The 57671-nt window shown below is 33.4% G+C and carries 52 protein-coding genes and 3 pseudogenes (2 of these 55 cut by a window edge); 28 read left to right on the top strand and 27 right to left on the bottom strand.

Going from position 1 to position 57671, the window contains the following annotated elements; translation table 11 throughout:
- The 7 genes from AC1QSP_RS02120 to AC1QSP_RS02090 all read right to left on the bottom strand — a co-directional run.
- On the bottom strand, positions 1-229 hold the 5' portion of the coding sequence (locus AC1QSP_RS02120) for a hypothetical protein (protein ID WP_484079569.1). Its footprint begins 1001 nt before the window's first position; the window shows 229 of its 1230 coding nt (coding positions 1-229); its start codon is at positions 227-229; its stop codon lies off the left edge, out of view.
- A gap of 105 nt (positions 230-334) precedes the next feature.
- Positions 335-850, bottom strand: coding sequence for a YceI family protein (locus AC1QSP_RS02115; protein WP_484079568.1), 516 nt, complete (start codon positions 848-850; stop codon positions 335-337).
- 29 nt (positions 851-879) lie between these two features.
- Entirely contained in the window at positions 880-1452 is a 573-nt protein-coding gene (locus tag AC1QSP_RS02110) for a YceI family protein (protein ID WP_484079567.1), read from the bottom strand.
- A 189-nt stretch (positions 1453-1641) separates the two neighbouring features.
- Positions 1642-1941: a hypothetical protein gene (locus AC1QSP_RS02105; protein WP_484079566.1), complete on the bottom strand. Its 300-nt coding sequence runs from the start codon at positions 1939-1941 to the stop codon at positions 1642-1644.
- 7 nt (positions 1942-1948) lie between these two features.
- On the bottom strand, positions 1949-2710 hold the full coding sequence (gene map, locus AC1QSP_RS02100; protein WP_484079565.1) for a type I methionyl aminopeptidase: 762 nt from the start codon (positions 2708-2710) through the stop codon (positions 1949-1951).
- Between the two features lie 88 nt (positions 2711-2798).
- Complete coding sequence (locus tag AC1QSP_RS02095; RefSeq protein ID WP_484079564.1) at positions 2799-3200, bottom strand: thiol-disulfide oxidoreductase DCC family protein; 402 nt, start codon at positions 3198-3200, stop codon at positions 2799-2801.
- 2 nt (positions 3201-3202) lie between these two features.
- A complete protein-coding gene (locus AC1QSP_RS02090) occupies positions 3203-3844 on the bottom strand; it encodes a hypothetical protein (protein ID WP_484079563.1) in 642 nt (213 codons plus the stop codon).
- A 382-nt stretch (positions 3845-4226) separates the two neighbouring features.
- On the opposite strand from AC1QSP_RS02090, the gene AC1QSP_RS02085 reads away from it, so the two are divergent.
- The 4 genes from AC1QSP_RS02085 (at position 4227) to AC1QSP_RS02070 (ending at position 7262) form a co-directional block, all read left to right on the top strand.
- Complete coding sequence (locus AC1QSP_RS02085) at positions 4227-4556, top strand: hypothetical protein (RefSeq protein ID WP_484079562.1); 330 nt, start codon at positions 4227-4229, stop codon at positions 4554-4556.
- 301 nt (positions 4557-4857) lie between these two features.
- Positions 4858-5838, top strand: a complete 981-nt coding sequence (locus tag AC1QSP_RS02080; protein WP_484079561.1) for an IS110 family RNA-guided transposase — start codon at positions 4858-4860, stop codon at positions 5836-5838.
- Positions 5839-6007: 169 nt separating this feature from the next.
- On the top strand, positions 6008-6202 hold the full coding sequence (locus AC1QSP_RS02075) for a hypothetical protein (protein ID WP_260544392.1): 195 nt from the start codon (positions 6008-6010) through the stop codon (positions 6200-6202).
- A 442-nt stretch (positions 6203-6644) separates the two neighbouring features.
- Positions 6645-7262 carry a hypothetical protein gene (locus AC1QSP_RS02070; RefSeq protein WP_484079560.1) on the top strand — a complete coding sequence of 206 codons (618 nt, stop codon included), beginning with the start codon at positions 6645-6647 and terminating at the stop codon, positions 7260-7262.
- A gap of 225 nt (positions 7263-7487) precedes the next feature.
- Here the strand turns inward: AC1QSP_RS02070 and AC1QSP_RS02065 are convergent, their stop codons facing one another.
- Entirely contained in the window at positions 7488-8495 is a 1008-nt protein-coding gene (locus AC1QSP_RS02065; RefSeq protein ID WP_484079559.1) for an IS110 family RNA-guided transposase, read from the bottom strand.
- A 252-nt stretch (positions 8496-8747) separates the two neighbouring features.
- Between AC1QSP_RS02065 and AC1QSP_RS02060 the strand changes: the two genes are divergently transcribed.
- From AC1QSP_RS02060 to AC1QSP_RS02025, 8 genes and pseudogenes are all read left to right on the top strand, one after another.
- Positions 8748-9089, top strand: coding sequence for a cupin domain-containing protein (locus AC1QSP_RS02060; protein ID WP_484079558.1), 342 nt, complete (start codon positions 8748-8750; stop codon positions 9087-9089).
- Positions 9090-9100: 11 nt separating this feature from the next.
- Positions 9101-9505 (top strand): group III truncated hemoglobin, encoded by a 405-nt coding sequence (locus AC1QSP_RS02055; protein WP_484079557.1) that lies wholly within the window; start codon positions 9101-9103, stop codon positions 9503-9505.
- Positions 9506-9810: 305 nt separating this feature from the next.
- Positions 9811-9972: pseudogene (locus AC1QSP_RS02050) on the top strand (IS30 family transposase); the annotation flags it as partial.
- 69 nt (positions 9973-10041) lie between these two features.
- On the top strand, positions 10042-10887 hold the full coding sequence (locus AC1QSP_RS02045; RefSeq protein ID WP_484079556.1) for a hypothetical protein: 846 nt from the start codon (positions 10042-10044) through the stop codon (positions 10885-10887).
- A gap of 307 nt (positions 10888-11194) precedes the next feature.
- Positions 11195-11356, top strand: a pseudogene (locus AC1QSP_RS02040) (IS30 family transposase); the annotation flags it as partial.
- Positions 11357-11430: 74 nt separating this feature from the next.
- Complete coding sequence (locus AC1QSP_RS02035) at positions 11431-11955, top strand: GNAT family N-acetyltransferase (protein ID WP_484079555.1); 525 nt, start codon at positions 11431-11433, stop codon at positions 11953-11955.
- A gap of 273 nt (positions 11956-12228) precedes the next feature.
- Entirely contained in the window at positions 12229-13056 is an 828-nt protein-coding gene (locus AC1QSP_RS02030) for a hypothetical protein (RefSeq protein WP_484079554.1), read from the top strand.
- Positions 13057-13593: 537 nt separating this feature from the next.
- Complete coding sequence (locus AC1QSP_RS02025) at positions 13594-13746, top strand: hypothetical protein (RefSeq protein ID WP_484079553.1); 153 nt, start codon at positions 13594-13596, stop codon at positions 13744-13746.
- A 170-nt stretch (positions 13747-13916) separates the two neighbouring features.
- Here AC1QSP_RS02025 and AC1QSP_RS02020 read toward each other — a convergent pair whose 3' ends face one another.
- The 11 genes from AC1QSP_RS02020 to AC1QSP_RS01970 form a co-directional block, all read right to left on the bottom strand.
- Positions 13917-14213 carry a Dabb family protein gene (locus tag AC1QSP_RS02020; protein ID WP_484079552.1) on the bottom strand — a complete coding sequence of 99 codons (297 nt, stop codon included), beginning with the start codon at positions 14211-14213 and terminating at the stop codon, positions 13917-13919.
- Between the two features lie 25 nt (positions 14214-14238).
- Positions 14239-15546 (bottom strand): DEAD/DEAH box helicase, encoded by a 1308-nt coding sequence (locus tag AC1QSP_RS02015; RefSeq protein ID WP_484079551.1) that lies wholly within the window; start codon positions 15544-15546, stop codon positions 14239-14241.
- 141 nt (positions 15547-15687) lie between these two features.
- Positions 15688-17457 carry an AMP-dependent synthetase/ligase gene (locus AC1QSP_RS02010; RefSeq protein WP_484079550.1) on the bottom strand — a complete coding sequence of 590 codons (1770 nt, stop codon included), beginning with the start codon at positions 17455-17457 and terminating at the stop codon, positions 15688-15690.
- 166 nt (positions 17458-17623) lie between these two features.
- A complete protein-coding gene (locus AC1QSP_RS02005; RefSeq protein WP_484079549.1) occupies positions 17624-19399 on the bottom strand; it encodes an AMP-dependent synthetase/ligase in 1776 nt (591 codons plus the stop codon).
- 171 nt (positions 19400-19570) lie between these two features.
- On the bottom strand, positions 19571-21337 hold the full coding sequence (locus AC1QSP_RS02000; RefSeq protein ID WP_484079548.1) for an AMP-dependent synthetase/ligase: 1767 nt from the start codon (positions 21335-21337) through the stop codon (positions 19571-19573).
- 212 nt (positions 21338-21549) lie between these two features.
- Positions 21550-23316: an AMP-dependent synthetase/ligase gene (locus AC1QSP_RS01995; protein ID WP_484079547.1), complete on the bottom strand. Its 1767-nt coding sequence runs from the start codon at positions 23314-23316 to the stop codon at positions 21550-21552.
- Positions 23317-23465: 149 nt separating this feature from the next.
- Positions 23466-24125 (bottom strand): DUF2461 domain-containing protein, encoded by a 660-nt coding sequence (locus AC1QSP_RS01990; RefSeq protein WP_484079546.1) that lies wholly within the window; start codon positions 24123-24125, stop codon positions 23466-23468.
- Positions 24126-24128: 3 nt separating this feature from the next.
- Positions 24129-24590: a DUF1801 domain-containing protein gene (locus AC1QSP_RS01985; RefSeq protein WP_484079545.1), complete on the bottom strand. Its 462-nt coding sequence runs from the start codon at positions 24588-24590 to the stop codon at positions 24129-24131.
- Positions 24590-25519: a DUF1801 domain-containing protein gene (locus AC1QSP_RS01980; protein ID WP_484079544.1), complete on the bottom strand. Its 930-nt coding sequence runs from the start codon at positions 25517-25519 to the stop codon at positions 24590-24592. Before AC1QSP_RS01980 ends, AC1QSP_RS01985 begins: the two co-directional genes overlap by 1 nt.
- A gap of 3 nt (positions 25520-25522) precedes the next feature.
- The gene (locus AC1QSP_RS01975) at positions 25523-25930 is read right to left on the bottom strand and encodes a VOC family protein (protein ID WP_484079543.1); all 408 of its coding nucleotides are present in this window, start codon (positions 25928-25930) and stop codon (positions 25523-25525) included.
- A gap of 173 nt (positions 25931-26103) precedes the next feature.
- Positions 26104-27123: a WD40/YVTN/BNR-like repeat-containing protein gene (locus AC1QSP_RS01970; protein WP_484079542.1), complete on the bottom strand. Its 1020-nt coding sequence runs from the start codon at positions 27121-27123 to the stop codon at positions 26104-26106.
- A gap of 123 nt (positions 27124-27246) precedes the next feature.
- Between AC1QSP_RS01970 and AC1QSP_RS01965 the strand changes: the two genes are divergently transcribed.
- The gene (locus tag AC1QSP_RS01965; protein WP_322970079.1) at positions 27247-27753 is read left to right on the top strand and encodes a hypothetical protein; all 507 of its coding nucleotides are present in this window, start codon (positions 27247-27249) and stop codon (positions 27751-27753) included.
- A 37-nt stretch (positions 27754-27790) separates the two neighbouring features.
- Here AC1QSP_RS01965 and AC1QSP_RS01960 read toward each other — a convergent pair whose 3' ends face one another.
- From AC1QSP_RS01960 to AC1QSP_RS01950, 3 genes are all read right to left on the bottom strand, one after another.
- Positions 27791-29398, bottom strand: coding sequence for a glycoside hydrolase family 10-like protein (locus tag AC1QSP_RS01960; protein WP_484079541.1), 1608 nt, complete (start codon positions 29396-29398; stop codon positions 27791-27793).
- 107 nt (positions 29399-29505) lie between these two features.
- A complete protein-coding gene (locus tag AC1QSP_RS01955) occupies positions 29506-30828 on the bottom strand; it encodes a solute carrier family 23 protein (protein WP_484080379.1) in 1323 nt (440 codons plus the stop codon).
- Positions 30829-30988: 160 nt separating this feature from the next.
- Positions 30989-32002, bottom strand: coding sequence for a PTS sugar transporter subunit IIC (locus AC1QSP_RS01950; RefSeq protein WP_484079540.1), 1014 nt, complete (start codon positions 32000-32002; stop codon positions 30989-30991).
- A 149-nt stretch (positions 32003-32151) separates the two neighbouring features.
- Between AC1QSP_RS01950 and AC1QSP_RS01945 the strand changes: the two genes are divergently transcribed.
- Together AC1QSP_RS01945 and AC1QSP_RS01940 are read left to right on the top strand one after the other, a co-directional pair.
- Positions 32152-33384 carry a PQQ-dependent sugar dehydrogenase gene (locus AC1QSP_RS01945; protein ID WP_484079539.1) on the top strand — a complete coding sequence of 411 codons (1233 nt, stop codon included), beginning with the start codon at positions 32152-32154 and terminating at the stop codon, positions 33382-33384.
- 56 nt (positions 33385-33440) lie between these two features.
- Positions 33441-35468 (top strand): TonB-dependent receptor, encoded by a 2028-nt coding sequence (locus AC1QSP_RS01940; protein WP_484079538.1) that lies wholly within the window; start codon positions 33441-33443, stop codon positions 35466-35468.
- 50 nt (positions 35469-35518) lie between these two features.
- On the opposite strand, the gene AC1QSP_RS01935 is transcribed toward AC1QSP_RS01940, so the two are convergent.
- Entirely contained in the window at positions 35519-38932 is a 3414-nt protein-coding gene (locus tag AC1QSP_RS01935; RefSeq protein WP_484080378.1) for a methylmalonyl-CoA mutase family protein, read from the bottom strand.
- A gap of 580 nt (positions 38933-39512) precedes the next feature.
- Here AC1QSP_RS01935 and AC1QSP_RS01930 point away from each other — a divergent pair.
- Together AC1QSP_RS01930 and AC1QSP_RS01925 are read left to right on the top strand one after the other, a co-directional pair.
- The gene (locus tag AC1QSP_RS01930; RefSeq protein ID WP_484079537.1) at positions 39513-40040 is read left to right on the top strand and encodes a hypothetical protein; all 528 of its coding nucleotides are present in this window, start codon (positions 39513-39515) and stop codon (positions 40038-40040) included.
- A 69-nt stretch (positions 40041-40109) separates the two neighbouring features.
- Positions 40110-40289: a hypothetical protein gene (locus AC1QSP_RS01925; RefSeq protein WP_484079536.1), complete on the top strand. Its 180-nt coding sequence runs from the start codon at positions 40110-40112 to the stop codon at positions 40287-40289.
- Between the two features lie 81 nt (positions 40290-40370).
- On the opposite strand, the gene AC1QSP_RS01920 is transcribed toward AC1QSP_RS01925, so the two are convergent.
- Positions 40371-41033, bottom strand: coding sequence for a uracil-DNA glycosylase (locus tag AC1QSP_RS01920; RefSeq protein ID WP_484079535.1), 663 nt, complete (start codon positions 41031-41033; stop codon positions 40371-40373).
- A gap of 114 nt (positions 41034-41147) precedes the next feature.
- Positions 41148-41567 (bottom strand): cold-shock protein, encoded by a 420-nt coding sequence (locus tag AC1QSP_RS01915; protein ID WP_484079534.1) that lies wholly within the window; start codon positions 41565-41567, stop codon positions 41148-41150.
- 382 nt (positions 41568-41949) lie between these two features.
- Between AC1QSP_RS01915 and AC1QSP_RS01910 the strand changes: the two genes are divergently transcribed.
- The 4 genes from AC1QSP_RS01910 to AC1QSP_RS01895 all read left to right on the top strand — a co-directional run bounded on the left by AC1QSP_RS01910 (position 41950) and on the right by AC1QSP_RS01895 (position 47061).
- On the top strand, positions 41950-44097 hold the full coding sequence (locus AC1QSP_RS01910; RefSeq protein ID WP_484079533.1) for an endonuclease MutS2: 2148 nt from the start codon (positions 41950-41952) through the stop codon (positions 44095-44097).
- Between the two features lie 166 nt (positions 44098-44263).
- Positions 44264-44428 (top strand): hypothetical protein, encoded by a 165-nt coding sequence (locus AC1QSP_RS01905; protein WP_484079532.1) that lies wholly within the window; start codon positions 44264-44266, stop codon positions 44426-44428.
- Positions 44429-44869: 441 nt separating this feature from the next.
- On the top strand, positions 44870-45910 hold the full coding sequence (locus tag AC1QSP_RS01900; RefSeq protein ID WP_484079531.1) for an endonuclease: 1041 nt from the start codon (positions 44870-44872) through the stop codon (positions 45908-45910).
- A gap of 2 nt (positions 45911-45912) precedes the next feature.
- On the top strand, positions 45913-47061 hold the full coding sequence (locus AC1QSP_RS01895) for an endonuclease (RefSeq protein WP_484079530.1): 1149 nt from the start codon (positions 45913-45915) through the stop codon (positions 47059-47061).
- Positions 47062-47282: 221 nt separating this feature from the next.
- Here the strand turns inward: AC1QSP_RS01895 and fsa are convergent, their stop codons facing one another.
- Both fsa and AC1QSP_RS01885 read right to left on the bottom strand, forming a co-directional pair.
- Positions 47283-47939 carry a fructose-6-phosphate aldolase gene (gene fsa, locus AC1QSP_RS01890; protein WP_484079529.1) on the bottom strand — a complete coding sequence of 219 codons (657 nt, stop codon included), beginning with the start codon at positions 47937-47939 and terminating at the stop codon, positions 47283-47285.
- 84 nt (positions 47940-48023) lie between these two features.
- Complete coding sequence (locus AC1QSP_RS01885; protein WP_484079528.1) at positions 48024-48776, bottom strand: SDR family NAD(P)-dependent oxidoreductase; 753 nt, start codon at positions 48774-48776, stop codon at positions 48024-48026.
- Positions 48777-49016: 240 nt separating this feature from the next.
- Between AC1QSP_RS01885 and AC1QSP_RS01880 the strand changes: the two are divergent.
- From AC1QSP_RS01880 to AC1QSP_RS01850, 7 genes and pseudogenes are all read left to right on the top strand, one after another.
- Positions 49017-49652, top strand: a pseudogene (locus tag AC1QSP_RS01880) (glycoside hydrolase family 3 protein).
- Positions 49589-50998, top strand: a complete 1410-nt coding sequence (locus AC1QSP_RS01875; RefSeq protein WP_484079527.1) for a glycoside hydrolase family 3 C-terminal domain-containing protein — start codon at positions 49589-49591, stop codon at positions 50996-50998. The pseudogene AC1QSP_RS01880 and the gene AC1QSP_RS01875 overlap by 64 nt, the downstream one beginning before the upstream one ends.
- A gap of 60 nt (positions 50999-51058) precedes the next feature.
- Entirely contained in the window at positions 51059-51826 is a 768-nt protein-coding gene (locus AC1QSP_RS01870; RefSeq protein WP_484079526.1) for a hypothetical protein, read from the top strand.
- Between the two features lies 1 nt (position 51827).
- Positions 51828-52604 carry a hypothetical protein gene (locus AC1QSP_RS01865; RefSeq protein WP_484079525.1) on the top strand — a complete coding sequence of 259 codons (777 nt, stop codon included), beginning with the start codon at positions 51828-51830 and terminating at the stop codon, positions 52602-52604.
- Between the two features lie 35 nt (positions 52605-52639).
- A complete protein-coding gene (locus AC1QSP_RS01860) occupies positions 52640-54682 on the top strand; it encodes a S9 family peptidase (protein WP_484080377.1) in 2043 nt (680 codons plus the stop codon).
- A 405-nt stretch (positions 54683-55087) separates the two neighbouring features.
- Positions 55088-55891: an alpha/beta hydrolase gene (locus tag AC1QSP_RS01855; RefSeq protein ID WP_484079524.1), complete on the top strand. Its 804-nt coding sequence runs from the start codon at positions 55088-55090 to the stop codon at positions 55889-55891.
- 57 nt (positions 55892-55948) lie between these two features.
- Positions 55949-57671 carry the 5' portion of a RecQ family ATP-dependent DNA helicase gene (locus AC1QSP_RS01850; RefSeq protein ID WP_484079523.1) on the top strand. It continues 134 nt past the right edge of the window, so the window shows 1723 of its 1857 coding nt (coding positions 1-1723); its start codon is at positions 55949-55951; its stop codon lies beyond the right edge, outside the window.

The raw sequence follows: 57671 nt of genomic DNA, 5'->3' as shown, positions 1-57671 counted from the left end.
TATTCGTTGTATAATTATTATTACTTTGTATGGAATTGATCAAATCTTCGTGCAATTTAATCGTCTGTTGCAACGACTCTTTATCATTTTTCAGTTGATTAATTTCATTACGATATTGTTCTAATAATTTCATCAATTGTGCATCAGTATTCAACGGTTGTGTTTCAAGATCTTGTGCTTGCACCGCATAGACACCGATCACCGATAATAATAAAAATACTTTTCTCATAGTAGGAATATTTTCTTCAACAAAAATAGACGTTCGAAAGCTATAATACCTATTAAAAATAAAAAAACGCGTCATTTGACGCGTTAGGATAGATTATAATGGATTTTATGATGCTTGTACAAATTCTAAATTAATGATCAGCTTGATTTTATCTGCTACCACTAATCCTCCAGCTTCTGTAGTTGAAGACCAAGATAAACCAAAATCTTTACGATTCAATTCTCCTTCAAATTCGAAACCTGCACGTTGATTTCCCCATGGATCGGTAATTACACCACCAAAATCTGCTGATAATGTAATGGGTTGACGAACACCTCTGATTTCAATTTCTCCTGTAATATTTCCATTTTGAATTCCAGAAGTGGATTCAAATTTTATTTGAGGAAATTGATCTGCAGCGAAAAAATCATCTGATTTTAAGTGTCCATCACGGTCACCATTTTTTGTATTAATCGATGAAACTTCAGCCGTAAAACTAAATTTCGCTTGTGAAAAGTCATCTGATTGACTTGTAAGTTGTGCATCAAATTGATCAAAACTTCCTGTAACGGTAGAAATTACCATGTGCTTCACTTTAAATTGCACTTCTGAATGCGAAGGGTCTAAATTCCAATTGGCCATTTTATATGTATTTAAGATTGATTTTTTAATTATTTTGATTTTGGAGTTGCAAATTCAAGGTTTGAAGTTAATGTCACCACCTCTCCTACAACTGCTTCTGGGAAAGAAGTACCCACTGCAAAATCACTTCTTTTAATTTTTCCTTTTACTGTAAACCCGTATGTTTTAACGCCTTGGTTATCTACACTTCCATTATATAGTAAATTTAAAACCACTGGTTTAGTTACACCATTTAATGTCAAGTCACCCGCTAATTTGAATTGATTACCTTTCACTTTAGATACTGATTTAGACGTAAATTCTAATTTTGAATTTTTAGCAGCATTAAAGAAATCGGGAGATTTTAAATGATTATCTCTAGCATCAATACCTGTATTTATTGAATTAACATCTGCTACTACATGAAATTTGGCATCTGATAAATCTTCTTTCGTGAAGGTTAAGTGAACATCAAAATTTTTAAATTCACCTTCAACATCTGAAATGGTCATGTGGGGAACTGAAAATCCTAATTTTGAGTGAGCTTTATCGTTAGTATATTTTTGTGCAAATGCAGAAACTGATGCTAAAGTGATTACTGCAGATAATAATAATTTTTTCATATGCTTCATTTTTTAATATTTTGATAAGACAAATGTATAAGGCTTTGGAACCTTATGAATTGATTTAGGATAAGAAAGAGATTTATTTTCAAATTAATTTCTAATGCATTCAATTACATCAACTAACATTCCAAAAAACGAGCAATCAACACAATAAAAAAAGCATCTCGATCAGGAGATGCTATTCAATTATTTTACAGGACTAAAATACCAATACGTCGAAGTTTTTTTATTTTCAACTTCTAATATCTCTGGTTGAGCTTGGGGTATTAAATGTAATTCGTCTGATTTTTTTAAATCGGTCATAACCTGACGTAAGGGATATCCTTTTTTACGGTCATGTGGAAAATAACCCTTTTCGATTAAAAAGGGCATCATATCTTTTGATTTGACACGCGCTAAATTGTTTTCTACTAAATAAGCCTGGATATCAGCACTCATTTGCTTTACAATTTCACGGTCGATTTGTTCGTATGTATTTTTTTTCATATTAATCTTACCAATTTCCATTCATATGCGTTAAGATCATAGGACCTTCAGAAGTTACAAGTACTGTGTGTTCATGTTGAGCAAAGACACCTGGTGCATTTCCAATCATAGTCCATCCATCCGCTTGCTCAATTGCTTCATATGAGTTTTCAGAAATAAAAGTTTCTAATGCAATGACAGAATTTTTGCGAAAACGGCGTTTATCATCTGGATCGCGGTAGTTCAATAAATCCAAAGGTTCTTCATGTAAAGAACGCCCTACGCCATGTCCTGTTAAATTTTCAATTACGGAATAACGGTGTTTTTTTGCTTCTTTTTCGATAATTCCACCGATATCAGCAATTTTAACCCCTGATTTTACGGCACCGATGGCCTTTTGTAATGCAGAAATTGAGGCATCTACAATTTTTTGATACCCATTAATATCTTCGCCTACGACGATTGAACCTCCATTATCAGCCCAAAAACCATTCAATTCTCCTGAGACATCGATATTAATAACATCGCCTTCTTTTAAAATTTTATCTGCTCTTGGAATTCCGTGACAAATTTCTTCGTTCACGCTTAAGCAAGTATAACCAGGGAATTTATATGTCTCATACGGAGCCGATTTACATCCAAATTTGGCCATAATTTGTGCTCCAAATTGGTCCAATTCTAATGTAGACATTCCTGGTTTTACATAATCTTTCATCTCTTTAAGAGTAACAGCTACGGCTTCACTAACCGCTTTCATACCGATTAACTCTTCTTCTGTTTCTATAATCATTGCTTAATAATTTGATTTCATTGGGAAATCGTCTGCAAATTTACAGCTATTTCAGCGTTTCATCATTGTCAATGAGCAATAAACTTTATTAATCGATAAATTGTTGGCGTTGTTTGGGCGTTGGAAATAAACAATTATTATGGATGAGTTTCTTTCGATTTTTAGAAATAACCATGTATACTGCATCTCGAATAAATCGTGGGATAATGTATAACAATACAATTAGTTTAAAGATTCCCCCTAATGAATTAACAATCTGAATAATGGCTGTCGATTTTTCGTAAAAATATTCGTTATCTTTTATAAAATAAATGGTATCAAAATCAGTAACATTTAAGCCTTTATTTTTTAAAAATGACTGTCCATATTCACCTTGTAATGAGGCAAATTTCAATGTATTTTGCTTGTCCATATTTAACAGCCATTGGACCCAAAAACTACAAAATCCACATTCGCCATCATATAAAACGACTTGATTATATCTCTCCATGATTAAGGTTTTAAAAGGTTAGTCGCAAAGTTATTCCATAAAAAATTATCCACTCCTATTAAACTTAAATTCGCAATCATGATGTTTCGTAACATACGAAAACGACTCTTTGATATCAAATTTGGGAATTCGTTTCGTCCATGAATAGAAAGACTGATAAAATTTTTGCATTGATAGATTATAAACGTATTGCTCGCCATTTCATTGTAAAAATGTTTGACTTCATTCAATTTAGGTGATTCTATAGGAATAAGTTGTAAACTAAAAAAACGTTCTTCATCGTGAATAAATTCAATCATTTCATTTACATGCACCCAATCCGACATCATGTTCCCAAATAAAGGAATAGGCTTTTGGCGTTTCATTTCTATCTTAATTAAATCACCAATTCTCACCTTGCGTTGAACAGGATTTTCATCAGCGTCTAAAATTTGAAAATTCAAATGGGTTATTGAAGCATAATGAAACCAATGATTGATGTCTTCTAAACGATTTTTAAAATTTTCATAATGCAATAACAAATCAGATTGTGGTGATTCAAATACAGCAATGGTATCTCTTGAAATCCCTCTTTTTTGTTCAGGCAATAAATCCAAAATGTAAACAGGTAACAGTTGATGATATTTTTTTGTTGAATAACTCATAGCGAAACATTTAGCATCAATTCTTCAATATCAAATATTTATCCATACATGAATTCAACCTTATTATTTCATATATTTGAATGTTAGCGGCAATTATATAACAAACTATGTGTTTAAACAAAAAACATTCATATTTGATTTATAATTATAACGAAAATATAATTCAATTATCAAACATAATTTTTGATTGGAATCTTACAAATTCTCTATCCAAAAGTGATCTTTATCGATTTGCAGAAAAAATACTTAATAGCTTAATTGAAGAACAAGAAGTGAGTAAAATACAGAAAATAATAGAAAGTGAATTATGTATGGATTATATTCTAGTGAATTTAACTCAGAAAAATTAGTTGTTGAAATTTTAAATTAGAGGAATCAATTGATGGAAGTAAAAATAGCAACAAGTATTGAAACTAAAACTTTTTATTCAATTATAGCTTTCTTGAAGAAAGAAAATTGGAAATTAAAAATTGAATATGATGACAAAATTTTTGACAAAGGAATTGATTTTGACTTTTATCAATTCGATAATAATAATGAAACAATTCAATTAGCTTGGAGTAATTGGTTTGAAGGAGAAATTAAAGCAAAGACTACTCATTTAAATCTAATTTCAACTCATTTTAATTTCCAGTTGATGTATGGTGAACCAGAATATTTATGTCATCCGAAAATTGAAGAAGAATTGAAAAAGCTTTTAAAATTCTATTAATATAGCTGTCGCTAACATTGTATTTTCGCAAAAAACGGGCTGAACCCTTCGACCCTTCGACATGCTATTAGATTTGTATTTAATAAATTCAGTTATTATTAATGAAGATAATTTCTGAACAACCAGAGGGAATAGGTGAACTAGTTCGACTCTTAAACGTAGTGGTTTATCCTGAGCATTAGTCCTATTCTCCTCTTTGGTTTTAAGTACCATTTAGAATGTTAAGCATAAAGGCTTATTAATAGCGTTAGTAATTAAACCAATTAGGTTGTGTCAGAATTGTTTTCCTAAATTCAAATTTATGAAAAAATTTATCATTGGTATCGATGTTTCTAAAGACACACTTGATTTCTGTATGTTGGAAAGAGACAGCCGTAGAAAACTCCAACAAGGTGTGATTGCGAACAAAGAAAGAGAAATTCTTACTTGGCTGAAAAATATTGACAAAGAGAATGTAGTTGTTGCCCTTGAACATACAGGACATTACGGAGCACTATTATCTTGGCTTTTAGAAGAGCATATGTTTACTTACTATTTGATCAACCCATTAGATCTTCAGAGGTCATTAGGACTACAGCGTGGAAAATCTGATGTAGTGGACGCCTATAGAATTGCTGATTATATCATAACAAGTCACCATAAACTATCACCTTTTAAATTGCCTTGTGAATCATTAAGAAAGTTAAAAGCACTTATGACAGCACGTGAACGATACGTAAAAATGTCAGTACAAATACAAAATAGCTTAAAAGCGGAAATGATACTAAATGAAAAAGTAGCATTGAAACAATTAATAAAGCTTGAGCAAAAACAATTAAAATCCATCAAAAACACGATACAAGATTTAGAAAAACAAATGATGGAAATAGTAAAATCAAGTCAGGATCTAAACACCACCTACACAAAAATATCCTCTGTTATAGGTGTTGGTGCCATTACGTCAATTAAATGCATTATAGAAACTGATAATTTTACCCGCTTTACCGATGCCCGCAAATTTAATTGTCATTGTGGCTTAGCTCCATTTCCTTATCAGTCAGACAGTAGTATCAAAGGTCGGACAAAAACACACTTTTTGAGGGATAAAACACTAAAATCCATTTTATTTAAAGCAGCAGGAAGTGCCATTCAGCACGATCCGCAACTAAAAAAAAATTACGAACAAAAACTAGAAAAAGGAAAGCATAAGCTTACTGCTTTAAATGCTGTTGCAAACAAAATTGTATTACGAATATTTGCCGTCGCGAAAAGAAATGAACCTTTTGTAAAATTAATTGATTGATTACTTGTTTTTATCTTAGAATGCTCAGGATAAAATCCAACTTTCATCCCATCTTTTTCTGCTCGCAAAATTGCTTTTCTAAAAACTTTCAATTAATTTAGTTTTAGCCAAGCAATTTGCTTGAACGGACGAACTTAAAATGAGTATTAACAAATAAAATAACAGTAAAATGAAAAAATTTCATCCATTTTTCACCATCGGAACAGTAGGAATGATTGTAACCGCCTGCCTTCATATGTTTTTAGCTTTAGGCTTATCATTGACCTCAATTCACTCTGTCTTTTTCACTCTTTATCCAGTATTCTTGACTTTCTTGATATTAGGAGTTGTTTTTACAGTTAAACATCAAAAGACTGTTGTATAAAGAAAAATGAATTGGGCTGGACAAAATTAGTTGGCACATATTTCATACTGACTATCAAGGAATATCTTTGCGGACAAAACAATTGAAGCACAGAATTGACATACTTAACTAAATTGATAGTATTCAAAAAAATACTGATAGAACTTCACAGATTGCGTACAAATTCTATGAAAAGCAAGGTTTTGAACTGTTTGAAATTAAAAACAACTGTTAGGCAGACGGATTTGATATGTATGATATGAAACACAAACAACACTAAAAAAAAAACTGACAAATGAAGCCCGAACCGCTAACAAGGTATTGCCAAAAGCGGGGCTGAACAGCTTCGATTGGACGTTTGTACAAGGTTCAACATTCGTTCTTCGATTGAACTTTAGTGCTAAAAATCCCCGCACTTCGCCAATACTTTTTCCGTTGTAGGCAATGCTAAAAACGAAACCGAATGAAACAATCAACGCTTTTACTTTTTTCGATATTTTTAATTTGTTGCCAACAAAAAGTAGAAACACACAATATCAGTAAGCCAAATATGAATATAGAAAAGTCCGACAGTATTTATGGAAAAAAGCTTATTGAGAGTGACTTCTTAAAATATGCTGACAATTCAAAAATTGATAGTTTAAAAGCACAACTCATAAGTAACTTTGACATTTACAATGACGATAATCTCAAAATAGCTCATATTGACGCAGAAGAACTTGCCGAATTTAGTTTTGACTTTTTTCTACCGCAATTAAATAAAATATTGGAAAAAAGAAACGTGAGTTTAACCGTACAATCGGCAAATGATTTTGAGAAAACTAATGACGTAATAATCAATGGAGTAAAATCAAACCTTTTCACAAAAAAAGAACTTGATAATCAAACATTTTGGGAAACTGCACCAAGAAACTTTTTTAGTAAAATAAATGAAATACTAAAAACACAAAATATAGACGAACAATTTTATTTGCTTTATGGTGGTAATGATTTACACACAATACTTTTAACAGATAAACAGTTTTCAATCATATCCGAATACTATAAAGACAACGAAAAAGAGAAACCATACAAACCATAATGCACTGCCTACAACAACAGTTTGGCAAAATAGCGAGATAAGGCTAAATTTAAAGTCTTTACTTTTTTTGTCGCAATCACTATTTTTATTTTTTAATTTGTTAAATTTAAAAAAATAAAAATGCGTTGCTCAGTTTTGGGAATATTTGAAGTTTATGCGATTTAGTTCGCCACTTCGCATTCTATGGATAAAAACAAACCTTTTTTATGTTTTTTTTCTATTTTTTTATGCTGCAAATTTTTGAATATTTACATAAGCAGATCCACGATTGATTACTGCAAATACTCTTCCTAATAGTTTGCATCGGATATTATTTAGAACCAACATTTTTGATTTCCCTTCTTCCAATTTCTTTTCGTAATAGAGCTTTAATTCTGGATCACATTTCTTTGCATTCATTGCACACATATTAAGCAATGATTTTAGTTTTTTATCGGCAAAATGACTTACTTTCGTTCGTCCTTTGATTGAACTTCCTGAGCTGTATTCAAACGGAGCTACGCCAGCATAACAACTTAATTGACGTGAATTTTTAAAGGTTGTAAATCCTTTGGTTACTAATATCAAATAGATTGATGTCATCGGACCTAAGCCAGGAATACTTTGTATGAGTTTATTTTGATGATGCAATTCATCATTCATTTTTACAATTTCTTGCATTCGTTTTTCTATCTTTTCAATGGCTTTCTTTAGGTGATTTATGGTCGATTTATTCACGCGCTCTATCTCAGAAAACACCTCTTTTGGTAAATATTCTATACCTTCTTTTGTACTGTCTAAAACCTTGATGGCCTTAAGTAATTTCTCACGTTCTGTAAATAATAAGCGAAGTTTTAAAAGATCTTTTTCTGGAATTTTACCTAATCTCAATTTGTAAAAATGTGTATGAGAATAAATGGCAATATCCTTCGAATCGGCTTTGTCTGATTTACCACGTACAAGTCCTTTACTTCGTTTGATTTCAATTGCTAGAATCATCCAATAATCCAACTCTTGATCCGATAAAAAACAACACAATGGCATAGAATACACACCGGTATCTTCAAAACTAAAAAGTACGTCTGATGTGTGAATTTCTCTCTTTTTTAAAAACTGTAAAAGCTCCTTTAATCCTTTTTTATCATTTGTTACGATAAAATGATGGGATTGATGAAGTTCATTTTCTTTGCAAATCGTTACATCTAATTTTAATTTAGATACATCAATACCAATAAAATACAAATACTTTTTCATACATTTGAAATTAAGATTTATAAAAGGAGTTGATTACTTTATAGCCTTTAGTAGACCTCGATGTCTCTCATTCTATTTGAAGCTGATCAACTTTTGTAAAAGGATTTGTAGAAGACTAATGCGAAGTATAGATCTCGAAATCTTGCCAAGCCGATAGGTCACTTCTACAATCCTTTTTTATAAGTAATTTAATAAAAAACAAAGTAAAGGCCAAGCTGCGGCACGTTGTACGCAAGCATAAAAACAGACCATATGGACAAATTATCATTTAACGACGAAATTGAATTTAACGAAAACCATGTTACATCAAAGGTTATTGTTGAAACTTCATTTTCAAAAGAAATACGAATTCTTATAAAGAGTGGACAGGTTATGAAAGAGCATAAGACGCCTTTCCCAATTATAATTCACATAATACAGGGAAATTTAAAATTAGGTGTGCAAAGCGAAATGTATGATATGAAAGATGGCGATATTATTGCATTGGATGGTAACATTCCTCACAATTTAATAGCAGTTGAAGATTCAATTGTACGCCTAACTCTATCAAAACATGATAAAGTAGAAAGAGTTAAAAGTGTTCTTGAAAACTAAATTGATTCGCAATGAGACAAATTGATAACAGAAGCGACATAAATATTTTAGTGAATAGTTTTTATTCAAAAGTAAGAGTAGACGAACTATTGGGGCCAATTTTTAATGCTCACATTTCAGATGATAAGTGGCCAGAGCACCTTGATAAATTGACTGATTTTTGGGAAACTAATTTGTTTGGAGTTGCAAAATTCAAAGGAAACCCAACGCAAAAGCATATGAATGTTGACAAAAATTTAAATTATAGCATTGAACAAAAGCATTTTGGGAGATGGTTGCAAATTTGGTTTGAGACTATTGACGAACTTTATGAAGGAGAATATGCCGACAAAGCTAAAAACTCTGCTCGAAAAATGTCGACAGGACAATATTTGGCTATTTGGCAACAACGACCAGAAAATAAAATAGAATACTAAAATGCCTGCGTACAACAGCAGTAACCGTTGCACAACTCAAAACTCAACAAAATAAAATCATATATGACCTCGTTTAAGCCTTTTTAAACGAGGTTTATTTTTGGAGTATATTCAAAATAATTAAAAATAAAGTGGTTTTAAAAAGCGGATTTTAAAGTCTAATTCACCTATTTTAAAAATAGCATACTTTACCTTTGGTAAGGCACAGATTTGGGCTAGTAATTTGGACTTTTTAGGCGTAAATTTCAGGTATTTCTTCAGATTATGGCATAGGGCGGCTAAGAGAACATGTTTGTTCGCTTATGCTTTTAAGAGATTATTTTCCCAAAGGAACTGACCTTTCGATTTACTCAGAAAAAGAACTTAAAAAAGTGCAAAGGGAACTTAATGAAAGACCTCGAAAAGTATTTGATGGATATTCGCCAGCACAAGTTTTTAATCGAATGATTATTCAACAAATCAAATAATAAAAATTTTTACTATTTTTATATAAACGTTGCATGAGCAACTTGAAACCGCCAGAGAACATTACGTCAATGAATGAAAAAGAGATCGAAAATTTAATTTATCAATATAATAATAAATCTGAAGAAAAATTTTCAGGCCTTTCTCCTTTTGAATTGCACGAAATTATTCATCATCCGTTTGGAATAAAAAGTCCTATTCAAATTCAAGATAATATTGACTCACAAACTCTCAATTTAATTCCATTCTTTAGAATTTGTGAAGAGTTTCTAAAAATTGTACAACGAGATAATTTTATAAAATTAACGCCTCTTGGAGCTTTACCTAAAAAAGTAATGGTTGAGTTGTACGATTATAAGTTTATCACAGAAAGTTTGATAGAATCTGGAGTTTCAAAACTTTCTAGGGAGCAAGATTCTATTGCAATTCAAAATGCGAGATATGTTTGTGAAATTGCAAAATTGGTAAAAAAGAGAGATGGAAAATTGACATTAACTAAAAATGGAGAAAAATCACTTGAAAATAGAGAATCGTTATTTAAGCTGATTCTATCTGTTTTTGCTTTTGATTTCAATTGGTCAGTAAATGATGGCTACCCTGATGAACCAATCGCGCAATATGGAAATTTATACACTATTTATTTATTATTAAAATACGGAAACGTATCTCGAGAAAATAAATTCTATACTGAAAAATATCTAATAGTTTTTGAAAAATTTCTTGATTTATTTGTTGATTTTGATTATTCCAATCCAGAAATACAATTTTCAAATTGCTATGAATTAAGAAGTTTATATCGATTTACAGATTGGTTTGGATTAACAATTACAAGTGACAAAAAATATGGTGAAAATAATACAACTAAAGCAACTGAATTATTAGGCAAAATCTTTAAATATTCTCCACAAAAAGGATAATTATTACTGCATGTAACATAGGTAACCGTTGCACAACTCAAAACTCAACAAAATAAAATCATATATGACCTCGTTTTAAGCCTTTTTAAACGAGGTTTATTTTGGGTTAAAATGCAAATGAGTTAAAAATAAAATGCTTTTAAAAACCCGATATTAAAGTCTAATTCACCTGTTTTAAAAATAGCATGCTGTACCTTTGGTAAGGCACAGATTTGGGCTAGTAATTTAGACTTTTTAGGTGTAAATTTCAGGTATTTCTTCAGGTTATAGCAAAGAGCGGCTAAGAGAACATGTTTGTTCGCTTGGGCTTTTAAGAGATTATTTTTCCAAAGGAACTGACCTGTCGATTTACTCTGAAAAAGAACTTAAAAAAGTGCAACGTGAACTTAATGAAAGACCTCGAAAAGTACTTGATGGATATTCGCCAGCACAAGTTTTTAATCGGATGATTATTCAACAAATCAAATAATCAAAATTTTTACTATTTTTACACAAACGTTGCATGAGCAACTTGAAACCGCCTATAAAAATATTGCGTTAAAATTGGAATCTATTAAAATTAATGAAGTTGTACTTGATGAAATTCAAGATTTACGAAGAATTGGAAAACTAACATTCTCAGAAACTTTTTCAGCATCAAATTCTGAAAATGATATGAATAATTATCTCAACGAAAATTTTTCTCTTGAGAAAATTACAACAGAATTTAATGATAAAAATTCACTATTCTATTTCGCAAAAGAAGGTGCAAATATTTTGGGCTATTTAAAATTAAATTTTGGAGATTCGCAAACAGAATTGAAAGACCAGAAAGCTCTTGAAATTGAGAGAATTTACGTTTTAAAAGAATTTCACGGGAAAAAAGTTGGACAACTTCTATTCGAAAAAGCGTTGAAAATAGCAGAAGAGAAAAAGCTTGATTATGTTTGGTTAGGAGTTTGGGAAGAAAATCTTAGAGCAATTAATTTTTATAAGAAAAATGGATTTGAAGAGTTTGATAAACATATTTTCAAACTTGGAAATGATGAACAGACTGATATTATGATGAAATTAAAACTGAATAAATAAGACTACTGCTAACATCATATTTGCGAAAAAACAGGATGAACCCTTTGACAAGCTCAAGATAAAATCCAACTTTCATCCCGTTATATTCCGCTCGCAAAATTGCTTTTTAAAAACTTAAAACTAAATTAGTTTTAGAGGCAGCGTAATTTGCTTGAACGGACGGAGTTCAACTAACATTGAAGTTCTCTCCCTTAGTTGGCTTCGCCGAAGCTAACGCTTTAGCAACGCGAAGCAGCACCGCAGGTAAATACTCGACTCGTTAACTGATATTTTATGCATAAAACTCTCATCTTATTGATTATTTTTTTTTCGATATTATTCAGCTGTAATAATAAAAATAACTCTATTGATGATAGTACTTTAGATGATAGTAATATCATCGAATATGAACATATTGAATACCGAAATGAAGATATTAATTATCTAAAAAATCCAGATAGAAATGATACAATGTGTATAAACGCTGTTGAAAAAGCTAAATCTGATTTCGAAACATATGAAGGTGTATTTACTCATTCAAAATGCTATGAATGCCCTAATCAGCCATTTTTAAATGAAATAAAAAAAATTATTTCAAAAAGAAAATTCAAACTTCATATTAATGAAGAAATTTGTGTAACATACCAGAATCAAACTGAAGGTTGTTATACCAGTTATGTTAAGTATCTTATGGAACAAAAATTTGGCAAAAATTATTATCAAGAAATTGTTGATCAAGCTGAACATAATTTCTTTAAAAATAACAGTGTTGCTGACTTTTACGATTTAAATTATAAAGATTCTCCTAAATTTATTAATCAAAATATTTCCTTATTAAATGATGGAGTTATGCCCATTATTCATACAAACTTAAATTTAGATTTTGAACCTAATAAAGTAATGTACATAACTTTGAAATTTATTATTGAAAAAGATGGAACAATTTCAAATATTGAGTTAGATGACTGGATTAATCAATATCCAAATAATGAAAAATATAAATTAAAATTATTTGATATTGCTAAAGAAGAATTAATTGAGAAATATAATAAATGGACTCCTGGTAAAATTTCAGGACAAAATGTAAGAACAATGAATTATCTAAGAGCATATTTTAAATAAAACCTCAGCTAACATCGTATTGGCGAAAAAACAGGATGAACCCTTTGACAAGCTCAAGATAAAATCCAACTTTCAGCCCATCTTTTTCCGCTCGCAAAATTGCTTTTTTAAAAACTTTAATCTAATTTAGTTTCAGCCAAGCAATTAGCTTGGACGTACGAATTTAATCTTCGTTCAAATTCCCTCCCGTTTTTCGCACCGCGAAGCAGCACCGCAGGTAAATACGCGACCCGAAATGCTACAAATGAGACACTTTCAATCGTTATTACTACTTCTTTTCTCGCTCTAATCTTTCACTTACGATTGTATCGTACCCACTTAAAAAAAATCATAAAAAACATACGACATCCTATTTACAGGAGAAGTAAATCGTGTCAATTCATCCTATACTCATATTTCTACAGCAGGAATATTTTTAGATACCATTAAAGTTGATACCTTTTATACGGGTAAACCTGCACCCTATTTAAACGAAATTACATTAACTGCGAAGAATATAATTCCTGTGATTGTAATCCTGAATTAAATAAAAGTTAATTGATTTTTGCTTCACTTCTTCAAAACGTATTTATTTCGACTACGATAGGTGAAGACAATCGCGAATTAGATGAAGTATCACCAAATGATTACAATAAATTACAACAATTTGAAATAAAAGAAGCGATTAAAGAAATGTTTACTATGGATTAGATTATTATGATCAAAAAATATATCAGTAAAATGATACAGCGAAAAAGTAGAGAATTTATCAAAATGAATTTTGGTTTTCCATTACAATACCTTCGATTGTAATGATGTACTGGGTAAAAAATAATATATAAAGCATAAAAAACTCCGTCTGATAGACGGAGTTTGTATTTTTAATCTGCATCGTAAATTAAAACGCGTTTTGCTAATTTATTCGGTCCATTTAAGAATGCGATATGTTCTGGATGTTTTTGATATGTTTCAAATTGTTCCATGGTTTCGAAAGCGGCAAATAACGAAAAAGAATAAGAGGCGTCGATAACATCTCTTTCGATATCAGCTGGTGTTCCGACATGAAAAAATGCTGAAGGCGCAATGGGTTTTAAATCCAATAAGGCTTGATGAAATGTTTTTATTTCTTCATCTGTTGCGTCATCTTTTAACCAAAATAATACATGGTGTGCTAACATTTTAATTTGTTTTTATGTTGAATAATTAGTAAGCAATTTGCATTTTCACTTTCTTATTTTTTACTTTTTGACCGTTCAGTTTCTTTAATAATTCAGGCACTTTTTTACGGTTAATCGCAACATAAGAAGTTGTGTCTTTCACTTCGATGATTCCAACATCATTTTTCTCTAATTCACCTTTCTTGAATAAAAATCCAACAATATCAACTTTGTTTACTTTATCCTTTTTTCCAGCAGAAATATAAATCGTTTGGTAAGGTGTACGTGCTGGAATAGGATATTCCCCAGAAATATCTTCCACTTCTAATTTCTTATCGATGAATGGAAAATTTTCCTCGTTGCTGATCACTAAATAAACCGTTCCTTTTGCTTTCATACGAGCTGTACGACCATTTCGATGAATAAATGCGTCTTCTTTCGGAGGCAATTGGTAATGAATAATTGTATCCACTTCTGGAATATCTAAACCACGAGCTGCTAAATCAGTTGTAATTAAAACACGAACGGAATCATTACGAAATTTTAGCAAAGCACGTTCACGCTCATCTTGCTCCATTCCTCCATGAAAACTTTCACGGGCAATTCCTTTTTCACGTAATAACTCGCTAATACGATCTACAGCATCACGGTGATTACAGAATATCAACATACGCTGCGTACCTAACTTACAAATCAATTTGAATAATGAATCCAATTTTTCTTCAGAAATGGTATTGATTTGTTTCATTTTTAAATTCGGTTTAACTTCTTTATTTTTTAAGAAGTTAATGACCTTATGATTATCTAAGCCTGTAAATTCAGGAATATCCTTCATTTCGGTAGCCGACGTTAAAATACGATGTTGAAGATTTTTCATCTCGTTGATAATCGATGACATATCCGTTTGAAAACCAAACTCCAAAGCTTTATCAAATTCATCTAACACCAATGTTTTTATTGTTGTGGGATCAAAATTTTCGTTGCGTAAGTGATAAGCAATACGTCCAGGTGTTCCAATTAAAACAGCAGGGGCTTCAAGTAAATTATTTTGTTCGATTTTAGTATTGTGTCCCCCATAACAACAAGTGACTTTAAAACCTGTTTTCATAGATTTGAACACTTCTTCAATCTGTAAAGCCAATTCTCGTGCTGGCACCATAATTAACGTTTGTACTCCTTTTACATTCGGATCTAAATCACGAACAACAGGAAATAAGAAACCTAATGTTTTACCTGAACCTGTTGGCGAAAGTAAAACAATATCTTGATTATCTCCTGAAAATTCAAAAGCATTACGTTGCATGGCATTCATATCTTCAATGCCTAAATTTTTATATATTTCTTGGAAATTCATTCTAATTATTGATTTAATAGTCAATCGATGGATTGAAAATAAGTCATGAATTTGGATTAATTCGACTATTTTGCAAAGGTAAGCATATTTCTCCTCAAAACGGGTAAAATAAAAAACCCACGAGATTCGTGGGTTTTCATATTATTTGAAGATATTTTCAATCTCTTGCTTGTATTTTTCAGCAATCACTTTACGTTTCATTTTTAATGTAGGTGTTAAATCACCTCCATCAATGGTAAATTCATGCGTAATGATTGCAGGTTTTTTAATCTGCTCCCAATTTCCAAAGAATTGATTGGCTTGACGAACTTCTTGATTAATTTTCTTTTGAATCTCTTTATGCTTCAAAAATTCTTCCTTCGATAAGGCTACAATATCTGGAGCAGCATCTTTCGCCCATTCTTTTAAATTTGCATAATTTGGAACAATCAATGCGGATGGGAATTTTTGTCCATCACCTACAACCATCGCTTGATCAATAAATTTAGATTCTACTAATTTGTTTTCTATTGGAGCAGGTACGACATATTTTCCACCAGAAATTTTAAACATTTCTTTTTTACGATCTATGATTTTCAAGAAATTTTTCTCTTCCCAAATTCCTATATCACCGGTATGTAACCAACCATCTTTCAACGTTTCAGCGGTAGCTTCAGGGTTTTTATAATATCCCATCATGACGTTTGGACCTTTGACTAAGATTTCTCCATCTTCCGCAATTTTGATTTCGACATCCAATGCAGGAGATCCTACTGTACCAATACGTAATCCAAGTTTATTCGGATTATTTACAGAGATCAATGGAGAAGCTTCTGTCATACCATATCCTTCAAAAAACGGTAATCCAGCAGCTAAGAATACACGTGCAATACGTCCTTGTAAAGAAGCTGAACCTGAAATAATACTTTCAAAATGTCCACCCAGGGCATCATAGAATTTGTTTAATACTAATTTACGTGCTACAGCTAATTTCACATTATAGGCTAAGCTTCGCTTTTTAGGATCTGGTTCATATTGTGCAGCAACTTCAACAGCCCAATCGAATATTTTCTTTTTATTGCCTTTTAATCCACTTCCCGTTTTTAAGATTTTTTCATAAACCTTTTCCATTAAACGTGGAACTGAAGTCATGATGTGTGGTTTGACTTCATTGATATTGTCACCAATTTTTTCTAAACCTTCCGCAAAATAAATGGTAATCCCAATATACATATAAGTATATAACGCCATACGCTCATAAGCATGACATGGAGGTAAAAATGTTAATCCACGTGCACCATGCGTTAATTTTGTCACTTCACGACCAGCCTTATAACTTGCCACTAAGTTATTATGTGATAACATCACGCCTTTCGGTTTACCCGTTGTTCCCGAAGTATAAATTAAAGTAGCTAAATCCGTAGAACGAATCGCACTGCTTAAATTATTTAAATGTTCTTCAGTGATGTCTTGTCCAATTTCGAATAACTCAGACCAATTTCTCGATTCTGGGAAATCATTAATTGCAAAAACATATTGTAAACTATAAATGGATTCAACCATTTTATTGATACGTGTATACAAACTTTTTGTACTTACGATACAAACTTGTATTTCCGCATCATTAAAAATAAACTGATATTCTGCATCCGTAATGTTTGGGTAGATTGCCACTACTACTCCTCCTATTTGTTGAATTGCAAAATCAACCACATTCCATTCATAACGACTTTCACACACAAGACCAACACGGTCTCCTGGTTTTACTCCTAAGGCTAATAATCCTTTAGAAACTTGTCGTATTTGCTGAATATACTCTTCTGTTTTTGTGAACTTCCATTCACCGTCAATTTTAGAAGCAAACATATCGTGATTTGGATACAATTCCGCCTGACGATATGCTAAGTCAAATATTCTTGTTGAGTTACTCATTTCGTTCGTTTATATTTTTTTTCCACTAAAAAGCTTACAAATTTCGCTTATTTATTTCTATTGAAGAATTATTGACTCCAAATCCTATAAAATATTTTAAATAAACCTAAAAAGTAATCCTAAAAGCTATTCTTTAGTTCAATAGATAAAAATGTTGTATACGCCTTTATTTAAAAATCGATTCAATCTCTTTTTTGTAATGTTCTGCAATTACTTTACGTTTCTTTTTTAACGTAGGAGTTAATTGACCATTTTCAATTGAAAATTCATGATCAATAATCATACATTTTTTTAACTGTTCCCAATTGCCAAAGAATTGGTTCGCTTGTCGTACTTCTGTATGGATTAATTTATGAACTTCTTTTGAAGCAAACATCTCATGTTTGGATAAACCCGCTAAATCAGGATGATTTGCAGTTACCCATTCTTTAACTTTAGAAAAATTAGGAACAATCAATGCCGAAGGAAATTTTTCTCCATCCCCCACAACCATTGCTTGCTCAATGTATTCCGATTCAGTTAACTTGTTTTCAATTGGTGCTGGAACAACATATTTCCCACCTGAAATTTTAAACATTTCCTTTTTACGGTCAATGATTTTCAAGAAATTACCTTCTCCTTCTACCCAAGTTCCTATATCCCCTGTATGTAACCAACCATCTTTAATCACTTCCGTAGTAGCTTCTGGATTTTTATAATAACCCAGCATTACATTTGGTCCTTTTACTAAAATTTCTCCATCTTCTGCAAGTTTCACTTGAACTCCTCGGATAGGTGATCCCACTGTACCGATACGAATTCCTTGTTTGTAAGGATTATTTACAGAAATTAATGGTGAAGTTTCCGTCATTCCATACCCTTCATAAAATGGTAATCCAGCTGCCATAAAGACACGAGCAATTTTATCTTGTAAAGAGGCACTTCCGGAAACAATATTTTTGAAATTTCCACCTAATGCATCGTAAAATTTATTCAATACTAATTTACGAGCCACGGCCAACTTCATATTATATACCACTGATCGTTTACTTGCATCAGGTTCATACTGAGAGGCAACTTCTATCGCCCAATCAAAAATTTTCTTTTTAGACCCCGTTAAATTGCTTCCGGTTTTGGTAATTTTCTCGTATACTTTTTCCATGATACGAGGTACTGCAGTCATAATATGCGGTTTAACTTCCGTGATATTATCACCTATTTTCTCTAATCCTTCCGCAAAATAAATTGAAATTCCTAAGTTTAAATAACAATAAATTACTATGCGTTCGTAGGCGTGACAAGGTGGCAAGAAGGTTAATCCACGCGAACCATGATCTAATACCAATAATTCATTCGATGCTTGAACATTCGACATCATATTGTTATGTGACAACATTACTCCTTTTGGTTTTCCCGAAGTACCTGAAGTATAGATTAACGTTAATAAATCATCTGAAGTGATTTTAGCACTACGTTCTGCAATTTCAAGATCGGAAACCTCTTGCCCAATTTCAATTAACTCCTTCCAATTTCTAGAATTTGGAAACTCATTAATGGCGAAAATATATTTTAAATCATAAATCGAATCCATGAGATTCGAGATTCTTTGGTATAAACTTTTATTGCTCACAATGCACACACTAATTTCGGCATCATGAAAAATAAATTGGTATTCTGCGTCTGTTATATTTGGATAAATCGCGACAACTACTGCACCGATTTGTTGAATTGCAAAGTCAATCACGTGCCACTCGTAGCGACTCTCACAAACTAAGCCTACTTTGTCTCCCGGTTTTACTCCTAAAGCGACAAGTCCCTTAGCGACGTCAATAGTTTGTTGAATAAATTCAGCTGGTTTCTTAAATTTCCATTCTCCATTTATTTTGGTAGCAAACATATGATGATCGGGAAAGGATTCCGCTTGATCATATGCTAAATCAAATATTCTTTTCGGATTACTCAACTGTTTTATTTTTTAATTTAAAAAGAGTGCAAATTTCGTTAATTTTTTATTAATAACCTTCTAATTTTGAATTTTTAACTTGACTTAAATGATTATCAAACAGTTAAACAAAAAAGTGGCTTGAATTTTCATATTCAAACCACTTTTAACCTCTAAATACTTATCTATATGTTAACGATAAATTTCTTGTATCAAATGTTCATATTTTTGAGTAATCACTTTACGCTTAAGCTTTAGTGTTGGTGTTAACTCGCCCCCTTCAATCGTGAATTCATTAGGAACGATTTTAAATTTCTTAATGGTTTCCCAATTCCCAAAATTTTTATTGAATCGATTGATTTCATCCCCTATTTTCTTTACTACCTCATCAGCCAGAAGAAATTCTTCTTTGGAAAGATTTAAAAGAGATGGTGCTTGATCTTTGGCCCAATCTTTTAAATTTTGATAAGATGGTACCACTAACGCTGCAGGAAATTTTTGGTTTTCCCCTACTACCATGAACTGTTCAATATAATCAGATTCGACCATTTTGGATTCAATCTGCGTAGGAACTATATATTTTCCTCCAGATGTTTTAAACATTTCCTTTTTACGATCAACGATTTTAAGGAATTTGCCATCGATAATTTGACCTATATCACCCGTATACAGCCAGCCATCTTTTATGACTTCTGCTGTTGCTTCCGGATTTTCATAATACCCTTTCATGACATTGTCACCTTTCACCATGATTTCACCATCTGGAGCCAATTTGAATTTCACTCCTGGGATTGCTGGTCCGACAGATCCAATTAAAACACCATCTTGGTAGGAATTCACAGAGATTAAGGGAGAAGCTTCTGTTAATCCATAGCCTTCATATACATTTACTTTTGCAGCAAAATACAAACGCATTAAGCGTTGATTCAGTGCGGCACTGCCTGAACAAACGGCACCTAAACGACCTCCTAGTCCTTGTTTCCATTTGGATAACACCAAACGATGCGCAAAAAAATACTTAATGTTATAAATTAACGATCGTTGTGATGGATTTGGATCATATTGCTCCCCAATTTGAACAGCCCAAAAAAACAACTGGCGTTTAAAACCTGTTAATTCATTTCCTTTGGCCATGATTTTTTCATATACCTTTTCTAACAATCGGGGAACAGCTGAAATCATATCGGGTTCAACTTCTTTGATATCCTCCCCTATCGTATCCATGGATTGTGCATAATACACTTGCATCCCTTTGTACATATACAAATATTGAATCATCCGTTCATAGGCATGACACGCAGGTAAAAACGTTAAAGATTTGTCATACGCTTTTGTGGGCGTTGGTCGATCGGCAGCAATTGAATTGCTTAGAATATTTTTATGGGTTAGCATTACCCCTTTCGGGTTCCCTGTTGTTCCGGATGTATATATTAATGTCGCCAAGTCGTCTTCATGCACCCCATTTTTTAAGGTATCAACTTCTTTTTGTTCAACATTTTTCCCCGCTTCTTTTAAAACAGAAATATTGGATAAACCTACTTTTTCATCAATCATAAATAAATGAGTGAGCGTGGGTAACTCTTTTTTTAAGTATTCGATGCGGTGATATAAGTTTTCATTACTTACAATACATAACTTAATCTCCGCATTGGAAAAAATATATTGATAATCGGCATCTGAAATGTTTGGATAAATGGCAACAACTACACCACCAACTTGCTGTATAGCAAAATCGATCACATTCCATTCTAACCGATTTTCTGAAATAAGCCCTACTTTATCACCCGGTTGTACACCGTACGCAATTAATCCTTTTGAAACTTCATTCACTAAATCAATAAATTCTTGTGAAGTTACAGCAACCCATTTCCCATTTACCTTTTTGTTCAGCATATTCAGATTGGGAAATAGTTCTAATTGACGATAGGGTAAATCAAACAATCGTTTTGGTTGATGCATAGTATTCTCTTTATGGTTTTGATAAAAACAAATATCTACTAAAATTTTAAATTTCCTATGCAAGAATAATAAATTTTTAAAATTTTAATCGATTTTATTCTAAATGCATAAAAATAAAGGGAGTTATGTTCAATATATGAATAAAATAATATACATAACATTTTATTTATATCAGTCATTAAAAAAAGCCTCATTAAAGAAGCTTTTGGATTTTATATTTGATACATTTGATCAATTTCAGATTGATATTTTTGTTGAATAATCTTTCGTTTCGGTTTGAGTGTAGGAGTTAATTCACCCGTTTCAATCGTAAATTCATCGGGTAACAGTACAAATTTCTTCACTTTCTCCCAATTGCCAAAATGTTGATTGGAATGATCAAGTTCTGACTGAATTTTTTCAATAATAGTTGGATGTTGAAGGAATTCATTTTTATCTAGCGTTGAAATTTCTAAACTAGAGCTCTTTGCCCAATCCAATAAATTCGTATAATTTGGAACAATTAATGCCGCTGGAAAATTTTTTCCTTCTCCCACTACTAGTGCTTGTTCAATGTATTGGGATTCAACCATTTTCTTTTCCAATTGTTGAGGTACAATATATTTTCCTCCTGATGTCTTGAACATTTCTTTTTTACGATCTATTATTTTTAGAAATTGCCCCTCAAAAACGCCGATATCTCCTGTATGTAACCAACCATCAATCAAGACTTCTTTCGTTGCGGTAGGATTTTTATAATATCCTTGCATGACATTATCCCCTTTGACTAAAATTTCACCATCGGAAGCCAATTTTACATCGATATGAATTAATGGTATACCCACAGTTCCTATTTTAAGTCCTCGTTTAATGCAATTAACTGAAACACATGGACCTGCTTCGGTCAACCCATATCCTTCCCAAATAGGAATTCCTGCAGCCAAATAAATTCGCAATAATCGTTCTTGTAAAGTGGCACTTCCAGATGCTATACCTTTGATTTCGCCTCCTAAAGCCGCTCTCCATTTCGAAAATATTAATTTTTGGGCTAATTTTAATTGTATTTTATAAGCAATTGAATATTGACCATCCGCTCCATCATATTGTTCACCAAGACCAATTGCCCAGAAAAAAAGTTTTCGTTTGAATCCCGTTAATTGTTCACCGGTTGCCATAATTTTATCAAAAACTTTTTCTAACACTCGAGGAACTGCTGAAAAGATGTGTGGTTTAACTTCTTTCATATTATCCCCTATCTTATCCATGGATTCGGCATAATATATCGTAAGTCCCATAAAAATATATACGTATTGAAAACAACGTTCATAGGCATGACATGCAGGCAGGAACGTTAATGCTCGATCATACGCTTGAACAGGAAATGAATATTCAGAACTGTAAACATCGGAAAGTAAATTTTTATGCGATAACATCACTCCTTTAGGTTGACCTGTAGTTCCAGACGTATAGATTAACGTGGCCAAATCATCGGTTGATACCTCCTCCATCAATTGATTTATTGTTTCATCCGCAATTGTAATTCCTTCACCAATCATTTCAAACCAATGGGGAATATTAGGATAGGAATCAAAGGTATAAACGCGTTCTACAGTAGGAATTTGATCTTTAATCCCTAATAACCGTTGATACAACGAATCATTACTAACGAAACATAATTTGATTTCGGCATCATTAAAAATAAATTTATAATCATCATCCGAAATATTGGGATAAACAGCCACAACGACTGCTCCTATTTGTTGAATCGCAAAATCAAGTAAATTCCATTCCAAACGATTTTCACTAATCATTGCAACTTTATCGTTTGAACGAACTCCTATGGCATATAAACCTTTTGAAATATTATTGACGCGATTAATAAAATCCTGAGTCGTAATCCCTTTCCATTGCCCTTCTTTTTTGGAAGAAAAAATTTCAATTGGTCGATAGGTCTCTAATTGATAACGGGGCAAATCAAATACGCGGGTTGGTCTATTCATGTTGTGATTTCAATAAAAATCAAATTTCGTGAATTATTGGAACGTATAAAAGCATTTGTATCGCGATTTATCTTAAAGAAAATTGTTTTTAATCAATATGAATAAAACCATCCAAAAACCAAAAATTAAAAGGAAAGTTACTTAAGGATTTATTCGTATATATATTCTCCATTTTCATTCGTTGTCAAAACTTCTGTCATATAGTGGAAAAATGGCAAGAGTAATTGATAGGCTTCGAGTACTTTTTGAGGGAAATCATCTCCCAAAACATCGTGATCATCAAACTTTTTGATCAAAAGATACTGCTTCATTCGTAATAACGTTATTCGTTCATGATCTTTCGGAAAACCTTTAGGAGCAGTTTTTAGCGCTTCCCCTTGGAGATGACCAAAAGAAGAAATTAACTTTTGATCATTTAAAATCGTTTCTAATTCATCTGACGCATCAATTGCTTTACGAATGCGTAGTAAATCATCCTTTTCGGGCCCCCAGAAACCACCTCCAATAAAACAATTCCCAGGTTCAAAATGAATATAAAAACCTCCTCTATGATGCGGTTGTTTACGACCAATAAATGTAGAAAAATGTGTTTTATATGGTGTTTTATCCAAAGAAAAACGAACATCACGGTAAATGCGGTATTTTTTTAAAGGATGAAATGCTTCTTGTTCTGACAAGATAGCATATACCAATTCGAAAATAGCATCAGCTTCTTTTTTAGCCATTTCATAAATGGATTTATTCGCTGAAAACCATTCTCTATTGTTATTTTGTTTTAGTTGGTGTAAAAATTCAAAAAAATTTGTCATGATCTATTTTTTAGATTTTAGAAGACTTTCATACTTACGAATATAGCGCTCTACAGTAAATTTAGTCGACAACTCTGCAATCAAATCATAGGGAATATCCTCAACTTTTTTGAAACGAATACAACTTTTGCCCATATCTAATTTCTTTTTAGAATGAATAGGAAATGAGGTTACAAACCAATCCAACACGTCTTGGTCCATATAGATTCCCATGTGATAAATGGCGATATGATTTTTCTGAGATGCAATTCCTATGAAAGGTAAGGGTTGTGAAGCATCACAATGATAGCCTTTTGGATATGTCGTGAATGGAACCACAAAACCTAAATGACCATAACTTATCTCTTCGGTAAAACCGATGGGTAAATTATTTTTAATGGTATTATATAGTTTCTTAAATCCTGCTTTACGTTCTTCTGGAATTTCATTAAAGTATTCTTGGGTATTATTTACAGAAATTTGCATTACTTTTTGTATTTATCATTTAATCCTTTTCCTTGTAAAATCATGGGTTTTATTTTTTCTAAACGTTTGACTTTTGTCTTTTCTTGCTTTGCATCGTCGATGAATTCCATGTAATCTTTGCGTCTCCCCGGAGTTAAAGCAAAAAATGCATGTTTTAAATCGAAATCCATGTCCAAGGCATCTTTTAAAATCCCTTGTGGTTCTTGAGGAGGAACTTTTACTTCGATAAATTCTTTTCCATCTTTAGCCATCTGAATAGCTTCCGTAATATATTGTTCAATCAATTTAACGTCCAAATCTTTTATGGATTGAAATCGCCATTGCCGTAATGCTTTTGTCTTTTCTTCATTAGCCGATATTAAAACTTTTGCTTTATCTTCCAAAAAAACGCCATTGTAAAACCATAAGGAATAATGGTTCTTGAACCCGTGAAAAGCTAAGACATTTTTACCATTGAAGGTATAAACATCTCCACCCCATTTAAAGGCTTTCACTAAATCTGTATTGGCAACAATTTCCTCTAATTTTTCTGTAATTTCAGCATATTGATCGTGGTATTTTTTCCAATCTTTTACTTTTTTATTTTTAAGGAGTTCTACTTTATGCTGAATTATTTTCTGTAGGGTATCAAAAGGTAACGCTTCATCCAATGGGATTTGTATAGTCCCTTTCGTTGTCTTATAATGTTTTAAATCCTCTATAAAACGATTAATCATATCTTCACCTGGATAAATCCCGACATGATTTTTTAACATTGCAAAATGAATCAAATGACCATTCAATTTATATGATGGCATTTTATAATTGATGGTAGGCTGAGCCTCAGGAACTATTATTTGAATAAAATCTGAAAGCGATTGAAGAATTCTACTTTTCTCTCCTTCAAATGTAGCAATATATTCCTCGATGGTTGAAAACGTATGGTTCATCAATTAAGCATTAAAATTTCCTAATCCAAACACAGCTCCAGCAGGATCTTCAACGATCACATAGAAATATGAGCCATCCTTTTTACGAGCTTCATGAATTAATTTGCCTCCTAATTCAAGCACTTTATTCAATGAATGGGCTACATCTTCTACCTGAATATACATGATCCATTGAGAAGGAATTGCGCGATTTCGCCCTCGTTTATGACAAATTCCGGCCACTCCTTCCTCATTACACCCCATACCGTAATCAACATAATCTTCCTCACCATCTTTCATTGGTACATGTTTCTCGTCCCAACCGACGACTTCTTTGTAGAAATTTTTGATTTCTTCAGCATTTTCAACGGTTAAATCAGACCAAAGAATTTTACCGAAATGATTTGGTTTTTTTCCATTATTTAAGGTCATTTTTAATGTCACAATTGAACTAACCACTAATAATCATATTTTGAAAATAAGTTGAGTTTGTTCTTCTAATTTAGAAAAAATAAGGTTCAAAACCATTATGGAAAGTCAAATCATCTCCATTTTTAAAATAAAAAAATCCAGCATGCAAGCTGGATTAAATTTTATCACTAAAATTAGAAAGTAACTTTTCCAATTTTACCTTTATTCCCTACTAATATAACCGATTTCTTATCTGGAGAGGCGATACAAGTATTATAACTGTCCTTGGTTAGATTCTTCCAATTATGACCTCCATCAGCTGAATAATCTACACCTGAATATCCGCAAACCACTACTCGATCTTTGCTTAATATGGTTACTCCAGACTTGTAGCCTTCTGGATATTTCCATGAATCGATAAATTGAAGTTGATTATTGGTATTGATTTTAAACTTATACAAATTATAGTTTGAATCATTTGGTTTAGTGTAATCTCCCCCAACCATATATCCTACATTATTGACGGCGTCATACGCCATTCCATTAATACCAGCCGTAGCACTTGCACTTTTATCCAATCCATACAATTGTCCACCTTTTGGTGTATAACGATAAACATTAGAAGCTACTCCACCACTTACAATGATAACTTGCTTATCATCCGCATAAAGATTACTCCCACTCGATGCAAAAAATGCTTCTTTTGGATTTTTTAGACGCAATCCTTGATTCATTAATGTTTTGGCAACTTCCCATTGGGTTGGATTGGCAAGAGAAGACGTTAGTACAAAAGGTTTACCTGATTCTATAGGATCACCTAAAGCATAAATTTTCTTCGATTTATGATCCACATATAAAGCATCTAAAAACACCCCTTTTTGTTTATTTTCATACACCTTGTTCCAAGTTGTACCACCATCTTTTGTTAATAACAAATATGCTGGAGCATCTATACTCATTGCCAAATAGTGATCCTTTGATAAAACCTCAATATCCCTAAAATCTCTGTTTTGAACGACTGTAGGATTGATCCATTGAAAGGTTTTACCTCCATCTGTGGTTTTCCCAATGGTATTTTTTGACCCAGAAACCACAAATGTATTAGCTGATTCAAAAGCTAGGCCCCTATAGCTTACATCATTTTTTTCCTCATTAATTACTTTATAAGTTTGTGCAAAAGATAAACTTGATAGTAAAATTAAAATTAATCTCATATGTGTTGTATTGTAACTCCAATTTATGATATTTTTACTGACGAGAAAAAACAATTATGAAATTTTAAACATTTATTCTTTGGTATAGCATTTGAATGAATGGTTAAATAAAACGAATCAATTATGAAAAGAATATTATCAATTTTTATGGTAGCCCTTATGGGGGTATTTATTACGGTAAGTTGTACGGATGATGATGGAGTATCCTATGTGGATAATGATACCATTTCAGATGTATATGATTTGAAAAATGTATCTTTTGATTATGATCAAGGGTATTACCTATTAAGAAATTTCACTCGTCCATTATATGATTCAGATGTAGTGTTAGTATACCGTCAAACGAATGCAGCAAACAGCCAACCAGTTTGGAAGTTGTTACCCAATACAATTTATTTCAACGATGGAAACGAATTGGATTATACCTTTGATTTTTCTAAAAATGATGTCCAAATCTATGTAGATGCAACATTTGATTTAGCGAATTCAGAATACATTAAAAATCAAACATTTCGTGTAGTTGTTGTTCCAGCGAATTACGGTAGAAGTGCAACTCCATTAGATTACAATGATTATAATGCTGTAATCAATTACTACAACATTAACGATAAAAATCCTTCTCAATTATAAAATAAAAAAACCGGGTAATTCCCGGTTTTTTTTATGTCTATTTAATTCGTTCCGCAATATAATCACTTTCATTTCCTACACGATCAACGGCCTTTAATGCGACTGCATTCAAATGGGCTCCATTTTTTTGTTTAGGAAGCGCTTTATAATTGGTTTTAGCGTCTAAAAATTGTGTTTCCCAATGATCATTGTATCGGCTATGTAAAATCCATTGTGATACATTGGAATCATTTTCTTTCCAATTGACAACTACTTCACTGGGTTGATTGGTTACTAACATTTTTGGTCGATTCAAACGAGCAGTTTTAATCCAATCCATTTTAGGAACCAATGCTTTCTCTTTGTACGGACCATTTTTAAGGGATTGAAGCATGGATGGATTTTTTGTTAATCCAGCAATACTCCAATGTATAACTCCGGGATGCTGATCTAAAATCTCATTTGAAACTTTCACTTGATTTAAAATTTCAGATGTACGATCAGTAGCTTTCACTTCTACAGTATTTAAACCAGGCCACAAATGACGATTATGAGTATTTTCAGATTTCCACCATTCCAATAATTTAGGAAAGGGTTGTCCTTTAGAAGCTATAGGCCAATACAATTGAGGAGAAAAATAATCCACCCATCCTTTATTCAACCATAATTTTGCATCAGCATATAATTCATCATACTGTGAAGACCCCGTAATACCTGCAGGATAACCTGGTTTCCATATTCCAAATGGACTGATACCAAATTTCACAAAAGGTTTTTCAGCCTTAATTTCGCGATAAATACGTTCAATAATCGTATTTACATTTTCTCTTCTCCAATCTGCACGAGACAATTTCCCGCCATTATTTTGGTATTTTGCCCATGTCGTATGATCAGGAAAATCCGCACCTCCATTATAGGAAGCATAAGGATAGAAATAATCATCAAAATGTACACCATCAATATCGTAACGTTTTACAATATCTTTCACCACATTTGATACATGATTTTGAGTGCGAGTATCTGCGGGATCAAACCAATACATTCCATTTTTTAATCGAACCACATGATCTGCAGCTTTCTTTACCATAGACTCACTGGTCACAGCTCCTCCACTCGAGTGATGAGCACGGTATGGATTTAACCAAACATGCAATTCTAAGCCACGTTTATGAGCTTCTTCAACCCAAAATTCTAATGGGTCATAATAAGGATATGGACTTTTTCCTGTCCCACCCGTTAAAAAATAAGACCAAGGTTCATAATTACTCTTGTATAAAGCATCACCTGAAGGACGCACTTGAAAAATAACAGCATTGAAATTATTTGCCTCTAATACATCCAATAATTTGATTGCTTCTTCTTTTTGTTGTTCTGTCGTTAAATTACGTTTTGATGGCCAATTGATATTGGCTACAGTCGCTACCCATGCGGCACGAAACTCTTGTTTAATTTCGGGTAAAGTCACTTTAAAAGCCTCCTCTACGGGTTGAGTTGATGCCTTTTGTGGAGTAACTGGAGTTTTTGGTAATGGAGCTGTTGGTTTCGTTACAGGTTTTTCTACTTTTTTGTACACTACTTTCTTTGAAGAAGTATTCGTAGAACATGCAGTGAACGAAAGGGATATCACTCCCATTGCTAAAAATAGATGTCTATAATTGAATTTCATATTGATTTTTCAGTTGTAAGGTGCTAAAATAATAAAATCTAGTTTATGGCTAGCAAATATTAACATGGGATTATGATCATTAAAAAAAGGTGGAGTAACCACCTTTTTCATGATTCATCTTGAAACATTTGTTCAAAATCAATTTTTTCCCTTCCTGGAATAATCAAATTTAATACGATTCCAACAAGGGATGCTAATGCCATTCCTTCTAAAGAAAACAAATCTCCAATATGGATGGCAGCTCCACCGATTCCAACGATTAAAATGACAGAAGAGATGATTAAATTACGTTTGATTTTAAAGTCCACTTGATTTTCTACCAACATACGTAGACCACTCGATGCTATAATTCCAAACAATAAAATGGAAACACCTCCCATTACAGGGCTTGGAATTGTACTTAATAAGGCTGAAATTTTACCACAAAATCCAAATAGTATAGCTAAAAGGGCTGCCCCGATAAATACATAAATACTAAATGCTCTCGTTATGGCTAATACCCCAATATTTTCACCATAAGTGGTATTTGGTGGTCCTCCTATTACGGAAGCAAGCATCGTAGCAATCCCATCACCCAACATCGATCGATGCAAACCTGGATTTTTAATTAAATCAGAATTTACAACTTTACTTAAAACCAATTGATGTCCTATATGTTCTGCAATAGGAACTATTGCTACTGGAACCATTAAGAAAATAACATACCAACTGATTGTCGGTGTATAATCAACAAAAGGCATCGTAAATGTGGGTACTTGAAACCATTGTGCATTCACCACTGCTTCTGTTTCAACAACTCCCATGATGATCGAAAAAACATAACCACCAATTATTCCAACCAAAATGGGAATAACACTTAAAAATCCTTTACTAAAAACAGCTGTGATAATCGTGATAATTAAAGTCACTATTCCAATCGTTACATAGGTCATATCATACACTCCTGATGGATTTGTCGTGACCATTCCGACAGCTGTATTCGCTAATCCCAAACCAATCACCATAATTACTGGTCCCACGACAATGGGAGGAAGTAAATTCATCAACCATTTTGTTCCTGCCTTTGAAATAATCAAAGCCATAAACGCATATATAATCCCAATTAAAAAACTGCCCACTAAAAAACTCCCCGTAGCAATATCACTTGTGGGGTCAGCTTCTAAAGCTTTTAATGCAATTATAGGGTTAATAAAAGCGAAAGATGAACCTAAATAAGAAGGAACTTTACCTTTAGTAATCATAATAAAGGCTAATGTTCCCAAACCACTTGATATAAGTGCTATAGAAGGATTCATCCCTGTTAATGCCGGAACTAATACAGTGGCTCCAAACATTGCAAATAAATGTTGTATACTTAATAAAAATCCTTGCCCTAACGTTGGTTTTTCGTTAATGGCAAGGATTACTTTCTTGTCTTTTTCCTGACTCATCGGATTATTTTCTGTAGATGTTTGCACAAAATTAATCAATCTTAGTTAATATAAAACGTGTAAATCAAATGAAATCATACATTGGAAAAGATGAAACAATATCAATCGTTTTAATCGAAACACTTTATTTATTTGAAGTATTACTTATAGCACCAAAGCTTTAAATTTTCATATCTCCATCCTTAATCCAATGGTAATGTTTCAAGAGGCAATAAAAACCATAGGAAAGAATAGCAGGTGCTATGAAATGGAGCCCAATAATTTTCAACATAAGTTCCGTTGGAGATTGATGAAGTTTCATGGCATTATATGTTCCTATTTGCCCAACTAATCCACAGGTCCCCATTCCAGATTCTAAAGCTGAATTTTCCATACCAAAAAAAATAATCGCAAAAGGTCCAATGATCGCTGAAGCAAGTGTAGGTGGTATCCATATTTTCCAATTTTTATAAATATTCGGCATCTGCAACATGCTTGTTCCCAACCCTTGTGCAAACACGCCTTTTATCCCATTATCTTTAAAACTAATGGTAGCAAATCCTATCATCTGAGCGCAACAACCTATGGTCGCTGCACCGGCAGCTAGACCATCCAATTCTAACATTAAACATAATGCTGCGGAGGATATCGGTAATGTAAGAACAATTCCTACAATAACAGCAATTAATACACCCATCAGTAGCGGATTAGTCGTAGTGGTCATCATAATTACCTCTCCGATCCATTTCATAATTTGTAAAACCGTTGGTCCAAAAATTTGAGCCATTCCAACACCTACAAATACCGTAACAATTGGAGTCAGAACAAGATCTAAACGGGTTTCTCCTGATATTAATTTTCCGAGTTCAACGGCTAAGATGGTCGCTAAAAACACCCCTAATGGACCACCTAATTGATAAGATGCTATTCCTACCACCGCACTAGAAAACATAACCAATTGTGGTGCCTTCAAACTATAAGCTATGGCTAAAGCTATGGCAGGTCCTGTGGCTTGATTCGCTACAGGCCAAATAACTTCATTTAAAAATGAAAGATTAAATTCTTCACCTAACGTTTTTAAAATTGTTCCGACAAGAAGCGTTGAAAATAAACCATAGGCCATCGCTCCCATGGCATCTACAAAATAGCGTTTAGGAGAAATTTCTACATTTTTCTTACGTAAAAAGGATTTCATGTGTGTAAAATAAGAATGACAAATATCCTAATTCTTCTATCAATTCTAAACTTTTTTTAATGCATTTATTATGAATACGATAACGCTAAAAATAAATGGCATTGATCTAATTTAAAATAAATTGGTAAATTGGTATTAAATATTAATCCATGAAGAATCTTGCAACTTTAACATTATCAATGCTTTTCATATTATCATGTTCCAATAATACGAAAACGACTGATACTTCTGATCCAACGACCAACGATAGTATTGCTAAAGAAACCGAAAAAGCCAATACAGAATATCAACCTGCATTTGAGGGTCAAACGCGAGCAAATTACATCAAAACAAAAAGTAGCTACGAAGTGCTAGTAGTCAATGAAAATCTAGGGCTACCTTGGGCGATTGTCAACTTACCTGATGGTAAATTGTTAATGACTGAGAAATCGGGTTATATGATGATTATTGATCTACAAAAGCCTTATGAATTAAAGAAAGTAACAGGGTTACCAAAAGTCAATCAATACAACCAAGGGGGATTATTAGATGTTATCTTAGATCCTAATTTCGCACAAAATCGTACCATTTATTGGACATTTTCCGAACCGGCCACTGATGGAAGTAAAAAGGATCAAACGTCGATTGCGAAAGGAATTTTATCTGCAGATGAAACAAAAGTTGAAAATGTAAAAATTATTTATCGAACTTTCCCTTCGCATGATAGTGGTTTACATTACGGAAGCCGCTTAGTGTTTGATAAGGATGGTTATTTATACGCTTCATTTGGGGAACGTTCGGATGAAGAAATGCGTAAATATGCACAAGATTTAAAAACTCCTTTAGGTAAAATTATTCGAATCACTACAGATGGAAAAGCTGCTCCAGGAAATCCATTTGCATCAAATAAAGAGGCATTACCAGAAATCTATAGTTTAGGTCACCGTAGTCCTCAAAGTTTAGCTTTCAATGATAAAGGAGAATTATGGGAAATTGAACATGGTCCTCGCGGTGGTGATGAATTAAACCTAATTCAACCAGGGAAAAATTACGGTTGGCCATTAATTACGTATGGAATTGAATATGCCGGTGGAAAAATTTCTGATGGCGCTACCAAACATGAAGGTTTAGAACAACCCAATTATTATTGGGATCCTGTAATTGCTCCAAGTGGAGCTGAATTTTATACAGGTTCTATCGACGAGTGGAAAGGAAATTTATTCGTTGGTGGAATGGTTAAACAAGCTTTAGTACGTCTAGTAATTGAAGGCAATAAAGTAGTTGGAGAAGAGCATTTGTTATTAGATCAGAAAGATCGTATTCGCGATATGGTTACTGGTACCGATGGACATTTATATGCTGTTGGTGATAATGGTAAATTGTACCGAATTGCTAAAAAATAAATGAATAAAAGAGGTTATTAAATAACCTCTTTTTTAACCTTTTTCCCTTAACTGCCATGAAAAAAATTGTTTTACCCCTTCTTTTGGTATTACCATTTGGTATGTCCACAGCGCAAGAGCATGACAGTATTCTTCTTTCAGAAACTGTGATTGAATCATTTCAACGTAAAACGCCTATTCTCCAGTCAACAACGTCCAGCCATCCGATCAGTGAACATCAGATGAAACTGAATCATCCTGAACGATTGGTAGAAAGCTTCAATACAGTCCCTGGTGTAAAAATGGAAGAACGATCACCAGGAAGTTATCGTCTTTCATTACGTGGAAGCACCATTCGCTCTCCTTTTGGTGTACGAAACGTGAAGCTATATTGGGATGATTTTATTTTAACCGATGCCACTGGTAATTCATACCTGAATTTAATCGAACCTCAATTCATTTCTTCCATAGATGTTTTCAAAGGTCCACAAGGTGGTGAATATGGAATTGAAACAGGTGGGGTTGCAGTATTGAAAACCTTTAAAAAAGAGGGCTTAAAAGCATCTACGGGGCTAGGAAGCTTCCATCAATGGCATGAAAATATCCAATGGAATAAAACCCTTGGAAAGCATCACGTCCAATTGGGACAATCATTATACCAATCCGATGGCTACCGTAAACAATCTGCTGTGAAACGAAAATCGATATTTTTGAATGATCAATGGAAATATTCCAAGACCAATGAATTTAATTTAAAATTGGTTTACACCGATTTAGATTACGAAACACCTGGAGGATTAACTTTGCAGCAAATGGAAAGTGACCGAAGACAAGCTCGGTTAGCGACTCCTACTCTTCCCAGTGCGGAAGAACAAAATTCCAGCATCAGAAATAAGACCTTTCTTGGAGGAATTAACCATAGTTGGAAAATCGATTCGAATTGGAAAAATTTTGCCTTGATTCAATCGTCTTATACCGACTTCAAAAATCCTTTCATTTCTAATTTCGAAGAACGCCAAGAAACCAATATACAAGGTCGTTTTTATTTAGATTATGAAAAACAATGGCGCGCATGGAAAATAAATACGCGATTTGGAACAGAAGTAGGAATAAATAAAACCAAATTTAGAAATTTTGATAACCTGAGTGGATACAGAGGTAATCCTCAGAAATTTGATGATTTAAAAACATTTCAATCCTTCTATTATTTCAATCAACAAATCGCATATGCGAATAAATGGTTTGTGGATGCATCCTTGAATTTAAATGCAATGAAATTGCAATGGGAATCGTTTTTCCCAGAATCAGAATTAGGAGAAAAAAATTTTAAAGCCCATTGGCTACCTCAACTTGGAACAACTTACAAGTTGAATTCCAATTGGAGTATTCGAGGCAAAATTGCGAAAGGGCTTTCGTCTCCAACAACAGAAGAAGTTCGTTCATCCAACCAAGAAATTCAACAACATTTAACTGCTGAATACGGTTGGAATAAAGAAATGGGCATTCGTTATGCGGTGAATCAATGGTTTTTTGAACTAACCGCATTTGATTATCATTTGAGAGAAGCTATAGTGAAACGCCAAGATGAAGCGGGAAACGATTATTTTGTTAATTCAGGTGGCACCAAACAACGAGGATTGGAATGGACTATTCAATCCAAAAAATTTCATTTTAATCATCCCATTTTCACGAAAGGATCATTCTTTTTTTCAGGACATTTGTATGATTTCAAATACGATCATTACCAATCAGGATCCAATGATTTTTCAAATCATCTGATCCCAGGAGTTTCTAAATTTTCCATTCAAAATAATATAACGATAGAGTTATGGGATCAATTCCATATTATTTGGAGTAATTACTTTAACTCTAAATTTTATTTGAATGATGCCAATTCGATCGAAGAAAAAGATTATCTAATTGGAAATTTTTATGTCGATTCAACATTTAAATTCAATGAATTAAACCTATCCATCTATGCTGGGATTCAAAATCTTTATAACGCGAAATATAGCGCAGGATATGATTTGAATGCTTTTGGAAATCGATTCTATAATCCGGCGGCTACAACAAATTTTTACATTGGAACTCGATTAACGCTATAAAAAAAACCTGCAAAAATGCAGGTTTTTTATTGGATATGAAGTAATACTTCTTACATATTTCTTCTATACTGTCCACCAACTTCAAACAAAGCTGATGTTATTTGACCTAAAGAGCAAACTTTCGTTGCTTCCATCAATACCTCAAAGATGTTTTTGTTGTTGATTGCAGCTTGTTGCGCTTCTTCCAACGCTTTTTCAACTGCAGCAGCATTTCCTTTGTTCAATTCTTCTTTCGTTTTGATTTGGAATAATTTTTCCTCTTCCGTTGCACGAATGACTTCCGCTGGAATTACAGTCTTAGAACCTGTTGAAGACAAGAACGTGTTCACCCCAATGATTGGGAATTGTCCGTTATGCTTCAATGTCTCGTAATACAATGATTCCTCTTGGATTTTAGAACGTTGGTACATCGTTTCCATCGCTCCTAAAACTCCTCCGCGCTCTGTGATTCGGTCGAATTCTGCCAATACCGCTTCTTCCACTAAGTCTGTCAATTCTTCAATAATGAATGATCCTTGAATTGGGTTTTCGTTTTTCGCTAAACCTAATTCTTTGTTGATGATCAACTGAATGGCCATCGCACGACGTACAGATTCTTCTGTTGGAGTTGTAATCGCTTCATCGTAAGCATTCGTGTGTAACGAGTTACAGTTGTCGTAAATCGCATACAATGCTTGTAAAGTTGTACGAATATCGTTGAAATCGATTTCTTGCGCGTGTAATGAACGACCAGATGTTTGAATGTGGTATTTCAACATTTGTGCACGTTCGTTTGCACCATATTTGTTTTTCAAAGCTTTCGCCCAAATACGACGAGCTACACGACCAATCACCGCATATTCTGGATCAATACCATTCGAGAAGAAGAACGATAAATTTGGTCCAAACGCGTTGATGTCCATTCCACGTGACAAGTAGTATTCCACATATGTAAATCCGTTGGCCAACGTAAATGCCAACTGCGTAATTGGATTTGCTCCTGCTTCTGCAATATGGTAACCGGAAATAGATACTGAATAGAAGTTACGCACATTTTGGTTAATGAAATATTCTTGAACGTCACCCATCAAACGCAATGCAAATTCTGTGGAGAAGATACATGTGTTTTGTGCTTGATCTTCTTTCAAGATATCTGCTTGAACCGTTCCACGAACTTGAGCCAATGTATTTTTCTTGATTTCTGCGTAAACGTCAGCAGGTAAAACTTGGTCACCTGTCACACCTAACAACATCAATCCTAATCCATCATTCCCTTCTGGTAATTCACCGTTGTAACGTGGACGTTCTACACCTTTCTCCTTGTAGATCGCTTCGATTTTAGCTTCAACTTCTGCCTCTAAACCGTGTTCTTTGATGTATTTCTCACAGTTTTGGTCAATCGCTGCATTCATGAAGAATCCTAACAGCATTGGTGCTGGACCGTTGATTGTCATCGATACAGATGTTGCAGGGTGCGATAAATCGAAACCTGAGTATAATTTCTTCGCATCGTCCAAACAACAGATGGATACACCAGCATTACCAATTTTACCGTAAATATCTGGACGGTGACCTGGGTCATTTCCGTATAACGTTACCGAGTCAAACGCTGTAGACAAACGTTTGGCAGGCATTCCTTTCGAAACATAGTGGAAACGACGGTTTGTTCTTTCAGGACCTCCTTCTCCGGCAAACATACGTGTTGGATCTTCTCCCTCACGCTTGAAAGGATATAAACCAGATGTGAATGGGAATTCTCCTGGAACATTTTCTTGCAATACCCAACGTAAAATGTCACCCCAAGCTTCATACTTCGGCAAGGCAACTTTCGGTATTTGCAAGTGAGACAATGATTCAGAATGCGTTTGAATCTTAATCTCTTTATCACGAACCATAAACGAGTACACTGGATTCTTGTACTTATTTACTTTTGCATCCCAAGTAGTGATCACCTCCCAGTTGTATGGATCTAAATTCATTTTCAATTTGTCGAATTCAGCTAATAATAATTTGGCTAAATCCGCACCTTCAGTACCAACGATTTCAATTCCGTGTGGCGTCAAGTTTGGCGCTTTTCCAGTAATCGTTTCAATCGTTTTATAGATACCGTATAATTTTTGAGCAACCTCTTTTTGCGACAATGCTTTCGCATCATAAGCACGATTGTTTTCTGCAATTTCAGAAAGGTAACGTGTACGAGCTGGTGGAATCACAAAAATCTTTTCAGACATTTCTTTCGTGATTTCGAATGTCGACTTTAAATCAGCACCTGTTTTTTCTACAACCTTATCCATGATTGCCTTATACAATTGGTTGGTTCCCGGATCATTGAATTGAGAAGCAATTGTACCAAATACCGGCATATCATCTGGATTAACATCCCATAAATTATGATTGCGTTGGTATTGTTTTTTCACATCACGTAAAGCATCCAACGCTCCTCGCTTATCGAATTTATTAATCGCAACAATGTCAGCGAAATCCAACATGTCAATTTTCTCTAACTGTGTTGCGGCACCAAACTCAGGTGTCATGATGTACAAAGAAGCATCTGAATGATCCAAGATCTCTGTATCCGACTGACCAATTCCAGAAGTTTCCAAGATGATTAAGTCATATTTCGCTGCTTTTAAAACTTGAATGGCTTCTTCCACATATTTCGACAAAGCTAAATTCGATTGACGTGTAGCCAATGAGCGCATATAAACACGAGGATTATTAATGGAATTCATACGAATACGATCACCCAATAAGGCTCCACCTGTTTTTTTCTTTGAAGGATCCACTGAAACTAACGCAATTTGCTTTTCAGGAAAATCAATTAAGAAACGACGAACCAATTCGTCCACCATGGAAGATTTACCCGCTCCTCCTGTTCCTGTGATCCCAAGAACGGGTGCCGATTGGTCTGCAACTTGATTAAAATCAAAAAGGTTTAGAAAATCCTCTTCACGGTTTTCTGCTAAGGAAATCAAACGTGAAATTGTTGTGATATCTTTATCCAATAAGGATTGATAAATATCTTTTCCTTCAGGCAAAGTCAAATCAGGTGTAGGGAAATCAGATTTTTGAACCATATCATTGATCATTCCTTGTAATCCCATTTCACGACCATCATCAGGAGAATAAATACGTGTGATTCCATAATCCATCAATTCCTTGATCTCAGTTGGCAGGATTACTCCTCCACCTCCACCAACGATACGGATATGCCCTGCTCCTTTTTCTTGAAGCAAGTCATACATGTATTTGAAATATTCATTATGTCCACCTTGGTAAGACGTCATGGCAATGGCGTTTGCGTCTTCTTGAATAGCTGTGTTTACCACATCTTCCACACTTTTGTCGTGTCCAAGGTGAATCACCTCACATCCAGTTGCTTGGATGATACGACGCATGATATTAATTGCTGCATCATGGCCGTCAAAAAGGGCCGCTGCAGTTACAATTCGAACTTTATTCTTTGGTTGATAAATTGCAGGCATTGCATGAGGATCAACCGTAGTTGAGTCTTGCGTTTTAGTATGATTTGACATTTTTTTGTTTGTTTTGATAAATACGAATATATAAAATTCAATTTAAATAAAAAGGATGATATTTAATTAATTAGTACATTTAAAATAAATTGTAAGCGCATAAAATTTTTCCTCTTTTTTAACCTATTTTAGGCAATATCATAAAAGAAACATTTTAGAAGATTCGAATTTTTAAACGTAATCCAATCCTTTGTTCATATCATTATCGGATAAAGGAAGATAAAAATGATTTTTAGCCCTATACAACCCATTAGATGCCATTCAATTCAACGTTTTGGCATTTTGAGGGTTTAACAGTGGGTTGTAAAACAATAAAACCCTTTGTAAGGGAAACATTTGAATTAGAAAGTATGCTTGTAACAATAGTTCAACTGAGGAAAAGAATCTTACGAAAAATTTTAAATCATTTGGAAGGTTATGCAAATCTTAAATTATACCTATTTGCCATAATCAAACCAGAACTATAATGAGAAGAAACTATAAATTGTATCAATCAAGCGGAAATAAATAACACTGAACCACCCACCTTATGAAAACGAAACAACTTGTATTTGCTTCAAGTAAAAAATTAAACGAATTTCAACTCTTTTCCATTTTTAATATCTTATTGGTAGTGTTATTTCTAATTGATATTTGTCAATTAAAACCCAATGAGCGAACGGAAAAAATAGCTTTTGTACATACACAATATGATCATCAACGAAGAGGTATCGTGAAAGCTTTTGATGTGATTTACACCGAAAATGATCAAAAGATACTGCTCGATCGTTTCCCGAAAGAAATTCTTAATTTACCTGAAGGAACACCTTTCACTTTACATCAGTCTAAAATCTTTCATAAAATACTCTTCGTATCCTTTCAAGACACAACAGAGCCAACTTCTATCAGTACAAAAGAATCTATCATTTGGTTACTGATTGGATGTATGTTTATTCAATTGTGCTCTATTTTTTTTCATCACCGATTCATCGATACAATCACAGCACTGAGCATATTTCCGATTTATTATTTTATTGTGTTTGTCGAAATTTCGAAATGGATTTTTCTGAACTTCTAAAATCCTTAACATCAAATTAGACCATCTATAAGATATTATTCCTATCTTAGTCGTTTAATATTTATATTTATGAATGAAATGGAAACTGATTTCTTTGAATTTGAATCAACGAATTTTAATGATTTGAATTTTGAGAATGAAACTGAAATTTTCAGTGTAGAGCAAATTATTGGTGACACGTTAGAAAATAACGAAATTTTTGAAGATTTAATCCATAATATTGCTAAAGGAATTCATGAGTCACTCTAAAATTCCTTCATAAATCTCTTTAGTCATAAGGAGATTTATGCCTAAATTAAAAGCTCTTCTAAAGTAGAAGAGCTTTTTTTATTACCATTGAATTGGTGTTTTATTTTTTGACTGTAAAAATGCATTGGTTTTGGAAAATGGTTTACTTCCCCAGAATCCACGATATACAGATAAAGGTGATGGATGAGCCGTTTCAATTACAAAATGTTTGGTACGATCAATGGATTTTCCTTTTTTCTGAGCATAGCTTCCCCATAAAATAAACACGATATTTTCTTTTTTTTCAGCCAATGCTTGAATAACCGCATCAGTAAAAGTTTCCCAACCTTTTTTCTGATGCGATCCTGCTTTTGATGCTTCAACGGTTAAAGTTGCATTCAACATCAAAACACCTTGGGACGCCCAACGGCTTAAATCGCCTGATGATGGAATAGAAACTCCTAAATCATCTTCTAACTCTTTATAGATATTTTGTAAGCTCGGTGGAAAACGAATCCCATCATTTACTGAAAAACTAAGGCCATTTGCTTGACCTGGTCCATGATAAGGGTCTTGTCCTAAGATCACCACTTTCACTTCATCAAAAGGCGTATGATCAAAAGCTGCAAATATTTTTGATGCAGGTGGATAAATGGTTTTTGTTTTATATTCGTTTTTAACAAAATGAACCAAAGATTCAAAATAAGGTTGCTCAAATTCTGATGCTAAAACCTTTTTCCAACTTTCTTCTATATTTACTTGCATAATGATCGATTATTAAATGGTAAAAATAAGCAATTATTAGGCCTTTATCCATTATATCGCATAAAAAAAGGAGCTTGTAAACAAACTCCTGAGATATATTAAAATTCGATTGAATTATTTTTTCTTGATATTCACCGCTCTAAAGCCTTTATCGGACATCTCTTTTTCAAACGTCACTTTATCGTTCACTTTAATCGGTTCTTTTAATTGCGAATTGTGGAAGAAAATATTCTCTTTTTCACCTTCTTCTTTGATAAACCCAAAACCTTTTTCGGTATTAAATGTCGCTATCACTCCTTCGAATGATGTATCCATATCGCGGTTACGACCACCTTTTTTCAAGTCTTCTTCGCGGTTTTGTAAATGTGGTGGTACATCTGTAAAGTTCCCATTAACATCGACATAAACAATCATATCCTCAAGCGATTTCCCTTTGTTATTATTGGTTTTACGCTCTTCCCTTTTGTTTAATTTTTCTTTTCTTTTTAAATCTTTCTTTTTATTCTTTTCTTTTTTAGATTGAGAATCTGCCATATTATTTATAAAATTTTAACCAAACGTGGTTGTATTGTGAATTTTGAATGAAGATCTGATATGATCATGACTAAATTTGAGGTAAAAAACATCGATGGTTAAGCAGTTTATAAACGATTTGAAAATCTATGAAGAGATAAAAAGTTTAACTGGGAAGTCAATCAGGTGGATTACAACAAAATGAATTTCATTCCTATTTGATGGCAAATTTACGTACAAATAATGAGTAAATCCATTTTTAAAGCATTTATTTAACATAATAGGCGAAAAACGTTAAAATTTACCCTATCCTTCATGGGTAGAATTAAATAAGACTCATCAGAAAATTGTATCTTTACCATCTTATTATAATTCTCACGATTAAGAACGTACGAAAGTATTAATGCAGATATCAAAACAAACCTTAAAGGATTTAGAGTTTAATGCTGTTCAAGAAGAAATAGCAGCATTTGCGTATACAGAAAAAGTAGAAGATTTCATTCGAACATTACACCCGTATGAAGACCAAACTGCTTTAATCCAAGATTTAAAAACAACCAACGAATATTTAACAAGTATTGAAAGTGGAAATCAATTCCCATTTTCTGAATACTTTATACTAGATGAATATTTAACACGATTAGAAATTGAAAATTATTATCTGCCTGCAGAGGAATTTTTCAAAATTAAATCGAATACCTTACAAGTGAAAGAAGTGCTAAAGCACATCACCGCTTTTGAGGAATATTACCCTGCTTTAACTGAAAAAGCTTCGGCCATTAAATATGAAAAAGAGATTGTCAAACTCATTGATACTGTTTTCAATAAATTTGGTGAAGTGAAAGATGATGCGAGTCCGGAACTGAAGATTATTCGTGACCGATTACGTCATTTGAATTCAAGAATTACGGAATTGTTCAACAAATCCATGGCTTATCACTCGGATTATTTGGATGATATACGCGAATCAGTTATTGGAAATCGTCGGGTATTAGCTGTTAAATCATTTCAACGAAAACGTGTTAAAGGACAATTTTTAGGAACTTCTAAAACAGGATCAATTACTTTCATTGAGCCTGAAAGTGTACAAGGTCCACGCCGTGAATTTGAAGAATTAAAGGAAGAAGAAAAACATGTGATTATTCGAATTCTTCTGGATTTAACGGCTAAAATTGCAATTTTTAAACCAAATCTAGAAGAATATCAGACTTTTTTAGAGTACATTGATTTTACGCAAGCTAAAGCAAAATATGCGCATGCCATCAATGGGGTATTACCACAAATTACAGGCGATTTAAAAATTAAATTGGTGGATGCTTATCATCCCCTTTTGTATTTAAATAATTTGCGAAATCAACAAAAAACAATTCCACAAAGTCTTACACTTGATAAAGATTGTCGCATCATCATCATCTCTGGTCCAAATGCTGGAGGAAAATCCATTACCTTAAAGACAATTGGTTTATTGCAACTTATGGTTCAGTCGGGGGTTTTAGTACCCGTACATGAATCCAGTGAATTTGGATTTTTTACACAGATTTTTACCGATATCGGTGACAATCAATCCATCGAAAATCATTTATCGACCTATAGTTATCGATTAAAACAAATGTCTTATTTCTTAAGACAAGCCGATGAACACTCTTTATTGCTAGTCGATGAATTTGGGACAGGATCTGATCCCGAATTAGGAGGAGCTTTAGCTGAAGTATTTTTTGAAGAATTTTACGAACGTAACTCGTTTGGGGTTTTCACAACGCACTATACCAACATTAAATTAAGTGCGGAAAGTTTACCACAAGCAATAAATGCTTGTATGCTGTTCGATAAAAAATCATTAGAGCCCTTATATCGTTTAGAAATTGGACAAGCTGGAAGTTCATTTACTTTTGAAGTTGCGGAGAAAAATAAAATTCCATTTCGATTAATCAATCGCGCAAAGAAAAAAGTGGAAAGTGATAAAGTCAATTTGGATAAAACCATTCTAAAACTTCAGCAAGAGAAATTTGAAATTCAAAAAACAAAAGATCAAGTCGAAGAACTTAAAGAAACCAACTTGATCAACAATGAAGAGTTGGAATTGACCAAAGAGAAAATTCAGCAGAAATTATATGATTTCCAGCAATTGTACGACCGTGAACAAAAAACGATGATGCTGGGAAAACGGATTGTAGATATGTCGGATGCTTATCTTAAGTCTAAGAACAAAAAACAATTAATTGCTAATTTCTTAAAAATGGTAGAAATGGAAAATGCCAAGAAAACCAAAGAAGTACAGCAATATAAGAAGATTGAAAAGATCATTGAAAAAGAAGTGCAACGTGAATTAAAACAAAATGCTACTGAAATTTCAAAACAAAAAGATGTGCTTGAACAAAAAGAAAAAGCAGAAACCAAAAAGAAAATTGAAGCTCTAAAAGTGGGTGATCGTGTAAAAATCCATGGTTCATCATCTGTGGGAACCATTGATAAAATCAAAAAAGATACGGTTTTTGTAAATTATGGCTTATTTACAACACAAATAAATGTTAACGAGGTATATAAAATATAGTATAATTGTATCTATAGTATTCTTGCAATCTTGTGATTTCATTTTATCACAAGAGGATGATCACATTAAAACCTATTTATGCTATCCTTGGGTTGATATCATACAATTCGGTAAACTAAACAGTGATTGTAAGTATTCGATAAAATATAAAAATCCTCATACTTCTATGGAAGGACATTTTGTATTAACTTTTAAAAACAATAAACGAAATTATAATCTTAATTCGGAAGAAATAAAAATCACACCAGGACAAAATGAGGTTGTTCTAACGATTTCCAATTGTAATTTCGATGATCAATTAATAGATGTTTGTTTCGCAACCTATCAATAAAAAAAGGCTTTACGTAATGTAAAGCCTTTTTTAGTCGTGGTTAATCTTACCGTAACCTTTATAGAAAGATGATGCAAAAAGCATCACAATAAATAATATTGGAATTAAGCACACTACGAGTAATAGTAAAAACATCTTCATACTTCAAATAATTTTTTCCTTGTACAGCAAATTTGATGATATATTAATAATGAAAGCCATAATTTAAATTATTTAACACTTTTTTATTTATTTTTTAAACATTAAGCATATTTTAATTCAAAATTTTAACAACTTAAACAAATAAAATACCAATTTCGCCTCTTTCATTGCTAATTTCACATTAACTAATTATTAAATAGTAAAACAACAATAAATTATTAGAAAACATATCAAATTAATTTATTAGCTTTGTTGCCCTTTAAAAATTTTAAAAACTAAACAATTCACTCTTTAATAATTATGAGAAAATTTTACTCTCTTTTGTTTGCTATGATGGCTATCGTAGCAACAGCTCAACAAGCCTACTATAATGGCATAAACTTTAATTTACGCGGGATAGCATTAAAGCAAGAATTAGCTCAATTAATTACCGCAACTCATACAAAAACGTTAAGCTATTCGAATGTATGGAATGCTTTAAAAGTAACGGATCTTGACCCTACAAATTCAAGCCGTGTGGTATTAATCTATGGGTATAATCCTAATTCTTCTGGTGATGATGCGTATTACAATAGTGTAAATAACAATGGTGGAAACAATGGACAATGGAATCGTGAGCATACATTTGCCAAATCTTTAGGAAATCCAAATTTAGGTCAAGCAGGTCCAGGAGCTGATGCACACCACTTACGTGCTTCAGATGTAAAACGAAATTCAAATCGTGGAAATCTAAAATTCGCCGATGGATCTGGAACTTCACGTAATGTTGGAAATGGATGGTATCCTGGAGACGAATGGAAAGGAGATGTTGCACGTATGATGATGTACATGTATTTACGTTATGGAGACCAATGTATACCTACACGTGTTGGAATCGGTAGTACAGCCAATACACCAGATGATATGATTGATTTATTTTTACGTTGGAACGCAGAAGATCCAGTTTCTCAACTTGAAATTCAACGTAACGAATATTTAGGTGATAGATCTAATGGTTATGCACAAGGAAATCGTAATCCATTCATCGATAATCCTTATTTAGCTACATTAATATGGGGAGGTCCGGCAGCTCAAGATTTATGGAATTTATCAAACGTAGATTATACTGTAAAGTCAAACGAAATTAAAGTAGCAACACAAGGTTCTTCAATTTTAGTTCAGTCTGCAAATGCTTTAATTCAAACAGTTTCAATCTATTCTTCTAACGGACAATTAAATAAGGTTTTTAATAACGCCAGCAATCAACGAAACATCGAAATTAAAAACAATCCTAAAGGAGTTTATATCTTAAAAATTGAAGGAGATAAAATCGATGAAACGAAAAAAGTTGTGATAAAATAACCATGAAAAAATCAATCGGCTTACTACTACTTTTTGCATTTGGTCCAGCACTACATGCACAAGCTCCAGATGGTTATTATGACAATGCAACAGGTTCGGGATACACTTTAAAAACACAATTGCATTCAATCATTAAAACCAATCATACCGACAGAGGATATGATCGCTTAAAAGTTTTATACAAAGATAATTCTCCCATCAACGGGTTTCGTGATAAATATTACGAAAACGATGATACTGTTTTGGATATCTATTCTGAAAATCCAGACGGACGTGATCCATACAATTATAATCCCAATAGTTCTTTAGGTGCAGGTCAAGAAGGTGGAGGTTTTAATCGAGAACACTTAGTACCCCAATCTTTCTTTGATGAATACCGTACGAGTCCTATGAAAGCAGATGCATTTCATGTATGGCCTACAGATGGGAAAGTAAACGGATGGAGAAGTAATTTTGCGTTCGGAAACGTAACCAATCGCAATGCAGCAAGTCCATGCAACAGTGGAGCAACCAATATGCCTTGCAAATCATTAAATGGGACAACAAAAGGGAAATACATCTATGATAATTCCATTACTGTTGTTGAACCAATCGATGAATTTAAAGGTGATATTGCGCGAGCAATTCTTTATTTCGCTACTCGATACGAAGATTTATTAGGCGATTTTTATCGTACAACTCGAAGCAATTCAAAAGTAATGTTTGATGGTTCACGAAATCAAGCCATTTCAAATGAGTTTTTAAGTCAATTGATCACTTGGCATATTCAAGATCCTGTTTCTCAACGTGAATTGGATATTAATGATTTAGTTTATCAATATCAAGGCAATAGAAATCCTTACATCGATCATCCTGAATTTGTTGAACAAATTTGGGGAAGTCACTTAATCGCCAACGATTTTGATTATCAAACACGAACGGATATTGATGTTTTTACGACAAACTATCAATCGGCAGTGATAGCATTAAAGAATCAATCGAAATCCATAGATCAAGTATTCGTTTACACCATGAATGGTCAAATGGTACAAAAAAATTCGTATGCTAAAGGACAATCAAAAATTGAAATAAAATTGCCGAGCAAAGGAATTTTCATCCTAAAAGTGGTGGGCAAAGGACTTGAAATTAACCGAAAAATTGTCATTAAATAAAATTTACAATAGAAATAAAGCTTTAAACCGAAGAACGATGTTCTTCGGTTTTTTTTATATAACATTGATTAATTTGAACCAACTTATCTATCCTAAAAAGTTGATAATCGTACAGAAGCATTAACTATTGGATATGTAAATTCAAATAAAAAAGCCACTCCTAAGAGTGGCTTTAAAAATATATAAACTTGTCTTTTTGCGTAGTATAGTCCGAAAACGAATTATGAATTGGCTTTCGCGTGATCTGCTAAAAATTGAGCTAAACCAGAATCAGTTAAAGGGTGTTTTAATAATCCTAAAATCGCCGCTAATGGTCCTGTCATAACGTCTGCTCCTATTTTAGCACAATTCACAATGTGCATTGTATGACGCACTGAAGCCGCTAAAATTTGTGTTTCAAATAAATAGTTATCATACACTTCACGAATTTCTTCAATTAAGTTTAAACCATCCATTGAAATATCATCTAAACGACCTAAAAAAGGTGATACATAAGTAGCTCCTGCCTTCGCTGCTAATAACGCTTGTCCTACAGAGAAAACTAATGTTACATTCGTACGAATTCCTTTGTTTGAAAAATATTTACAAGCTTTGATTCCATCTTTAGTCATTGGAATTTTTACAACAATTTGAGGATGTAAAGCGGCTAAAGCTTCACCTTCTTTTACCATTCCTTCAAAGTCTGTTGCAATCACCTCAGCAGAAACATCTCCATCAACTAATTCACAAATCGTTTTGTAATGGTTCAATACATTTTCAGTACCTGCAATTCCTTCTTTTGCCATTAATGATGGATTGGTTGTTACACCATCTAATACTCCTAAATCTTGAGCTTCTTTAATATCAGCTAAATTTGCTGTATCGATAAAAAATTTCATTGTTTGTTGTGTTACGTTTTTGCAAAATTAAGGATTAATCGGTTAAATCTCGCTTAAATCGAGAAAGAAAAATAATGATTAATGCTATACTGCTGTGTATCCACCATCTACAAGATAATAACCTCCTGTCATAAAAGAAGCTTTATCAGAACTCAGAAAAAGCACTAATTCTGCAACTTCCTCAGGCTCACCTAGTCGACCCATAGGATGTTTTGTGATTAAAAAATTCAATTGTTCTTGTGTCAAATTATGATCCAATAAAGGTGTCTTGATATAGCCTGGTCCGACGGCATTGCATCGAATATTCTTTGGTCCATATTCTGCACCAATATTTTTCGTTAGCCCAACGATTCCATGTTTTGATGAGGTATATGCAGAACTCATCGGTGCAGCAACTGTACCGTGAATCGATGCCATATTAATTATCGAACCACCTCCATTGGATTCCATGGCTTCCAATTGATACTTACACCCATAGAAAACCCCGTTAAAATTGATATCAATCACCTTCTTCCAAGCTTCTAAAGTATATTCGGAAGTTATCGCAGCTAACCCACCTATTCCAGCATTATTGCAAGCAATATCTAATTTTCCATACAGTCGAAGAGTTTCGTCTACCAACGCTTTATTCGCTTCGGCAGTCGACGTATCGGCATGGAAATAAGATGCAATACCTCCATTCGCTACAATTTGTTCGACAACTTGATGTCCACGCGCATCATCAATATCTGATACCACGACTTTTGCGCCTTCTCTAGCATATGCCTCAGCAATTGCTTTACCTATACCCGAAGAGCCTCCTGTGACCAGTGCCACTTTATTTTCCAATAATCTCATATTGATTCTCTTTTTATACTTTCTCTAAAATAAGAAATTAAACACCAAATTTCGCATTCTATATCAGTAATTTAAGTTTATTTATATTCAATTTATATTAATTGAACCAACGGTAAGACAACAATATTTTTGTATTTTTAATGCACTCCTTCTACCATCAAAAACTAATTTCATATTGAATGGTACATCGTAAATCCAACGGGATCATAATTTTCACCTTTATGGTATCATTATCACTTCATGCTCAAAATACATTCGCTGAAAAAAAAGCAAAAGATACCGAACCTTCAAAGTACAGATGCTAGTATGGGGGTTACCAATCCAGGATATCGCCCAAATGATAAAGGAGCAACGGCTATGCCTTCCGCCATTTTGGTGGGTTCATCCTTTAATCCAATATTGGCATATCGTGTAGGTGAAGCCATTGCAAAAGAAGCACGTATCAGAGGATTTAATGTCCTTTTAGCCGGTGGAATTAATTTGATACGAGATGTTCGAAATGGACGCAATTACGAATATTATTCAGAAGATCCATGGGGAACGGCATTATTTGGAGCAGCAGCAGTTAATGGAATTCAACATCAAAAAGTAATCTCAACACTAAAACATTATTCTCTTAATTCAAATGAAACCAATCGCCATTGGTTGGACGCTATCATTGATCCTGCAGCCCATCGAGAATCAGATTTATTGGCATTTTAAATCGCAATTGAAAAATCAAATCCTGGTTCAATTATGGGTGGATATAATAAAATCAATGGGGAATATGCCAGTGGAAATCATTATTTATTAAATGAATTACTGAAAAGGGATTGGAAATACAAGGGATATGTGATGTCCGATTGGGGGCAGTTCCCAGTTGGGATTATGCGTTAAAAGGTTTAGATCAAGAATCTGGGATTCAATTGGATGTCATGCAATGGGGAGCAGAAGCTTTTACGGATTCGTTAAGGCATGCCTACCAAAACGATCATTTGCCCAAAGAAAGATTATCCGATATGGTCCAACGTATTTTATATGCTATGTATGCTGTTGGCGTTATGGATTGGAAGGAGAAAATCAAGGTCGATACAAATGCTCATCATCAGATTGCATTGGCTACCGCAAGAGAAGGAATGGTTTTGCTCAAAAACGATCAAAATATCCTTCCTTTGGATCCCAATAAAAAAATGAAAATTGCTGTCATTGGAGGCAATGCCCATTTGGGAGTTTATTGCGGATCCGGTTCTGGAGCTGTTTTACCCGAAAGTGGATATGCTGCAAAAATTAATATTGGAGGTACAGGAATAATGAGTGGAGGACGAACATTATATTTGATTCCAACTTCTCCCCTTTCCGAATTACAAAGAGCACTACCCCATGCTACCATCGATTTTGATCCTGGCTACACCATTGCTGAAGCTAAATTATGGGCCAAGCAGGCAGACATTGTCATTGCCTTTGGTTCACGCGTGGAAGGCGAAGGTTTTGATTTAGTGGATTTATCGTTACCCCAAGGTCAAGATCAATTGATTGATGAAATCGCTCAAGTTAATCCCAATACGATTGTCGTGTTACAGACGGGTAATGCTGTCCATATGCCTTGGAAGGATAAGGTAAAAGCTATACTTCAAGCGTGGTTTCCAGGACAAGGGGGCGCACAAGCGATAGCTGAAATTTTAACGGGTCAAGTAAATCCTTCTGGAAAATTACCATTAACTTTTCCAACAGATTTAGATCAAACCCCACGTCCATTATTAGCAGGTCTAGGAACACCATGGGGTACTCCAACCACAATCATATATAACGAAGGTGCTGACGTAGGTTACCGATGGTACGCTAACCGTGAATTGTCTCCCATGTTTTCTTTTGGTTATGGGTTAAGTTATACTCATTTTGAAATATCTCATTTTAAAATTGAGCATAAAAATAAATTACAGTTTAGTGTAACAGTGAAGAATACTGGTGCGATGAAAGGCGCTGAGGTGCCACAATTATATTTAGAAAAATGGAATGAGCCCCATCGTTTCAGATTAGTGGCATTTGATAAAGTAGAATTACAACCAGGTGAATCGAAAACCATTCATTTTGCAATTGATCCACGTTTAATCGCTGATTTTGATTGGAAAAACCAACATTGGAGAGTAAACAAGGGAACTTACACTTTTGCCATTGGAAATTCATCCACTCATCTGGTGGAAAGAATTACCCTAGAACTTAAAGAAAATATATTTAAAGATTAAGGGGATCGCCACTGCGTATTCATATAAAATCCTTTAAATTTGAGCATAAAATCAATTCCAATGAAATCATTTTTCACAACCATATTATTATCGGCGATCGGGATCGCTCAAGCGCAAGAGGTAAACGATTATCACTACATTATCATTCCTCAAAATTTAACAGGATTTGAAAACAATGAATATAAAATTAAAAATCATTTAAATCAGTTACTTAAGGATAAGAACTATAAAACCATTTCATATAATAATGCCAATTGGCCTGAAGATTTAAGACAAAATCCATGTTTAGGGCTAACTGTCGATGCTAAACGTGTCAAATCCATGATGACCAATCGTATTGAAGTCGAATTCAAAAATTGTCAAAATGCAGTGGTGGCTACGATGGAAGGTAATTCACGTATCAAAGAGTTTGAAGCGGGGTTCCAAGATGCTATTCATAAAGCGATAGAGAAATTACCGGTATCACATCCAAAAGAAATAACGATTGCTCCCAACGATATAAAACCGAATAAAGTTCAAGCGGAGATCATTGAAAATAAAGAAATTGCTACTCAAAAAAGCGTTCCATCAGTAATGAATACGAATCAATTATCGGATGGTAAAACCCTTTTCCAAAAAGTGGATTTACAAAACGGTGGATTTATGATTATGTCAGAAAATGGAACACAAGTGATCGCCCGATTTGAACCTACTTTACGTCCTAACGTGTATCGTGTTCACGTTATGGCTGAGAATCTTCATACCATTGGATATCAAAATAATAATGGAATTTCTTATGAAGTGGTAGAAGGAAATACTTGGAAAGAAGTGAAATTATTATTCAAATAAGATGAAGAAAATATTAGCCGGCCTTTTCCTTTGTGCGCTTAGCGTTGGTAAAGCACAATCAACATCAGATTACAAATATATTATTGTTCCTGAATCATTTAAAGATTTTGAAAAAGAAGATTATCAGTTAAATACACTTTTAAAAACCTTATTGCGTAAAAAGAAATATGAAATTGTGGTAGAAAATGCGACGAATATTCCGCTTGAGATCACACAAGATCAATGTTTAGCACTTCGAGCAGATATTCAAGCGGTTAAAAGTTCATTTCAAAATAAATTGAATGTAGTGTTTACGGATTGTCATCAACAAATTCGCTCAGAATATCATGGAGCATCAAAAATAAAAGATTTTGAAAAAGGTTACCAAGATGCATTACATCTTGCAATGAATAAATTGCCTTTACAAAATGCTAAAGTTCCCACAAAAACGAGTTTTAAAAACACTGAAACAAGCTCGGTGACAGAAGAAGTCAATGGAGAAATAAAAATCCCCATTAATTCATCTAACCTGAAAAATACAGCATACTTATTTGACTCTAAAGGGAGTACTTATCAATTAATTGAACTTTCTAAAACCAAAGCGCAATTAATGGATGTACAGAAACAAAAAGTAATCGCCATGCTGTATCCATCGAGTAAAGATAAAGTTATGCATGTTGAAGTTCTTTCTGATCAAGGAAACTACAATACCCTTGGTTATGTCGAGGGGCAAAATCTGTTCATTGAGTTTAAAACTGGAAACGAAACTTGGACTAAAACTGAATTTAAGAGCAAATAAAAAAGCTCTAAATTTGCACTTTTAAAAATATGACTATGCAAGCACCGGTTGCTAAAAAGATAGAAAAGAAATTAGAAAAACACGGAGATGTACGCATCGATAACTATTATTGGTTAAATGAACGCGAAAATCCCGAAGTGATTTCGTATTTAGAAGAAGAAAACAAATACACTGAATTTGTTTTAAAACCTACAGAAGAACTTCAAGCGAAATTATTTGAAGAAATGAAATCGCGCATTAAAGAAGATGATTCTTCTGTCCCTTATAAAATCAATGGGTATTGGTATTTAACAGAATTTCAAAAAGGAAAAGAATACCCTATCCATAAACGTCGCAAAGATACGTTAGCCAACGAAGATGAAATCTTATTTGATGTGAATCCCATGGCTGCAGGTCATGCGTATTATCATTTAAGTGGCTTATCTGTTTCACCAGATAATCGCTTATGTTCTTTTGGAGTAGACAACGTTTCTCGTCGAATTTATACCATCCAAATCAAAGATTTAACCACAGGTGAAATTTTAGGGGATAAAATCGAGAATACAACAGGAGGTTCAGTTTGGGCTGCGGACAACAAAACGTTATTCTACACAAGAAAAGACGAGACATTACGTGCTTACCAAATTTGGAAACACAAATTAGGAACATCTCAAGAAGAGGATGTTTTGGTATTTGAAGAAAAAGATGAAACATTCTCTGTTTATGTATATAAATCAAAATCAAGAGAATATATCATTATTGGTTCTTCTTCAACTGTGTCAGACGAATACCGTTTTATTTCGTCTAATACTCCTGATGCTGAATTTAAAATTTTCCAAGAACGTGAGCGTGATTTAGAATATTCAATTGAACATTTTGGAAATGAATTTTACATTCAAACCAACAAAGATGATGCTTTCAACTTCAAGTTAATGAAAACTTCAGTTGAAGCAACTGAACAAGAAAATTGGGTTGAAGTTATACCACATCGCGAGGAAACATTTATCGAAGGTTTTGAAATTTTCAAAAACTATTTGGTGATTGAAGAACGTACAAATGGTTTAATGCAAATGAACATTAAAGCATGGGACGGATCGGAAGATTATTATTTGCCTTTCAACGAGGAAACGTACACTGCAGGTGTTGGTACAAATCCAGATTTTGATACCGATATCTTACGTTATGGGTATACATCATTAACTACTCCTACTTCAGTCATTGATTTCAATATGAAGGACAAAACGTTCGAAGTAAAAAAAGAACAAGAAGTTTTAGGTGATTTTAACAAAGACAATTATGTATCTGAACGTATATGGGCAGAAGCACGTGATGGTGAAAAAGTTGCAATTTCTTTAGTGCATCACAAAGATACTAAGTTATCTGCGGATACACCTTTATTATTATACGCTTATGGATCTTATGGTTATACGATTGAACCTAACTTTAGTTCTGTTCGTTTAAGTTTATTGGATCGTGGATTTGTTTACGCTATTGCACACATCCGTGGTGGACAATATTTAGGACGTGAATGGTACGAAGATGGAAAAATGTTAGACAAGAAAAATACATTCTTCGATTACATTGATTGTGCGAAATACTTGATTGAAAAAGGCTATACTTCTACTCCACACTTATACGGAATGGGTGGTTCTGCCGGTGGTTTATTAATGGGAGCTGTTATTAATTACGAACCTACATTATTCAACGGAATCGTTGCCCAAGTTCCTTTTGTGGATGTGGTAACAACAATGTTAGATGATACAATTCCATTAACAACGGGAGAATACGACGAATGGGGAAATCCAAATGAAGAAGAATACTATTTCTATATGAAAGAGTATTCGCCTTATGATAATGTTGAAGCTAAAGCTTATCCAAATATGTATGTTTCAACTGGGTTACACGATTCTCAAGTTCAATATTGGGAACCAGCGAAATGGGTAGCTAAATTACGTGAGTTAAAAACTGACAACAATATATTACTTTTAGATACCAATATGGATACAGGGCACGGTGGTGCTTCTGGTCGTTTCGAATCCTTAAAGGAAGATGCAAAAGAAGATGCTTTCTTATTTCTACTAGAAGGAATTACAGCATAAAATTCAAATAGCCAACTCCATAGGAGTTGGCTATTTATCTTTTTAATTCTCACTTCTGCAAAATCATAAATATCATTTCTTTTCAAAAAGATGGCCCATTTGAATTGATTTCAAAATGCGTATCAGGATATAAAAAATGATTTTATATTTTACAACAATCATTTGATTAAACTAAACGGGAGATGTGTCTTCATTAAACGTATAATGTACTTGAACATCTACTCTACTCTTCTATCAATCAATTCTCCAACAAATGCATAATTTTTTCCTCTTTCGCGAAGATGATAAAAGGAAACAGCCATATGATTATACGGATCATTTTCATATTCGAATTTTAATAATAACTGCTAAGGATTGACTTTGTTCTAAATTAGAGTTAATTTTATCATATCCAAATACTTACCTATGATTAAATTTTTTATAAATATTATCCTTTTTCTATTTGTTGCAAACAGTCATATTAATGCTCAGGATGCAATTCCAGATTATCAAACGATAGAAATCTTTTCAAAGAAATTAAACGAAAAGAGAGTAATCACGATTTGGACACCAGAGCATTATTCCACTACACCGCATACTTATCCTGTTTTATACATGTTAGACGGTGGAATAAATGAAGATTTCCCTCATCTCGCCAATACGATTGCTCATTTGATAAAGACAGATCAAATCATACCAATAATTTTAGTTGGCATTGAGAATACTGAAAGAAGGCGTGATCTTACGGGTTTTACCCAAGTAAAAAAAGACAAAAAAATAGCGCCTAAGGTTGGTGGATCATCTCATTTCAGGTCTTTTATCGCAGATGAATTAATTCCTCTTATCAATCAAAAATATAAAACAAATGCACGAAGAGGTATAATTGGGGAGTCCGTTGCTGGGTTATTTGTAATAGAAACATTACTTGATCAACCTGATTTATTCGATGATTATATTGTTTTTGACCCTTCCTTATGGTGGAATAATCAATTTTTAGTAAAGAAGTCTTCAAACAAGATGAATTTCTCCCAAAATAGAACTGTACGGTTATGGTTTGCGGGTTCAAGTACGAGTGATATTAATCCATATACTCAACAATTAGCTCAGAATTTAAAAAATCAACCAAATTCCAATTTAGTTTGGCAATATTCGGATGAACCCTATGAAAAGCATAATACTATTTTTAGAGCTACCAAAGAAAAAGCATTACGATGGACCTTTAAAAAATAAATCAACTGACATTATATGTCGTTGAAATGCCTTATTTTTACCAAAAGCTACCACGATTTGACAGCAAAAGAGATCTTAAATAAATATTGGGGATTCGAGGAATTTAGATCACCTCAAGAAGAAATTATCACCTCTGTATTGAACCGAACAGACACAGTAGCTGTTCTTCCAACAGGAGGTGGAAAATCATTGTGTTATCAAATTCCAGCTTTGTTATTTCCTGGCGTAACATTGGTGATTTCGCCCTTGATTGCTTTAATGAAGGATCAAGTCAATCAACTAAAATCCAATGGAATACCTGCGGAGTTAATTTCAAGTGAATTCAATCAACATGAAATCACTCAAATCTTAGATGAAACAAAAAAAGGGAATGTAAAGATCTTATATGTTTCGCCAGAACGTTTGCAGAGCACCATCTTTATTGAACATTTACGTTCCATTTTATTATCCTTAATTGCCATTGATGAGGCACACTGTATTTCGGAATGGGGACATGATTTTAGACCAGCTTATCATAAAATCGCTCGCATTAAACAGGTCTTTCCAAGTGTTCCAATTTTAGCCCTGACCGCAACTGCGACTCAACTGATCAAACAAGAAATTATACAAAAATTACAATTGTTTGAACCCCAAGTGTTTCAATCCACATTAAAAAGAGAGAATCTATCTTATCATGTGGTACCCTCACAAGATAAACTAGGCGACCTGCTGCGTTATTTTAAAGTACGAAAAGAAAGTGCAATTATCTTTGCCCGAAATCGAAAACAAACGCAGGAAATCGCTGAATTTTTATTGCGTCATCAGATTGATGCCAATTATTTTCATGCTAAATTATCCAAAGAAGAAAAAGAACAACGCCAAAACCATTGGACAGCAAGCGATACCCAAGTCATGGTGGCAACCAATGCGTTTGGAATGGGGATTGATAAGGCCAATGTCCGTTCTGTTTTTCATATGGATTTACCGCCTAGTATCGAATCATACTATCAAGAAGTAGGACGTGCAGGACGCGATGGTTTAAAAGCTAGAGGGATCTATTTGTATCAAAAAGAAGATCAAATCCATGCGGAAAATATTTTCAAGGCCAATTTACCTTCAAAGAAAGAATTTCTACGCATCGCCAATGCGCTGTTTAGCCATTTAATTATTGGCGAAGGGGAATTGCACAATTTAGACTATACGTTAGATATCCCTAGTTTTTCAGAAAAATATAAAATTAATGCAAAAACGATGGTGATGTTCCTCGATTTCTTAAACACTCAAGGCGTCATCTATCAAAAGAATTTTGCACAACAAAGCACTTTAAAAATTAACATTAGTCCGCAAACTGCAGATCGAATGAATCATCCTATCCTTGATTTTTTACAACGTACCTCCCCTGGAATTTTCATGCAACATCGTGAAATTAGTGAAGGACGAATCAGTTATGAGATTGGAGAAAGTATTACTGAAGTACGTCAAAAAATTCATGAGTTAAAAGAGAGACAGATTCTCGAATATTCTGATCGTTATTTGGCTCGTTTTCGATTCTTAGTTCCGCGAGAAGAAGCTTTATTCTCCAATAAACTTTGGACAATTTTTGAAAACATACAAATCTCCCAATGGAAACGTTTACAAGCTGTAGGCTACTATGCCGAACAAACGGAAAATTGTCGTGAACGTATGCTCTTAGCCTATTTTAATGAAAAATCGACAGAAAATTGTGGCCATTGTGATGTATGTCAAAAAAAGAAAAAAAGGGCTGATTTAAAATCAAAACTCTACGCATTTATTGCAACTG

Source organism: Faecalibacter sp. (genome assembly GCF_057177045.1).
The sequence above is the reverse complement of the archived record's forward strand: the minus strand, read 5'-3'. Positions and strand labels throughout refer to the sequence as shown.

Bases quoted from the DNA above. Each gene is read 5' to 3' on its own strand.
- AC1QSP_RS02115 (WP_484079568.1), bottom strand. From the start codon at position 850: ATGGCCAATTGGAATTTAGACCCTTCGCATTCAGAAGTGCAATTTAAA.
- AC1QSP_RS02075 (WP_260544392.1), top strand. From the start codon at position 6,008: ATGAAAAAATTTCATCCATTTTTCACCATCGGAACAGTAGGAATGATT.
- AC1QSP_RS01985 (WP_484079545.1), bottom strand. From the start codon at position 24,590: ATGCAAATTTCTGTAAATAATACCCAAGAATACTTTAATGAAATTCCA.
- AC1QSP_RS01945 (WP_484079539.1), top strand. From the start codon at position 32,152: ATGAAGAATCTTGCAACTTTAACATTATCAATGCTTTTCATATTATCA.
- AC1QSP_RS02110 (WP_484079567.1), bottom strand. From the start codon at position 1,452: ATGAAAAAATTATTATTATCTGCAGTAATCACTTTAGCATCAGTTTCT.
- AC1QSP_RS01980 (WP_484079544.1), bottom strand. From the start codon at position 25,519: ATGAACCATACGTTTTCAACCATCGAGGAATATATTGCTACATTTGAA.
- AC1QSP_RS01900 (WP_484079531.1), top strand. From the start codon at position 44,870: ATGAGAAAATTTTACTCTCTTTTGTTTGCTATGATGGCTATCGTAGCA.
- AC1QSP_RS01960 (WP_484079541.1), bottom strand. From the start codon at position 29,398: ATGAAATTCAATTATAGACATCTATTTTTAGCAATGGGAGTGATATCC.
- AC1QSP_RS01940 (WP_484079538.1), top strand. From the start codon at position 33,441: ATGAAAAAAATTGTTTTACCCCTTCTTTTGGTATTACCATTTGGTATG.
- AC1QSP_RS02070 (WP_484079560.1), top strand. From the start codon at position 6,645: ATGAAACAATCAACGCTTTTACTTTTTTCGATATTTTTAATTTGTTGC.
- AC1QSP_RS02095 (WP_484079564.1), bottom strand. From the start codon at position 3,200: ATGGAGAGATATAATCAAGTCGTTTTATATGATGGCGAATGTGGATTT.
- AC1QSP_RS01965 (WP_322970079.1), top strand. From the start codon at position 27,247: ATGAAAAGAATATTATCAATTTTTATGGTAGCCCTTATGGGGGTATTT.
- AC1QSP_RS01895 (WP_484079530.1), top strand. From the start codon at position 45,913: ATGAAAAAATCAATCGGCTTACTACTACTTTTTGCATTTGGTCCAGCA.
- AC1QSP_RS02080 (WP_484079561.1), top strand. From the start codon at position 4,858: ATGAAAAAATTTATCATTGGTATCGATGTTTCTAAAGACACACTTGAT.
- AC1QSP_RS02015 (WP_484079551.1), bottom strand. From the start codon at position 15,546: ATGAATTTCCAAGAAATATATAAAAATTTAGGCATTGAAGATATGAAT.
- AC1QSP_RS02105 (WP_484079566.1), bottom strand. From the start codon at position 1,941: ATGAAAAAAAATACATACGAACAAATCGACCGTGAAATTGTAAAGCAA.
- AC1QSP_RS01950 (WP_484079540.1), bottom strand. From the start codon at position 32,002: ATGAAATCCTTTTTACGTAAGAAAAATGTAGAAATTTCTCCTAAACGC.
- AC1QSP_RS02085 (WP_484079562.1), top strand. From the start codon at position 4,227: ATGGAAGTAAAAATAGCAACAAGTATTGAAACTAAAACTTTTTATTCA.
- AC1QSP_RS01995 (WP_484079547.1), bottom strand. From the start codon at position 23,316: ATGAATAGACCAACCCGCGTATTTGATTTGCCCCGTTATCAATTAGAG.
- AC1QSP_RS01870 (WP_484079526.1), top strand. From the start codon at position 51,059: ATGAAATCATTTTTCACAACCATATTATTATCGGCGATCGGGATCGCT.
- AC1QSP_RS01970 (WP_484079542.1), bottom strand. From the start codon at position 27,123: ATGAGATTAATTTTAATTTTACTATCAAGTTTATCTTTTGCACAAACT.
- fsa (WP_484079529.1), bottom strand. From the start codon at position 47,939: ATGAAATTTTTTATCGATACAGCAAATTTAGCTGATATTAAAGAAGCT.
- AC1QSP_RS01855 (WP_484079524.1), top strand. From the start codon at position 55,088: ATGATTAAATTTTTTATAAATATTATCCTTTTTCTATTTGTTGCAAAC.
- AC1QSP_RS01860 (WP_484080377.1), top strand. From the start codon at position 52,640: ATGCAAGCACCGGTTGCTAAAAAGATAGAAAAGAAATTAGAAAAACAC.
- AC1QSP_RS02090 (WP_484079563.1), bottom strand. From the start codon at position 3,844: ATGAGTTATTCAACAAAAAAATATCATCAACTGTTACCTGTTTACATT.
- AC1QSP_RS01975 (WP_484079543.1), bottom strand. From the start codon at position 25,930: ATGACCTTAAATAATGGAAAAAAACCAAATCATTTCGGTAAAATTCTT.
- AC1QSP_RS01910 (WP_484079533.1), top strand. From the start codon at position 41,950: ATGCAGATATCAAAACAAACCTTAAAGGATTTAGAGTTTAATGCTGTT.
- AC1QSP_RS01920 (WP_484079535.1), bottom strand. From the start codon at position 41,033: ATGCAAGTAAATATAGAAGAAAGTTGGAAAAAGGTTTTAGCATCAGAA.
- AC1QSP_RS02030 (WP_484079554.1), top strand. From the start codon at position 12,229: ATGCATAAAACTCTCATCTTATTGATTATTTTTTTTTCGATATTATTC.
- AC1QSP_RS02055 (WP_484079557.1), top strand. From the start codon at position 9,101: ATGAGACAAATTGATAACAGAAGCGACATAAATATTTTAGTGAATAGT.
- AC1QSP_RS01905 (WP_484079532.1), top strand. From the start codon at position 44,264: ATGGAAGGACATTTTGTATTAACTTTTAAAAACAATAAACGAAATTAT.
- AC1QSP_RS01935 (WP_484080378.1), bottom strand. From the start codon at position 38,932: ATGCCTGCAATTTATCAACCAAAGAATAAAGTTCGAATTGTAACTGCA.
- AC1QSP_RS02045 (WP_484079556.1), top strand. From the start codon at position 10,042: ATGAATGAAAAAGAGATCGAAAATTTAATTTATCAATATAATAATAAA.
- AC1QSP_RS02020 (WP_484079552.1), bottom strand. From the start codon at position 14,213: ATGTTAGCACACCATGTATTATTTTGGTTAAAAGATGACGCAACAGAT.
- AC1QSP_RS01990 (WP_484079546.1), bottom strand. From the start codon at position 24,125: ATGACAAATTTTTTTGAATTTTTACACCAACTAAAACAAAATAACAAT.
- AC1QSP_RS01930 (WP_484079537.1), top strand. From the start codon at position 39,513: ATGAAAACGAAACAACTTGTATTTGCTTCAAGTAAAAAATTAAACGAA.
- AC1QSP_RS01885 (WP_484079528.1), bottom strand. From the start codon at position 48,776: ATGAGATTATTGGAAAATAAAGTGGCACTGGTCACAGGAGGCTCTTCG.
- AC1QSP_RS02010 (WP_484079550.1), bottom strand. From the start codon at position 17,457: ATGAGTAACTCAACAAGAATATTTGACTTAGCATATCGTCAGGCGGAA.
- AC1QSP_RS01915 (WP_484079534.1), bottom strand. From the start codon at position 41,567: ATGGCAGATTCTCAATCTAAAAAAGAAAAGAATAAAAAGAAAGATTTA.
- AC1QSP_RS01865 (WP_484079525.1), top strand. From the start codon at position 51,828: ATGAAGAAAATATTAGCCGGCCTTTTCCTTTGTGCGCTTAGCGTTGGT.
- AC1QSP_RS01955 (WP_484080379.1), bottom strand. From the start codon at position 30,828: ATGAGTCAGGAAAAAGACAAGAAAGTAATCCTTGCCATTAACGAAAAA.
- AC1QSP_RS02060 (WP_484079558.1), top strand. From the start codon at position 8,748: ATGGACAAATTATCATTTAACGACGAAATTGAATTTAACGAAAACCAT.
- AC1QSP_RS02000 (WP_484079548.1), bottom strand. From the start codon at position 21,337: ATGCATCAACCAAAACGATTGTTTGATTTACCCTATCGTCAATTAGAA.
- map (WP_484079565.1), bottom strand. From the start codon at position 2,710: ATGATTATAGAAACAGAAGAAGAGTTAATCGGTATGAAAGCGGTTAGT.
- AC1QSP_RS01925 (WP_484079536.1), top strand. From the start codon at position 40,110: ATGAATGAAATGGAAACTGATTTCTTTGAATTTGAATCAACGAATTTT.
- AC1QSP_RS02065 (WP_484079559.1), bottom strand. From the start codon at position 8,495: ATGAAAAAGTATTTGTATTTTATTGGTATTGATGTATCTAAATTAAAA.